The organism is Silanimonas lenta DSM 16282 (assembly GCF_000429065.1).
GTDB lineage: Bacteria > Pseudomonadota > Gammaproteobacteria > Xanthomonadales > Xanthomonadaceae > Silanimonas > Silanimonas lenta.
The window spans coordinates 53576-108486 of record NZ_AUBD01000005.1; the positions used below are offsets into that span (position 1 = coordinate 53576).

The following is a 54911-nucleotide window of genomic DNA, read 5'->3' on the forward strand; positions in this document are numbered from 1 at the left end:
CAGGCGATTGCTAAGGGGAAGAACGATGGACGGCTTCGTTGCGCTCTACATCTTCATGCTCGCGGCCTTCACCGGCCACGAGATCATCTCGCGGGTGCCGGTGATCCTGCACACGCCGCTGATGTCCGGCTCCAACTTCGTGCATGGCATCGTGGTGGTCGGCGCCATGGTGGCCCTCGCCCACGCCGGCACGCCGCTGGAGCGCGCCATCGGCTTCATCGCCGTGCTGCTGGGGGCGGGCAATGCGGTGGGCGGCTACGTGGTCACCGAGCGCATGCTCGAGATGTTCAAGTCGAGCAAGGGGAAGGCCTGATGGACGGCATGCTCGACCTGCTGGCCAAGGCCAGCTATTTCATTGCTGCGGTGCTGTTCATCTTCGGCCTCAAGCGCATGTCCTCGCCGGTGACCGCCCGGCGCGGCATCCAGTGGGCCGGCATCGGCATGGTGCTGGCCACCCTGGTGACCTTCGTCGCCCCGACCACCTGGGGGGCGCACGGCATCGACCCGATCAACCTCGGCCTCATGCTGCTCGCCATCGCCCTCAGCGGGGTGTTCTGGCTCTGGGGCAAGAAGGTGCCGCTCACCGACATGCCGCAGATGGTGGCCATCTTCAACGGCATGGGCGGCGGTTCGGCAGCGGCGATCGGCGCCGCCGCGCTGGTGACCGCCGCCGGCCATGCCGGTGCCTGCGATGCGGCCGCCATGGCCGCGCACGCCTGCCTGGATGCCACCAAGACCACGCTGGCAGTGCTTGGCGCCCTGATCGGCGCGGTCTCCTTCTCCGGCTCGGTGATCGCCTGGGCCAAGCTCGACGGCCGCATGGACAAGCGCTACGTCTTCCCGGCCCAGCAGCTGGTGAACGCCGCCCTGATGGCCGGCGCGCTCATCTGCGGTGTGTTGCTGGTGCTACAGCCCACGCCGGCCATGCCCGTCATCGCCCTGTTCTTCGCCCTGGCGCTGGTGGTGGGCATCGCCATGACCCTGCCGATCGGCGGCGCCGACATGCCGGTGGTGATCTCGCTCTACAACGCCCTCACCGGCCTCGCGGTGGCCTTCGAAGGCTATGTGCTGCAGAACGAGGCCCTGATCATCGCCGGCACCGTGGTGGGCGCGGCGGGCATGCTGCTCACCCAGCTCATGGCCAAGGCGATGAACCGCTCGCTCGGCAACGTGCTGTTCGGCAGCTTCGGCGCTGCCGGCGAGGCGCAGGCCATCAGCGGCTCGCAAAAGCCGATCGAAGCCAGCGACGTGGCGGCGATGATGGCGTTTGCCGAGCGCGTGGTGATCGTGCCGGGCTACGGCATGGCCGTGGCCCAGGCCCAGCACAAGGTCTGGGAGCTCACCCAGGCCCTGCAGAGGCGCGGGGTGCAGGTGAAGTTCGCCATCCACCCGGTGGCGGGGCGCATGCCCGGGCACATGAACGTGCTGCTGGCCGAGGCCGGCGTGCCCTACGACATCATCGCCGACATGGACGACATCAATCCCGAGTTCGCCATCACCGACGTGGCCCTGGTGATCGGCGCCAATGACGTGGTGAACCCGGTGGCCAAGACCGATCCCTCCTCGCCGATCTACGGCATGCCGATCCTCGACGTGGAGGCGGCGCGCAATGTCATCGTGGTGAAGCGCGGCAAGGGCACCGGTTTTGCCGGCATCGAGAATGCCCTGTTCTATGCCGACAACACCCGGATGCTCTACGGCGATGCCAGCGGTGCCATCGCCCAGCTCATCGCCGGCATGAAGGAACTGGACGGCGGCGGGCACTGAGGCCCGCCGCGTCCCTCGCGCCCGCCGGCAAGGAGGCCAGCAGGCGATACGGCTTCAGAAGCGGCCCGACAGGGTGAGGCCCCAGGTGCGCGGCGTGCCGACGATGAAGGTCGGCAGGCCGAAGTTGAGGCCGGTGTTGCCGGCATCGATCAGGTAGGCCTTGTCGGTGGCGTTCTTGACGAAGACGCCGAGGTCCCAGCGTCCCTCGCCCAGCAGCAGGCCGGCCTTGAGGTCGACGAGGGCATACCCGGCCTGCTCGATGCCCGGCTGGTTCTGGTCCTCGAAATACACCTGCGAGCGCCAGTTCCAGCTCGGCCGCAGGTAGAGTTCGGCGCCTTCGGCCACGGCGAAGCGGGCGTCGATGCCGGCCGAGGCCGAGTGCTTCGGTGTCAGGCGGAAACGGTTTCCGGCCAGGGTCTGGCGGCGGCCGGCGTCGTCGAACTCGTCGAAGCCAGCATCGATGTAGCCATAGGTGAAGAAGGCCTGCAGGCCCTCGCTGGCGCGGAAGATCAGCGAGAGCTCGCCGCCGTCGGCGCTGGCATTGCCGCCATTGGCGGTGAGCGTGCCGATGCCGTTCGGATTGAGCACGCTGGCCTGGAAGTTGCTGTAGTCGTAGTGGAACAGGGCGAGGTCGTAAGCGAGGCGCTCGCCGAAGGCCGCTCCTTTAAGGCCCACTTCGTAACTCAGCACGATCTCGGCCGGGACGAAGTTCGGGGTGCCATTGCCGCCGGTGGGAAACTCGATGATGTCCGGGCGCCGGCCGCGGGCCACCGAGGCATAGCCCATCGTCGTCTCGCCGAAGCGGTAGTTGGCCACCACACGGCCCACGGCCGAGCTGTAGGTGTCCTCGGCGAAGCGGCGCGAGACCGGCCGGAACAGCATGTTCGGGAAGGCCACGGCCGTGGGCGCGGCCGGCAGCACCTGGCCGAGCGCGCTGAAGCCGCCGAGGTTCAGGGCCTCGTAGCCCGAACGCACCTTCTCGCGGGTGCCGCGCAGGCCGAGGGTCAGGTCGAAGCGATCGGTGACCGACCAGGTGCCGTCGGCGAACACGTCGAGCGCCTCGACCTTGCCGAAGTTGCTGTACTCCTCGCTGTAGGACGCGCGCAACGGCAGCGGCGTGCCGAGCGGGATGCCCGGGATCCCGAGGGCCGGGAAGGTGGTGTAGCCGAGGAAGGGCGTGAGGTCGGGGTTCAGCGGGCTCACCACGGGCAGCTGGATCAGGCCACCGGTGGCGGCGCCGACGCCGGCGCGCAGGGCCGGGGAGAGCAGGGCGGCGAGCTGGCGCTCGTCGGTGCTGAAGGGCACGCGCTGGAAGCCGTCCTCCTGGAACCAGCCGAGGCCGGCGAAGCCGCGGAAACGGCCGCCGGCGTCGTAGTTGAAGCGGAACTCCTGGCTCAGCTGCTCGCCTTCCACGTCCTCGGCGAACTCGAGGGCATTGAGCTGCGAGCCATCGGCATCGAACTCTTCCACCGAGGCGAACGTGCGCCAGCCGCTGATGCTGCTCAGGGTCCAGGCATCGTTCAGGCGGAACTCGCCGAGCAGGGTCACGCCGTTCACGTGGCGGTCGAGGCCGAGCCGGGTGCCGCGGTTGAGGTCGGCGGTGTAGTCGAACACGTCGCGGCTGCCGGCGCGGGTGGGCAGCACGTTGGTGCGGAAGGCGGTGCCCGGGCCGCTGTCGACCTGGTGGTTGAGGATCAGGTCGAGGCGGTGGCCCTCGCCGAGCTCGAGCCCGAAGCTGGCGCGCAGCGCGCTGGTGTCCTTGCCGTTGAGGCGGCCCCCGGCGAGGTTCTCGACATACCCCTCGTTGCTTTCGTGGAAGACCGCGAAGCGTGCCGCCAGGGCATCGGAGAGCGGCGCGTTGGCGTAACCGCTGAAGTGCTTCATGGCGTAGTCGCCGAGGCCGACGGTGAAGCCGCTCTCGTGGCCGTTGAAGGCCTTCTTCTGGATCAGGTGCACCGCGCCCACCTGGGCGCCGCGCCCGAACAGGGTGCCCTGCGGGCCGCGCAGCACCTCGACGCGCTCGAGGTCGAAGGGCTGCACCACGGCGCCGCGGGCGCGGGAGAGCGAGACGCCGTCCTGGAACACCGAGACGCGCGGGGCGGCGAAGGCCTGGCCGCTGTCGGAGGTGATGCCGCGGATCACGAAGCCGGGGTTGTTCGGGCTCTGCTCCTGGATCTCGAGGCCGGGAACGAGGTTGCCGATGTCCTTCATCTCGGTGGCGCCGAAGCGCTCGAGGAACTCGCCGGAATAGGCGCTGATCGCGATTGGCACGTCCTGCACCTGCTGCTCGCGCTTCTGCGCGGTGACGACGATGGTGTCGATCAGCGTGGCGCGCTCGCCGCCGTCGGCGGTGGCGTCCTGCGCCTTGAGCGGGGCAGGGAGGACGGCGGCAAGCAGCGCACCGTGGATGGCAAGGGCGATCAGCGAGGGACGGGGATGCATTCGATGCTCCGGAGGGTGGGGGAAACGAAGGGCGGGAGCGTCGTGCAATGGCGTGACAAGCTCGTTAAGCCTCCCGGCGTCATGCCGCTGCAATCGCCCTCGTGTGCACTGGCCGGCTTTCCCTCTGCCCCCTGGATGCCATGCCGCCGATCAGTCGCCGCCAGTTCCTCCGTCTTGCCAGCGTCACCGCCGCCACTCTTGCCTTGCCGTGCGCCGGGGCGGCGCCGAGTCCCATTGCGGTCGATCGCCGCCTGTTCGCCCAGTCGGTGGCCTCCGGCGATCCGCGGCCGGACCGCGTGGTGCTCTGGACGCGTATCGCGCCCGGTAGCGGCATCGCCAGCCTGCGGCTGCAGCTGGCCACCGACGAGGCCTTCGAGGACCTGCGGGTCGATCGCCATTTCCCCGTGGGGGCCGCCACCGATGGCTGCCTCAAGGTGCGGGTCGAGGGTCTGGAGCCGGACCGCCGCTACCACTACCGCTTCCTCGCCACGACGCCGCAGGGCACGGTCTCCTCGCCCCTTGGCCGCACCCGCACCGCGCCGGCCCCGGGCGCCGAGCGCGACCTGCGGTTTGCCTTCCTGAGCTGCCAGGACTACACCGGGCGCTGGTACAACAGCCTGCTGCCGCTGCTCGAGGAGGAGCTGGATTTCATCCTGCACCTCGGCGACTTCATCTACGAGACGGTGGGCGATCCTGGCTTCCAGGAGGGCGAGGGGCGGCGCATCGAGTTCGACGATGCGGCCGGAGCGATCGAGCTCGGCAAGGCCGGGCGCCGCTTCCATGCCGCGGCCAGCCTCGACAACTACCGTCAGCTGCACCGCGAGTACCGAAGCGATCCCGTGCTGCAGGCCCTGCTGGAACGCACGCCGCTGGTGGCGATCTGGGACGACCACGAGTTCTCCGACGACTGCTGGCAGGACGTGGCCACCTTCCACGATGGCCGGATGGACGAGCGCGACGGCGAGCGCCGGCGCAATGCCGAGCAGGCCTGGCACGAATACCTGCCGGCCGACCTCGACCCCGCCCGCGATGGGCGCGAGGTCGATCGTGGCGCCCTGTTCCCCCACGGCCAGATCTGGCGTGAACTCGTCTTCGGCCAGCGGCTGGCGCTGATGGCCACCGATTTCCGCAGCGCCCGGCCCGACCACCTCGTGCCCGAGGATGCCTTCCCCGGTGCGTTGGTCTACGACGAGCCGGCCCTGCGCGAGGCCCTGCCGCGCATCGGCGAGGCCTTCGAGGACTGGCAAGGGCATCTGCACCCCTACATCGACCTGCGTGATCCGGCGTACCGGCGACCGCGGGCGGCGATCCGCCGGGCGCTGATCCGCGCCTACCGCGACGAGGGGCTGGCGGCGGCCGACGTGCGGCGCCGCGTGGCCCGGGCCATCGAGGCGCCGATGGCCCTGCCGGTGGCCAATGCCATCCTGCAGCGCCACGACGCGGCTGCGCCCTTCTTCCTGAAGGCCGGTCCGATCGAAGCCCGTCCCGACCTGCCGCGTGGCCTGAGCTGGGCGGCGCTCGGCAAGACCCGGCTGTTCGATGCGGTGGGCAGCCGCTATTTCGTCATCGCCCCGACCTACCGCCTGCTGGCACGGCTCAGGACCGCAGAGACGCCGAGCGCCCTCGGCGCGGCGCAGGCCGGGTGGCTGCAAGGAGCGCTGGAGCGCCATGCCGGGGCGGACTGGCGCATCGTGGCGAGCTCGGTGTCCTTCACCCCGCTACTGCTCGACCTGCGCCGGCCCGAACTCGCATCACCGCCGGCCTGGGCCCACGAAGTGCTGCTCAACGTCGATCACTGGGATGCCTTCCCGGTGGAGCGCGCGGCCTGGTTCGAGGCCTTCGACCGCCATGGCGCCCTGCTGCTCTCCGGCGACATCCACGCCGGCTTCGCCAGCCAGCACGCGGCGAAGGTGGTCGAGTTCACCACCCCGGCGGTCTCTTCCACCACGCTCGGCAGCATCCTCGGCAGGAACGTGGATGGCGATACGGCTACCCGGGCGGCGGGCCAGCGCCTGGTCGAGGCCCTCGATGCCCTGCTGCTCGCCGGCTATCCCGGCCTGCGCTACGCCCAGACCCGCCGCCACGGTGTCTCGCTGGTCCATCTCGGGCGCGAGACCATGGAGGTGCGCTTCCTCGAGTTCGACGAGCGCCTCGCCGGTGAGTGCCTGTACGAGCGCCCCGGGGCCTGGCGGGCGCAGGTGCAGGAGCGGCGCTTCCGGGTCGAGCGCGGCGAGGGGGGCTGGTCGCTGCAGGAGGCCGCGCCGCCGCGCTGAGACACCAGCCCGCGGAACGGCCGGCCCCGGCGCCGGCCTGCCGCCATGCCGCGGGCCCTTCCGGCCGGGCGACGGCGCCGTCATTCCGGCTCACCCGGCTAGCGGCTACAATTCGGGCTGATTTGGTCCTGATTCCGCCCGATGTACAGCCGCTCCAGCGAACCCGTCAGCTTCTCCCGCGACTGCGCGGCCGTGCTGGTGCCGCAGGGCGAGCGCGTGACCCTGCCGGCCGGCAGCGTCGGCTACATCACCCAGGCCCTCGGCGGCTCCTTCACCGTGTTCGTGGAAGGCAATCTCTTCCGCATCGCCGGCGAGGATGCCGATGCCCTCGGCAAGGAGCCGCCGGAAGCCATCGCGCTGGCCGAGGACGCCAGCGACGAGGAGGTGGAGAAGCTCGTCTGGTCGCAGCTGCGTACCTGCTTCGACCCCGAGATCCCGGTGAACATCGTCGAGCTTGGCCTGGTCTATTCGGTGGAACTCGGCCGCCGCGAGGACGGGGCGCGCCGCGTGGCGATCCGCATGACCCTCACCGCCCCGGCCTGCGGTATGGGCGACATCCTGGTGGACGATGTGCGCAGCAAGGTCGAGCGCATCCCCACCATCGCCGAGGCCGACGTCGAGCTGGTGTTCGATCCGCCGTGGAACCAGTCGATGATGAGCGAGGCGGCGAAGCTCGAGACCGGCATGCTCTGAAGGCGTTGGCCCGCAGGCCTCAGAGCCAGCGGGCCTTCCTGAGCTTCCAGTAGAGCAGGCCGCAGACCACCACCAGCACCCCGATGAGCACGGGGTAGCCGTAGCGCTCCTTGAACTCGGGCATGGACTCGAAGTTCATGCCATACCAGCTGGCGAACAGGGTGGGCACGGCCAGCAGCGCCGCCCAGCCGGCCAGCCGCTTCACCACCTCGCCCTGCTCGGCGGCTACCAGGGCGAGGTTCACCGACATGGCGGCGCTCAGCATTTCGCGCAGGGTGTCGGTGGCCTCGGTGACGCGCAGCACGTGGTCGTTCACGTCGCGCAGGTAGACCTTCAGTTCCGGCCGGACGAGGCTCGGGTAGAGCCTGGCCAGTTGCCCCAGCACGTCGCCGAGCGGCGAGACCGCGAGGCGCATCCGCGTCACATCGCGTTTGAGGTCGTAGAGCCGGCGTACCGTCTCGCGCTTGAAGTGGCCGTCGAACAGCTCGGCCTCGATGCGTTCGAGCTCGCGGCGGTACTGCTCGACCATCGGGAAATAATGGTCCACCACCTGGTCGAGCACGGCATACAGGCCGAAGCCGGGGCCGAGGGCGAGCAGGGCGGGCTGCTGTTCGCAGCGCTCGCGCGCGGCGGCATAGGGAAGCGAGGGTCCGTGGCGCACCGTCACCAGATAGCGCGGGCCGAAGAACACATGGGTCTCGCCAAAGCCGATCTCCAGCGTCTCGCTGGCCTGGGCGGTGTGCAGCACGATGAACAGGGCGTCGCCATAGGCCTCCACCTTGGGGCGCTGGTGCGCCTTCAGGGCGTCTTCCACCGCCAGCGGATGCAGGCCGAACTCCTCCTGCACCTTGGCGAGCAGGGCGGCATCCGGCTCGTAGAGGCCCACCCAGACGAAGCTGCCGTCGTCCACGGCCAGCGCCTCGGAGATGGCCTCCAGCGAGAGGTCGGCCACCCGCCGGCCGTCGCGGTAGTGCACGCAGGAGCGCAGCATCTCGCTGCGCGGGAAGGGGGCGTCGTCGTCGGCCGGGTGCATGCCGGCATCATCCGGTGCCGGCGCGGCGCTCCGCAAGGCGGCGGAAATGGCGGGCGAAGGCCCAGTGCAGGGGCACCAGCACCAGCAGCCACTCCAGGTTCTCCTGGCGCATGAAGGGCATGAACTTCAGCACGCAGCCCAGCACCACCGAACCCAGCAGCAGGAGCAGCACGGCGCGGAATCCCTTCCCCGGCGCGTGGCCGCGCGCCGCCCGCCAGGCCCCGGGCAGCAGCAGCAGGGCGAGCGGGCTGGCGAAGAACAGGGTTTCGTTGCGGTGGGCGAACTCGTGGCCGGTGCCGAACCAGAGGAAGAGCATCGCGAGGCCGGCAAGGCCCGAGAGCGCCCAGAAGGGCAGGGCCAGGGCCGCCACCAGGCGCGGGCGGCGGGTGCCGAGGGCGAGCAGGCCGAAGGCGGCGGCAAGCCCGCCGAGCATCGCTCCGCCGCGCCAGCGCGGCAGTTCCGCGGGGGGCACAGGCAGGCGGTGCGGCAGCAGTTCCCGCTCCTCCGCCACCAGCGGGCGGCCGTCCTCGCGGCTGAGGCCGCGCAGCGAATCGGCGAGCCGCATCGGGATGAAGGCCTCGTCCCAGCGCGAGAGCGGCCGGTCGGCACGGGCGGAGAGCCCGAGGTGGAAGCCAAGGCCCATCCAGCGGTCGGGCCAGGCAAGGCGCACCGCCTCGCCGCGGTAGGTGTTGCCGAGCGAGCTCGCGGTGAGGCGGCGCTTGAGCAGGCCGCCGGTGGCGGCATCCAGCGCATCGCGCACCCGGGTCGAGCAGTTGTCGGTGAAGTAGCGGTAGTCGTAGACCGCGTTTTCCGGTCGTGCGTTCACCGCCAGCATCGCCGCCAGGGCCGTGGCCTCGCTGGCATCGAGGTCGAGCCACTGCACCGACACGCCGCGTCCGGCGCGCTCGTAGAGCGAGAGATCGTAGGCGAGCGGCAGGGCCACCAGCCGGTAGCGCATCGTGCCGGCCACGAAGCGGGAAAGGAAATCCGGTTCCTCGGGGTCGAAGTAGCCGAAGTTGTAGCTGGTGGGCTCGCTGCCGTCGCCGGGATCGACCACCAGCGCGTTGTGGCCGAAGCGTTCGAAGAACACCTCGCCCGGCTGCATGGTGAGCACGCCCACCCGCGGCGCCGCGGCCAGCACGCCACCGAACAGGGCGAGGAAGAGGCTGAGCAGCAGCCGGGACGCCAGGCGCCGGGCGCTGGGGTCAGGCCGCGGCATCGGCATCCGCGGCCACCGGCCGCACCCCGAGGCGGATCACCCGCCGCTGGTCGGCCTCCAGCACGGTGAAGCGGAAACCGGCACCGTCGAAGGTCTCGCCGGGCTCGGGCAGGTGGCCGATGCCGGCCACCACGAAGCCACCCACGGTATCGAACTCGTCATCCGGCAGGCCGGCGGCGAAGCGTTCGTTGAACTCCTCGATCGGCGTCACCGCCTCCACCACCCAGCTGCCATCGCCGGCCACCGCGATCCCGGCGCCTTCCGGCTCGGCCTCGTCGTGTTCGTCGTCGATGTCGCCGACGATCTGCTCCAGCACGTCCTCGATGGTGACGAGACCGGTCACGCCGCCGTGCTCGTCCACCACGATGGCCATGTGGTTGCGCGAGGCGCGGAACTCGCGCAGCAGCACGTCGAGGCGCTTACCCTCCGACACCAGCAGGGCGGGGCGCAGCAGCTCGCGCACGTCCTGCACGGCGTTGTCCTCGACGATGCCGCGCAGCAGGTCCTTCGCCAGCAGGATGCCGAGGATGTCGTCGCGGTCGTTGCCATGCACCGGGAAGCGCGAGTGCCCGCTCTCCACCACCTGCCGCATCAGGTCGAGCAGGCGCAGGCCGGCGGGCAGCGAGACCATCTGCGCCCGCGGCACCATCACGTCGGCCACGGTCATGGCCGACACGGCGAGCGCGCCCTCGAGCATGCCCAGGGTGTCGCTTTCGATGATGCCGTTGCGGCGGGCGTCGCGCAGGATCTCGATGAGGTCCTCGCGGTTGCGGGGCTCACCCGAGAAGGCATGCGACAGGCGTTCGAGCCAGGAGCGCTTCTCGGGCAGGGGACTGGAATCGTCCTCGGACATTCAGGCCAGACGGATGCCCTCGACGGAGGGCGCAGGCCGCGGAGTGTAGCCCAAGCCCCGTGACACTTCCGGTGGAGGCCAGATCTGCGCCGTGGCGCGGGCCGGCTCAGCGTCCGGCGTAGGGGTCGGGGATGCCGAGCCGGGCGAGGATGCGCCGCTCGCGGGCTTCCATCGCCTCGGCCTCGGCTTCGTTCTGGTGGTCCATACCGAGCAGGTGCAGGCAGCCGTGCACCACGAGATGGGCGTGGTGATGGGCCAGCGGCTTGCCCTGGGCCAGCGCCTCCATCGCCACCACCGGCGCGCAGACAACGATGTCGCCGAGCAGGGGCGAGCGCACGCCCGGCGGCAGCTCCACCGGGAAGCTCAGCACGTTGGTGGCGTAATCCTTGCCGCGGTAGGCGCGGTTGAGCGCACGCCCCTCGGGCGAATCGACGAAGCGCACCGAGACTTCGGCCCGGGCGCGCCGCCCGGTCAGGGCCGCGGCCACCCAGCGGCGCACGCTGGCGGGCGCGGGCAGCCCCCGGCGCGGCAGGCCATAGCTCACGCTCACCGCAGGTTCCGCCATCGCGCTCAACCGGCATCGCCGCCGTCGCGGCGGTCGTAGGCGCGCACGATCTTCGCCACCAGCGGGTGGCGCACCACGTCCTTCGCCTCGAAGAAGCTGAAGCTGATGCCTTCCACCCCGCGCAGCACCTCCACGGCATCCTTGAGGCCGCTCTTCTGCTGGCGCGGCAGGTCGATCTGGGAAAGGTCGCCGGTGATCACCGCGGTGGTGCCGAAGCCGATGCGGGTCAGGAACATCTTCATCTGCTCGACCGTGGTGTTCTGCGCCTCGTCGAGGATCACGAAGGCATCGTTGAGCGTGCGACCGCGCATGTAGGCGAGCGGTGCCACCTCGATCACGTTGCGCTCCAGCAGCCGCGTCACCTTCTCCACGCCCAGCATTTCGTAGAGGGCGTCGTAGAGCGGGCGCAGATAGGGATCGACCTTCTGCGAAAGATCGCCGGGCAGGAAGCCGAGCTTTTCGCCCGCCTCCACCGCCGGACGCACCAGCAGGATGCGCTGTACCCGCGATTCGTTGAGGGCCTCCACCGCGCTGGCCACGGCAAGGTAGGTCTTGCCGGTGCCGGCCGGGCCGATGCCGAAGTTGATGTCGTGGGTGGCGATGGCATGCAGGTAGGCCGCCTGGTTGGCGCCGCGGCCGCGGATGGTGCCGCGCTTCACCTTGATCGCCACGTCCTGCGGGGCGAAGCCGAGGTCGCGTTCCTGCGCCGTCTCGTCGTCGGCGCCGAGCCGCAGGTGTACCGCCTCCGGCGTCAGCACCTCGGTCTCGGCATCCAGCCAGAGCTGGCGCAGCAGGCGTTCCGCCACGGCCGTGGCCTTCGCCGGGCCGTCGATGCGGAACACCCCGCCGCGGTTGGCGATCCTGACCCCGAGCCGCAGCTCGATCTGCCGCAGGTGCGCATCCAGCGGCCCGGCGAGGTTCGCCAGGCGCTCGCCATCGGCAGGTTCCAGGGTGAAATCACGCCGCATGCCGCTGCCCATCGCCGCGCCTTCCGCCATCGCCGGGGGCATCAGGCCGCCACCGTCTCGCGGGTGAGGATGCGGCCGCGCAGCGAGTTGGAGAGCGCCTCGGTGATCTCGACCTCCACGAACTGTCCGATCACCCGCGGCGGGGCAGGGAAGTTCACGAAGCGCATGTTCTCGGTGCGCCCGGTCACTTCCTCCGGATTTTTCTTCGAGGGGCCTTCCACCAGCACCGTCTGCACCGTGCCCACCATGGCCTCGGAGATGCGCCGCGCATTGGCGGTGATCGCGGCCTGCAGCCGCGAAAGACGGGCGCTCTTCACCTCGGCGGGCGTGTCGTCGGGCAGGCTGGCCGCCGGCGTGCCCGGACGCCGGGAGTAGATGAAGCTGAAGCTCTGGTCGAAGCCCACTTCCTCGATCAGCTTCATGGTCTGCTCGAAGTCGCGGTCGGTCTCGCCAGGAAAGCCGACGATGAAATCGGAGCTGATGCAGATGTCCGGCCTGGCCTCGCGCAGCCTGCGGATCTTGGCCTTGAACTCCAGCACCGTGTGGTTGCGCTTCATCGCCGCCAGGATGCGGTCCGAGCCCGACTGCACCGGCAGGTGCAGGAAGGAAGCGAGCTTCGGCACGTCGCGGTAGGCCTCCACCAGCGAGTCGGTGAACTCCAGCGGATGCGAGGTGGTGAAGCGGATGCGGCCGATGCCCTCGAACTCGGCGATGGCGCGGATGAGATCCGCGAGATCGGCCGTGCCGCCATCCTCGGTGGCGCCCCGGTAGGCATTCACGTTCTGCCCGAGCAGGGTGACCTCGCGCACGCCCTGCTCGGCGAGCTGGGCCACTTCCACCAGCACGTCCTCGAAGGGCCGGCTCACCTCCTCGCCGCGGGTGTAGGGCACCACGCAGAAACTGCAGTACTTGCTGCAGCCTTCCATGATCGAGACGAAGGCCGTGGGGCCTTCGGCACGCGGCTCCGGAAGCCGGTCGAACTTCTCGATCTCCGGGAAGGAGATGTCCACCTGCGGCCGCCCGCTCTCGCGCCGGGCCTCGATCAGGGCCGGCAGGCGGTGCAGGGTCTGCGGGCCGAACACGAGGTCGACGAAGGGCGCGCGCTTGATGATCGCCTCGCCCTCCTGCGAGGCCACGCAGCCGCCCACGCCGATCACGAGCTTCGGGTTGGCCTTCTTCAGCTCGCGCCAGCGGCCGAGCTGGGAGAACACCTTTTCCTGCGCCTTCTCGCGGATCGAGCAGGTATTGACGAGGATGACATCGGCCTCGGCCTCGTCGCTGGTGAGTTCCAGGCCATGTTCGGCGGCCAGCACGTCGGCCATCCTGGCCGAGTCGTACTCGTTCATCTGGCAGCCGTGGGTCTTGATGAAGAGCTTGCCGGGCATACGGCGCTTATTCCGTTCCGGTGGGTGGGGGCGCGATTGTACGCCCCGGCGGCGCCCGGGGCCCGAACATGGCCTGTCCGCGCGCCGCGGGGCTTGGCAGGCGGGCGGGGCGGGGGGACACTGCGCGCCATGCGGACCGCCCCCGCCCCCTTCCTGCGCCCGGCCCTCGCGGCCCTGGCCCTGCTCGGCCTCGGCCCGGCCCTGGCCGGCACCCTGTACCGCTGCGTCGGTGCCGACGGCATCTCGCACTACGGCAGCAAGCGCCTGCCGGGCATGCAGTGCACGGTGGCCGCGCAGTACCGGCCCGATCCGCGGCCGGCGATCCGCCCGGCCCCGCCGCCTACGCCTGCGCCTGCCTCCGCAGCGTCCGCGCCAGCGGCGGGGGGCGTGCCCGGCAGCGCCTCCATGGCCGCTCCGGGGCGGCGCGTCGAGTTCTCGAGCCTGCCGGGCGATGCCCCGCCTCTGGCCGCCCCGGCGGTGAAGGGCGCGCGGGTCACCCGCGGCGCGGTCTACACCTATGTGAAGGATGGCGTCACCCACTACACCAACGTCCGGCCGCAGAACGCCGGCGCCCCGGTGCGCACGCTCTTCACCTATGTCGAGACCTGCTATGCCTGCGCCGCGCTGCCGGGCGTGGACTTCAGCACGGTCAGGCTCAACACTACCGCCTATGCCGAGGAGATCCGCGCCGCGGCCCGGCAGCATGGGGTGGACGAGGCCCTGGTGCGGGCGGTGATGCATGCCGAGTCGGCCTTCAATCCCAACGCCCTCTCGCACAAGGGGGCGCAGGGGCTGATGCAGCTCATCCCGGCCACGGCACAGCGCTTCGGCGTGCAGGACCCCTTCGATCCGGCGCAGAACATCCGGGGTGGCGTGCAGTACCTGCGCTGGCTGCTCGACCGCTACAACAACGACACCACCCTCGCGGCCGCCGGTTACAACGCCGGCGAGGGCAATGTCGACCGCCACGGCGGCGTGCCGCCCTTCCAGGAAACCCAGCTCTACGTCTCCCGTGTGGCCACCCTTCACGCCCGCTACCGCGAGGCCCTGGCCGCAGGCGGCGGGGCCGCGGGCGCTGCCGCCGGGGCCGCGCCCTGAGGCCCTGGGCACGGGCAGGCAGCGTTGTCCGCCAAACAGGCGTTCGGCTACACTTCCGCCCTGCCGCGGCGGCCGGTTCTGGCCTTCCCGCAACCTCACGTCTAGCGAAGTTCGGAGAGCCGAATGGCCAACGAAGGGATCAATAACGGGCGTCGCCGGTTCCTCACCGCGACCACCGCCGTGGTGGGCGCCGCCGGCGCCGCCGCGGGGGGCTACGCCTTCCTCGCCTCCTGGAAGCCGAGCGCCCGCGCCCAGAGCGCCGGCGCGCCGGTCGTGGTGGACATCGGCAAGCTCGACCTCGAGCCCGGTGCCCGCATGATCGTGCAGTGGCGCGGCAAGCCGGTGTGGATCTTCAAGCGCAACGCCGAGCAGCTCGAGGCCCTGCCCACCCTTAACGCCCGCCTCGCCGACCCGGATTCGGCGAATGCCGACCAGACCCCGGCCTTCGCCAAGAACGAGACCCGCTCGCTCAAGCCCGAGATCGGCGTGCTGGTCGGTATCTGCACCCACCTCGGCTGCTCGCCGCTGTTCGTTCCCGAGCTGCAGCCGCAGGCCTTCGACAGCGAGTGGAAGGGCGGGTTCTACTGCCCCTGCCACAACTCGCGCTTCGACCTCGCCGGGCGCGTCTTCTCCGGCGTGCCCGCGCCCTCGAACCTCGAGGTCCCGCCCTACCACTTCGACCCGGCGAACCCCGACCGCATCGTGGTCGGCGTCGCCCCCGAGGGAGCCGCCTGATGAATGCCAAGCTCGAGCAGGCCGTCAACGGCGTCGTCGACTGGTTCAACCAGCGCACGCCCGGCCTGGTGCCGTTCTACAAGAAGCACATGTCGGAGTACTACGCTCCGAAGAACTTCAACTTCTGGTACTTCTTCGGTTCGCTGGCCCTGCTGGTGCTGGTGAACCAGATCGTCACCGGCATCTTCCTCACCATGCACTACAAGCCGAGCGCGGCGGAAGCCTTCGCCTCGGTCGAGTACATCATGCGTGACGTCGAGTTCGGCTGGCTGATCCGCTACATGCACAGCACCGGCGCCTCGCTGTTCTTCGTGGTGGTCTACCTGCACATGTTCCGGGCCCTGATCTACGGGTCCTACCAGAAGCCGCGCGAGCTGGTGTGGGTGCTCGGCATGTTCATCTTCCTCGTGCTGATGGCCGAGGCCTTCATGGGCTACGTGCTGCCCTGGGGCCAGATGTCGTACTGGGGCGCGCAGGTGATCATCAACCTGTTCTCCGCCATCCCGGTGGTGGGCACCGAGCTCACCGAGTGGATCCGCGGCGATTACCTGGTCTCCGACGCCACCCTCAACCGCTTCTTCGCCCTGCACGTCATCGCCCTGCCGCTCGTCATCCTGCTGCTGGTGGTACTGCACCTCGGCGCCCTGCACGAGGTGGGTTCCAACAACCCGGATGGCGTGGACATCAAGAAGGTGAAGGACAAGGCCACCGGCAAGCCGCTCGACGGCATCCCCTTCCACCCGTACTACACGGTGAAGGACATCTTCGGCGCCGGCTTCTTCCTGATCATCGCCAGCTTCATCGTGTTCTTCGCCCCGACCTTCGGCGATCTTTTCCTGGAGTTCGACAACTTCAACGAAGCCAACCCGCTGGTCACTCCGGAGCACATCAAGCCGGTGTGGTACTTCACGCCTTACTACGCCATGCTGCGCGCCGTCCCGGGCAAGCTGGCCGGCGTGATCGTGATGGGCGCGGCGGTGATGATCTTCTTCCTGCTGCCCTGGCTCGACCGCAGCAAGGTCCGCTCGCTGCGCTACCGCGGCTGGATCAGCAAGACCATGATCACGCTGTTCTGCATCAGCTTCGTGGTGCTCGGCTGGCTCGGCCTGCAGTCGGGTTCCGAGCTGCAGACCCTGGTGGCGCGCATCTGCACCGTCTTCTACTTCCTCTTCTTCATCACGATGCCGTTCTGGACGGCCATCGATCCGACCAAGCCGGTTCCGGAGCGGGTGACCTCGCATGCTTAAGTCGCGCCTTTTCGCCCTCCTGCTCGCCCTCGCCCCGGCCGCGGCCTTCGCCGCCGGCAACGTGAAGCTGCAGGACGCCCCGATCGACCTGTCCGACCGGGCCTCCCTGCAGCGGGGCGCCGGCCTGTTCATGAACTACTGCTCGGCCTGCCACTCCCTGCAGTACATGCGCTATTCGCGGCTTGCCGACGACCTCGGCCTGAGCCACGAGATGGTCGAGGAGTTCCTGGTCAAGGGCGACGCCAAGATCGGCGACCTGATGAAGACCGGCCTCGACAAGGGCGACGGCCAGGCCTGGTTCGGCAAGGCGCCGCCGGATCTCTCCACCACCGCCCGCGGCAAGATCGGCCAGGAGGACTGGATCTACACCTTCCTCAAGTCCTTCTATGTCGACGAGACCCGGCCGATGGGCTGGAACAACACCGTGCTCGCCGGCGCCAGCATGCCGAACGTACTCTGGGAACTCCAGGGCATCCAGCGCAAGACCGAGGATGGCTTCGTCATCCAGGAGCACGAGCGCGGTCGCCTGAGCCCGGCCGAGTACGAGCGCGCGATCGTCGATCTCACCGCCTTCCTCACCTATGTCGGCGAGCCGGCCCGCCTCAAGCGCGAGAGCATGGGCGCCTGGGTGGTGCTGTTCTTCGCCTTCTTCACCCTGCTGGCCTGGCTGCTGAAGAAGGAATACTGGCGCGACGTCCATTGACCGTCCGCCCGGCGGGGCGCCGGCCCCGCCGGGCCTCCGGCTCTGCCGGACCCTTGCGGCCGGCCGGGCTTTTGCGGCACGTTAGGGGATGTTGGGCCATCGACGCGGGGTCGAAGGCCACGTCGAAGGGAAGTGCCGATGGCTGCAAGCCCGCGTTTGCGCAACACCCTGACCTTGTTCTCCGCCAGGGACTGCGTTCTTTGCCACCGCGTCCGCCTGGTGCTCGCCGCGAAAGGCGTCCACTACGACCTGCTCCCGGTCGACCCGGCCAACCCGCCGGAAGACCTGATCGACCTCAACCCCTACCATTCCGTTCCCACCCTGGTGGAGCGGGACCTGGTGCTGTACTCGGCCTCGGTGGTCACCGAGTACCTCGACGAGCGCTACCCGCACCCGCCGCTGATGCCGATCGATCCGCTCTCGCGGGCGCGCCTGCGGCTCGCCATGCTGCGCCTCGAGCATGAGTGGGTGCCGCACGTGCAGGCGGCGCAGCAGGCCAGCACCAAGGCCCAGCTCGATGCGGCGAGGAAGCAGCTGCGCGATCTCGTGCTGGCCGCCCTGCCGCTGTTCAAGGCCTCGAAGTTCTTCCTCAACCCCGAGATGAGCCTGGCCGACTGCGCCATGGCCCCCATCATCTGGCGCCTGCCGGCCCTGGGCGTGGTGCTGCCGAAGGAGGCCAAGCCGATCGAGGACTACGGCATGCGGATCTTCCGCAACCCTGGCTTCCTGCGCAGCCTGACCCCGGAAGAGAAGGCGCTGCGCGAACTGCCCGCATGAGCGATGCCAAACCGCCCCTGATGACCTCGAACCGCCCGTACCTGCTGCGGGCGATGCACGAGTGGATCGTGGACAACGGCATGACCCCCTACCTGCTGGTCGATGCCCGCCACGAGGGCGTGCGGGTGCCACCCTCGGCGGTCAAGGATGGCCGGGTGGTGCTGAACATCGCCGCCCGCGCCGTGGCCCAGCTGCAGCTCGGCAACCGCGAGGTGAGCTTCATGGCGCGCTTCGGCGGCGTCAGCCATTCCGTGGTGGTGCCGGTGGCCGCCGTGCTCGCGGTCTATGCCCAGGAGACCGGCCAGGGCATGGGCCTGCCCCCGGACGAGGGCGAGGTCGCCCCGCCCGAAGACCCCAGCGGGCCTTCGACCAGCCCCGAGCCGCCGAAGCGGGGTGGCCACCTGCGCATCATCAAGTAGCCGGGAAGCCCTCAGCGGCCGACGTAGACCAGCGGTGGCGGGCGCTCCGGCCCCACCAGGGACAGCAGCCGCCTGCCGAACAGGCTGATGCGGCCCAGCTGCCGCTCCTCGCCGCTGTGGGAGAACTCGAAGTCGAAGTCGCGCCGCCAGCCGAGCCGTCCGTCCTCGCCGCGCTGCAGGCGCTTGCGCACCCGCTGCACGTTCTGGTCGAGCCAGATCACCCCGGCCTGTTCGCAGGCCTGGCGGGCGAGACGGGTGGCCTGGTCGGCGGCCTGGCGGTCGGCCCACCAGTTCCAGGCGAAGGCGGCGGCGGCACCGAGGCCGAGCAGGGTCAGGGTATCCATGCCGCCGAACATGGAGGCCGCCTGCGGCGGGTGCAAGCCCCCTGGGGAGGGTGACGACGGCCGTGGCGCCCGGCACACTGTGTGCCCAGGGCCTGCGCTGCGCGGGCAAGACATCGCGACGGGGGAAGCGGATGAAGCTGGTGTTTCCGAACGGCGAGCATGCGACCGTGCTGCTCAGCATGGGAGTCAACCGCATCGGCAGCGATCCGGAGGGGGCGGTGGTGCTGGCCCTGCCCGGCATCGAGCACAGGCATTTCGAGATCCATGTCACCAGCACCGGCGCCAACCTGCAGAAGCCCGAGGGCAGCGGGCCCGTCACGGTGAACGGCAAGCCGGTGAACGAGCTCATCGCCCTGCGCACCGGCGACCTCGTGGGCTTCGGCCCGGTCACGGTGAAGTTCGTGGCCTCGGAGCCGGCCCGGGCCAGCAGTGGTGCCGCGGGCGGCGTCTTGCCGGCCTCGGTGGTGGCGGCCGCGCAGGCCATGGCGCTGGATGGCGACACCGGCGCCACCCGGGTGCGCGCCGCGCCGCCCAAGTTCGTGCTGCGCGGGGTCTCGGGCACCACCTTCGGCAAGATGTACGGGGTGCCAGGACCGATGACCATCGGCCGCTCCGCCGAATGCGACATCAGCATCCCGGTGGACGAGATCTCGCGCCGCCATGCGCTGGTGAAGCCCAATGCCCAGGGCCTGCTGGTGGAAGACCTGGGCTCCTCGAACGGCACCTACATCAACAACAAGCGGGTGCAGACCGGCCAACTGCTGCCCGGCGACGAACTCCGCCTCGACCAGGTGCGGCTGATCCTGATCGCCCCCGGCATGGAGATCCAGCAGGTACAGCAGAAGACCGCGCCGGCGGCGCCGGCATCGGCGGCGGCTGCGGGCGTGCCGGGCTGGGTGAAGGCGGTGGCGGGCGTGGTGATCGCAGGCTCGCTCGCCCTCATCGCCTGGCTGGCGCTGGGACGCTGATCCTGAGCGAGAGGTCGATGGCGCGCACGTGCTTGGTGAGCGCCCCGACCGAGACGTAATCGACGCCGGTGGCGGCCAGCGCCGGCAGCCGCTCCAGCGAGACGCCGCCGGAGACTTCCAGCGGCACCCGGCCGGCGGCACGGCGCACCGCCTCGGCCAGCATGGGCTCGTCGAAGTCGTCCACGAGGATGCGGCTGCAGCCGGTGGCCAGCGCCTCCTCGAGCTCGTCCAGGGTCTCCACCTCGATGATCAGCGGCAGCCCCGGGTGCAGGGCCCGGGCGCGGCGCGCCGCCTCGGTGATCGAGCCGGCGGCGGCGATGTGGTTCTCCTTCAGCATCACCGCATCGTGCAGGCCCATGCGGTGGTTCACCCCGCCGCCGACCCGCACTGCGTACTTCTGGGCGAGCCGCAGCCCCGGCAGGGTCTTGCGGGTGTCGAGTACGCGGGTGCGGCTGCCGGCGAGGGCGGCCACGTAGCGCGCGGTGGTGGTGGCGGTGGCCGAGAGGGTCTGCAGGAAGTTGAGCGCGGTGCGCTCCGCGCTCACCAGTGCCCGGCTGCGGCCGCGCAGGGTGCAGAGCCGGGTGCCGGGAGCGACGTGCTCGCCCTCGGCCACGGCCCAGTCGATCACCATGGCCGGGTCGAGCGCGTGGAAGCAGGCGTCGAACCAGGGCCGGCCGGCGATCACCGCCGCCTCCCTGCACACCACGAAGGCTTCGGCGGGGCCGTCCTCGAGCAGCTGCGCGGTGGCATCGCCGGGGCCGAGGTCTTCGGCCAGCGCCGCCCGCACCTGCGCCCCGACCTCGGCCGGGTCGGGCGGCGCCACGGCGGGGCGGGACGGATCAGCGGGCGGCGAGGCCATCGATGCCGGCGGTCTGCAGCCGCTCGTCCTCGAGCAGCACCGGGATCCCGTCGTCGATGCGGTAGACGCTGCGGCCATCGCGGGTGGCCAGCGCGTCAGACAGCAGCTCGGTCTGGAAGCGCCCGTCGCCGCGCAGCACCTCATTGCGGGCGATGGCGGCATTCACCGCCTCGCGCTGGCGGGCGTCGAGCCGGTGCAGGGGCTGGTGGGTGGCCGGGCAGACCAGCAGGTCGAGCAGCGAGCGGTCCATGCGGGGATGGCTGGGGCGCGTCGGGGAGAAGGGTCTAGAATACGCTTTTGCCGGAGAGGCTCGCCATGCAGGCTGCTGGACAGGACACCGCGCACGCGACTCCGCGGGTAGGCGTGGTGATGGGGTCGCGTTCCGACTGGGAGACGATGCAGCACGCCGTCGAACGGCTGCAGCGCTTGGGCGTGCCGCACGAGGTGCGGGTGGTGAGCGCGCACCGCACCCCCGACCTGCTGTTCCAGTACGCCGAACAGGCCGCCGCACGCGGCCTGCGCGCCATCATCGCCGGGGCCGGCGGCGCCGCCCACCTGCCGGGCATGCTGGCGGCCAAGACCGCCGTGCCGGTGCTCGGCGTGCCGGTGCAGAGCAAGGCGCTGAACGGCCTCGATTCCCTGCTCTCGATCGTACAGATGCCGGCCGGCATCCCGGTGGCCACCTTCGCCATCGGCGCGGCCGGCGCGGCCAATGCCGGGCTGTTCGCCGCCGCCCTGCTGGCGCACGAGCACCCGGCCATCGCCGCGGCGCTCGAGGCTTTCCGCCGCGAGCAGACCGAGGCCGTGCTGGCCCAGCCGGACCCGCGGGCATGAGCACCGTCGGCATCCTCGGCGGCGGCCAGCTCGCGCGCATGCTGGCGCTGGCGGGCGCGCCGCTCGGCCTGCGCTTCCTGGTGATGGACACCAGCGCCGAGGCCTGCGCCGGGCAGTTCGTCCCGATGGTGGTGGGCGACTGGCGCGACGAGGCGGCGCTGGCCGAGTTCGCCCGCCGGGTCGATGTCGCCACCTTCGATTTCGAGAACGTGCCGGCCGAGAGCGCCGAGTGGCTGGCGGCGCGCATCCCGGTGTTCCCGGCCCCGCGCGCGCTGGCCGTGGCCCAGGACCGGCTGGCCGAGAAGACCCTGTTCAACGAACTCGGCATCGCCACCCCGGCCTTCGCCGCGGTGGATTCGAAGGACTCGCTGGCGGCGGCGGTGGCCCGCATCGGCACGCCCTGCATCCTCAAGACCCGCCGCCTCGGCTACGACGGCAAGGGGCAGTTCCGCCTGAAGTCGCATGAGGACCTCGAGGCCGCCTGGCAGACGCTGGGGCCGCAGGCCGCCAGCGTGGGCCTGATCCTCGAGGCCTTCGTGCCCTTCGAGCGCGAGGTCTCGGTGGTGGCGGTGCGTGGCCGCGACGGTGCGTTCCGGGCCTGGCCGCTCACCGAGAACTGGCACCGCATGGGCATCCTCTCGGCCTCGATGGCGCCGGCCGCCGGGGCCGGGGAACTGGCGCCGCGGGCCGTGGCCCATGCCCGCACCGTGGCCGAGGCGCTCGACTACGTCGGCGTGTTCGCCCTCGAGCTCTTCGTGCAGGGAGGCGAGCTTCTGGCCAACGAGATGGCGCCGCGGGTACACAACTCCGGGCACTGGACGATCGAGGGCGCCGAGACCTCGCAGTTCCAGAACCACCTGCGCGCCGTGCTCGGCCTGCCGCTCGGCGAGACCGCCGCACTCGGCCACAGCGTGATGCTGAACTGGGTGGGCGAGCTTCCGCCAGCGGCACCGCTGCTTTCCAGCCCGGCCGGGCACTGGCACGACTACGGCAAGTCGCCGCGTGCCGGGCGCAAGGTGGGGCATGCCACCCTGCGGGCCGATGACCGCGCCACACTGGCCGCGGAACTGCAGCGGGTGGCATCGGCGCTGGGCCGCGAGGCGGAGTTCGCCCCGGTACTGGCGCGGCTGCGCGGCTGAAGGGCTTTCGCCGCGCCTTCAGCGCGGGAACACCACCACATGGGCGAGGTCGGGGCGCAGGCGCACCCGCTGCCCGGGCCGGAAGCGGGCATGGCTCGGCGCCAGCGCGCTGAGTTCGGTGCCGTCGTCGAGCCGCAGGTGGTGCATCGATTCGGCGCCGTGGAACACCACCTCGCCGACCGTGGCTTCGGTCTCGCCCTCGCCCAGCACCAGGTCATCGGGACGCACCAGCAGCAGGCCCTCGTCGCCGAAGCCGGCGCCGCCGGCCGGCAGGGGCAGGGGGCCGAAGGGGGTGGCGATGCGCCCGCCCTCCAGCCGCCGCACCGGCAGCAGCCTCCCGTCGCCGACGAAGCGCGCCACGTCGGCATCGGCCGGGCGGTGGTAGAGCTCGTAGCCTTCCGTCCATTGCGCTAGTCGCCCACGCAGCATCACGCCGACGGTATCGGCGAAGGCGAAGGCCTCGTCCTGGTCGTGGGTCACCAAGAGGGCGGCGGTGCCCTCGGCCTTCAGCACCGCCCGCAGCTCGTCGCGCAGGCGCGGCCGCAGGTCGGCATCGAGGCTGGAGAAGGGTTCGTCGAGCAGCAGCAGGTCGGGCCTCGGGGCCAGCGCACGGGCCAGGGCCACGCGCTGCTGCTGGCCGCCCGAGAGCTGGTGCGGCAGGCGGCGTTCGAGGCCGGAAAGGCCGAGGCGCGCCAGCAGCCCGGCCACCCGGGCCTCGCGCTCCGCCCGCGGCTGGCGCGAGAGCCCGAAGCCGACGTTGCCGGCCACCGTGAGGTGGGGGAAGAGGGCGAGGTCCTGGAAGACGAAGCCGAGGCCGCGTTTCTCCGGCGGCAGGCGGCTGGCATCGGCGCCGCGCAGCCGTATCTGCCCGGCCGCCGGGGGGTGCAGGCCGGCGATCACCCGCAGCAGGGTGGTCTTGCCACTGCCCGAGGGGCCGAGCAGGGCGCCGAGGCCGCCGCGCGGCAGGGCGAGGCTCACATCCCCGAACACGCGCTGGCCGCCATGGGCGGCGGCCAGCGCTTCGACCTCGAGCAGGGCGTCTGCCATCAACGCATCTGGCGGGCGACGAAGTCCCAGTTCACCAGGTTCCAGAAGGCCTCGACGTACTTGGCGCGGGCATTGCGGTAGTCGACGTAGTAGGCGTGCTCCCACACGTCGCAGGTCAGCAGCGGGGTATCGGCGCCAGTGATCGGGGTGGCGGCGTTCGAGGTCGAGACCAGCGCCAGCGTGCCGTCCGGGCGCTGCACCAGCCAGGCCCAGCCCGAACCGAAGGTGGTGAGCGCGGTCTGGGTGAACTGCTCCTTGAAGGCGGCAAAGGAGCCGAAGGCGGCATTGATGGCCTCGGCCAGCCGGCCGGTGGGCTCGCCGCCGCCGCCGGGCTTCAGGCAGTTCCAGTAGAAGGTGTGGTTCCACACCTGCGCGGCGTTGTTGAACATGCCGCCCTGCGACTTCTTCACGATGCTCTCGAGGTCCATGGCCTCGAACTCGGTGCCGGCGATCTGCTTGTTGAGGTTGTCCACGTAGGCCTGGTGGTGCTTGCCGTAGTGGAAGTCGATGGTCTCGGCCGAGATGTGCGGGGCAAGGGCGTCGCGGGCGTAGGGCAGGGGGGGCAGGGTGATGGCCATGGGGCTCTCCGGTGGCGGATGGCGTGGAAGGGGGAGGCGGTAGCACCGCCTCAGGGGCTAAAATCATAGCCTGTGCGGCGCCGGCCACCGGTGCCGGTGTCGTGAACACCCGGAGGGACGCCGATGGCGGTGACGGAACGGATCAGGGCGGAACTCGAAGCGCACCCGGTGGTGCTCTACATGAAGGGCACGCCGGAGTTCCCGATGTGCGGCTATTCGCAGCGCGCCGTCGAGGCCCTGCGCGCCGCCGGCGCCACCCGGCTGCACACGGTCAACGTGATGGCCGATCCCGAGATCCGGGCCGCGCTGCCGCGCTATTCCAACTGGCCCACCTTCCCTCAGCTGTTCGTGCAGGGGGAGCTGATCGGCGGCGCCGACATCATCGTCGAGCTGGCCGAGGCCGGCGAGCTGGCGCGCATCGTCGCCGAGGCGCAGGCGGCATGAGCGAGTTCGTGCCCTTCCCCGAGGTGGTGCCGCAGCCCCTGAAGGATCGCGTGGTGCTGATCACCGGCGCCCATGGCGGTCTCGGGGCCGAGGCCGCGAAGGCCTGCGCCCGCGCCGGCGCCACCGTGGTGCTGCTGGGGCGGCGGGTGCCCAAGCTCGGCCGGGTGTACGACGCCCTCAAGGCCCTCGGCCCGGAGCCGGCGCTCTATCCCATGGACCTCGCCGGCGCCGATCCGGCCGACATGGAAACCCTGGCCGACACCATCGAACGCGAGCTGGGGCGGCTCGATGGCCTGCTGCACTGCGCCGCCGACTTCGCTGGCCTCACGCCGCTGGAGAACACCCCGCCCGAGCAGTTCGCCCGCCAGGTGCAGGTGAACCTCAACGCCCGCTGGTTCCTCACCCAGGCCTGCCTGCCCCTGCTGCACAAGGCCCCGGATGCCGCCGTGGTCTTCGTGCTCGATGGGCCGGAGCGGGTGCTGCGGCCCTACTGGGGCGCCTATGGCATCACCCAGGCCGCCGGCGAGGCCCTGGTGCGCCTGCTGCATGCCGAGACCGACCGTTCGACGGTGCGGGTGAGCGGCCTGCAGCCCGGCCCCATGCGCACCGCCCTGCGCAGCCGCGCCTTCGTCGACGAGGCCATGCTGCGCGTGCCCGGCCCCGAGGCCTATGCCGGGGCCTGCGTGCACCTGCTCTCGCCTGCGGGCGCGGAACAGCGCGGCCGCATCCACGTCCCCGCCCCGGCCTCGCCGGCTGCCACCGCGACCGCCTGAAGGAGCCCCCGTGCAGGATTCCAGCCTCTTCGCCGCGGCGGTGCTGCTGTTCCTCATCCTCGACCCGCTGGGCAACGTGCCGGTGTTCCTGAGCCTGCTCAAGCCCGTGCCCGAGCACCGGCGGCGCCGGGTGCTGGCCCGCGAGCTGGTGATCGCGCTGGCCGTGCTGTTCCTGTTCCTCTTCGCCGGCCGCTACATCCTCGACTTCATCCATCTGCGGCAGGAGTCGGTGAGCATCGCCGGCGGCATCATCCTGTTCCTGATCGGCCTGCGGATGATCTTCCCGGCCCCCGAGGGCATCTTCGGCGATACCCCGGACGGCGAGCCCTTCATCGTGCCCATGGCCGTGCCCCTGGTGGCCGGCCCCTCGGGCATGGCGGCGGTGATGCTGATGGGCTCCAAGGAGCCGGACCGCCTGCTCGACTGGAGCCTGGCCCTGCTGCTGGCCTGGGCGGCCACCGCCGCCATCCTGTTCTCGGCCACCCGGCTCTACCGCCTGCTCGGCCGCCGCGCCCTGACCGCCCTGGAGCGGCTGATGGGCATGGTGCTGGTGGCGATCTCGGTGCAGATGTTCCTCGACGGCCTCGCCGCCTACCTCGGCTGGGCCCCGCCGGGCTGAGGGCCGGGGCCGGCGGCGCAGGCGTCCATGACCGCCGTGAGACGACTGTCACCGTGCTGTCATCTGCGCCGCCTAGGCTGTTAAACTGTCGTTAGACTGCCATTGCCAAAGAAGCCCGTCCGCAGTCGACGGCGGTTAGAAGCGAGTGCCTCCGCCCGATCGCGGCCGCACTCGTCCTCCGGGGCGGCCCGCGCCGCTTCCGATTCTCTTCCGCAGGAACCCTGAGCAGGTCACAACATGAATCATCGCAGCAAGGTGCGTTACTCGAAGCTCGCGCTCGGTCTCGCCATCGCCCTCGCGACCGCCCCCGCCATGGCCCAGCAGACCTCGGCCAACATCGGCGGCCGCGTTACCACGGCCGAGCAAGCCGGCGTCGCCAACGCCCAAATCACCATCCTGCATGTGCCGTCGGGCACGGTCTCGCAGGCGGTGACGGACGCCAACGGCCGTTACGTTGCCCGCGGCCTCCGCGTCGGCGGCCCGTATACCATCACGGTGACGAAAGATGGCAAGGCTGAGGTTCGGGAGAACGTCTTCCTGCGCCTTTCTGAGACGACGCAGGTCGACCTCACCTTCGCGACCACCGATACCGTGCTTGAGGCGGTCGAAGTCACCGCCACCGACCTCGGCTACACGCCTTTCAGCGCCACCGCGATGGGCACCGGTACCACCGTGACGCGGCAGACCATCGACCAGTTGCCGTCGATCGGCCGCAACATCCAGGACTACATGCGCCTCGATCCGCGCATCGCGCAGACGGACAAGGAGCGCACGGAGATCTCGGCCGGCGGCCAGAACACGCGATTCAACAACATCCGCGTCGATGGCATCACTGTCAACGACGGCTTCGGTCTTGAGAGCAACAACCTTACTACCGCCAAGCAGCCGATCTCGCTGGATGCCATCGAGGAGCTCAACATCTCCTTGGCGAACTACGACGTGGCCCTGGCGGGCTATACTGGTGCCAACGTCGATGCCGTCACCAAGGCCGGCACGAACGAGTTCAAGGGTAGCGTCTACGGGCTCTACCGTGACGGCGACTGGGCGCGCACCGACGCCATCCCGGGCTCGTTCTTCCGCCCGCCGCAGAAGGAGCAGACTGCGGGTATGACCTTCGGCGGCCCCCTGATCAAGGACCGTCTCTTCTTCTTCCTCGCTTACGAGAACTTTGAGCGCGTGCTCGGCGCGCCGAACACCCTGCCGGCCGCGATCTCCTCCACGCAGATCGACCAGTTCCGTCAGGCGGCCCAGTCTCGCTACGGCATCGACGTCGGCGACTTCGCCCTTCCCGGCGAGCTGAAGTTTGACGTCGAGGATATCGTCGCGCGCATCGACTGGAACATCGCCGATGGCCACCGCGCGTACCTGCGCTACAACCGCTCCGAGCAGGTGGAGCCGTTCCTGCGCAACATCGGTGCCCGCAGCCTGTCGCTTTCCAGCCACTGGCAGACCAACAACAAGCTGTACGAGTCCGTCTCGGCCCAGCTGTTCAGCGACTGGACCGACGTTTTCACCACTGAGTTTAAGGTGGGCCGTTCGGAGTCCAGTTCGCTGTGGGACCTTAACGCCACGCTGCCACAGATCCGCCTCTGCTGGGGTGCTTCGGCCAATGCATCCACTTGCGCTGGCTCCGACAGTATCTATGTCGGCGCCGAGCAGTTCCGTCACGTGAACATTCTTGAGACGGAGACGACCAACGTCTTCGGCGCGGGCTTCCTGTTCCTCGGCAACCACGAGGTCAAGTTCGGCGTTGACTACCAGCGCAATAATGCCCTCAACCTCTTTGGCCGCGACGTCTTCGGCGTTTACAACTTCGGCGGCGCGACCTTCGAGCAGGCGCTCGCCCGCTTCATTGCCGGCACCCCGACGCAATACAACGTCCGCTACCCGATCAACGGCGACCTCAATTCGCTCGCCGCGCAAATCAAGCTGGACAACTACGCGTTCTTCGTCCAGGACACCTGGTCGGTGAACTACAACCTGACGCTGAACTTCGGCTTGCGCTACGACCTGCCCAAGGTGCCAAACTCGCCGCCGGCCAACCCGGTCGCGTCGCAGATCTTCGGCTACGACAACACCAACACCATCGACGGCAACGGCCTGCTGCAGCCGCGATTCGGCTTCAACTACACCTTCGACACCGAGCGCCCGACGCAGCTCCGTGGTGGCATCGGCCTGTTCTCCGGAGCGGCCGCCAACGTCTGGTTGGCGAACCCGTTCCAGAACAACGGCGGGCGCACGCTGGGCGAGGTGTTCTCGTCGAACGGCGCAGGCATCGTGTTCAATCCGAACCCGAACGCCCAGCCGGGTATCCCTGCTCCGAACCCGAACCCGGCGCCCGGTCAGGTCGGCGGTCCGTTCGATATCGTCGACGGCGACCTTGAGCAGCCCTCGGTGTGGAAGGCCAACCTCGCCATTGAGCACGAGCTGCCCTGGCACGGCATCATCGCCTCCGGCGAGCTGCTTCTGACCAGCGTCAAGACGGGCCTCGCCTACGAGGCGCTGAACAACGGTCGCCCGAGCTTCCAGTCGGCGCAGGACGGCCGTCTGTTCTATTGGGGCAACCCGTTCACCGCGACAAATGCTCGAGCCAATCGTGACACCCGCTTCACTGACGTCACGGTGATCCGCCCTACCAACAAGGGTGACGGCCAACAGCTGACCCTGTCGCTCTCCAAGCCGTTGTTGCAGAACTGGGGCTGGAGTGCGGCATATACCTTCACTAGTGCGACCGAGGTGAATCCGCTGACCAGCTCGCAGGCCATTTCGAACTGGGCTAACAGCTTCCGCGTGAACCCGAACGAGCCGATCGCTGCCCGCTCGGTTTACGAGGTTCGCGACCGCCTGATCGGTACGCTGACCTACCGGGCCAACTGGTTCGGTCAGTATCCGACGACCATTGGGGCGTTCTACGAGGGCCGTTCGGGTCGTCCGTTCAGCTACTCCTTCATCAACGACGCCAACGGCGACGGCCGTGTCAACGACTTGCTGTACGTTCCCTCGGGTCGTGGCGATGTCATCTTCACCGGCGGTGCCGCGATGGAGGCGGCGTTCTTCGACTACCTCGCCCGCAACCCGCAGATCGCTCGCTTCGCCGGTCGCGCTGTCGACCCGGGTTCCGACCGTTCGCCGTGGGTCAACAGCATCGACCTGCGCATCACGCAGGCCTTGCCGGGCTTCTTCGATGGGCATTCCGCCGAGGTGTGGTTCGACCTGCAGAACGTCGGCAACTTGATCAACAAGGATTGGGGCCGCATCGAGGAAATCGGTTTCCCGTTTGGTAAGGGCATCGTGTCCTTCGCTGGCATCGACCCGGCGACGGGCCGCTACCGCTACACCTTCAACGAGGCCAACATCCGCGACGTCACCCTGCGTGACAACCGCGGCGAGTCGCGCTGGTCCGCCCAGATCGGGTTCCGCTACCGCTTCTGACCGGAGCGTTCCAGGGCGTCACGACGGACGGCCGGGGGAAACCCCGGCCGTCTTTCTTTGCACGGCGCCGCGAGGCAGCGGGGTGCTAGAGTCTCCGGCCCGATGAAGCACGATCCTTCCCCATGAGCGACACCTACGCCCCCCTGCCCACCGTGAACGCCCGCATCAGCCCGCGCGGCGGGCTCGACATCCTCTCGCGCGCCGAGATCGCCCGGCTCACCGATGCCACCCAGGGCAGCCTGCGCGAGACCCTGCGCCGCTGCGCGCTGGCCGTGCTCACCGTGGGCTCGGATTCCGACGACCCCCGCGCCGCCTCGGCCCGCTACCCCGATTTCGAGATCGAGGTGCAGCAGATGGACCGGGGCATCCGCCTCGAGCTGAAGAACGCGCCGGCCATTGCCTTCGTCGATGGCGAGCTGATCCGCGGCGTCGGCGAGCTCCTGTTCGCGGTGGTACGCGACATCGCCTACACCGCCATCGAGGTGCAGAGCGGCCAGTTCGACCTCGAGACCTCGGAGGGGCTTACCAGCGTGGTGTTCGAGATCCTGCGCAATGCCCGCGCCATGCGCCCGCACCAGGACCCGAACCTGATCGTCTGCTGGGGCGGCCACTCGATCGGTCGCGAGGAGTACCTCTACACCAAGCGCGTGGGCTACGAGCTGGGCTTGCGCGGCCTCGACATCTGCACCGGCTGCGGCCCGGGCGCCATGAAGGGGCCGATGAAGGGGGCCACCATCGCGCATGCCAAGCAGCGCCACCGCAGCCCGCGCTACATCGGCATGACCGAGCCCGGCATCATCGCCGCCGAGTCGCCGAACCCGATCGTCAACCAGCTGGTCATCATGCCGGACATCGAGAAGCGCCTCGAGGGCTTCGTCCGTCTCGGCCACGGCATCATCGTCTTCCCGGGCGGCGTGGGCACGGCGGAGGAGATCCTCTACCTGCTCGGCATCCTGCTGCACCCGGACAATGCCGGCATCCCCTTCCCGCTGGTGTTCACCGGGCCGAAGGCCTCGGCGGCCTACTTCGAGCAGATCGACCGCTTCATCCGCCTCACCCTCGGCGACGAGGCGGCGAAGCGCTACCAGATCATCGTCGAGGACCCGGTGGCGGTGGCCAGGGCGATGAAGGAGGGCATGAAGCAGGTGCGCGAGCACCGCATCGCCCAGCGCGACGCCTTCTTCTTCAACTGGTCATTGAAGATCCCCTTCGCCTTCCAGCAGCCCTTCGAGCCCGACCATGCGGCCATGGCCGCCCTCGACCTGCACTTCGGCCGCCCAGTGCACGAGCTGGCCGCCGACCTGCGCCGCGCCTTCTCCGGCATCGTGGCCGGCAACGTGAAGGAGCCCGGCATGCGCCGCATCGAGGAGCACGGTCCCTTCGAGATCCACGGCGACAAGGCCATCATGGCCAGCCTCGACGACCTCCTGCGGGCCTTCGTCGAGCAGCGGCGGATGAAGATGTCCGGCGAGTACAAGCCCTGCTACCGGGTGGTGGCCTGAGGGGGGCATGCCGCACTGCGGCAACGCTCGTCCCCCGGGGGCTGCCGGTCGTCGGCGCGGGCGGGACATCCGGACGGCAGGCCTGCTAGCGTGCCGCCATGCAACCGTGAGGATGCCCATGTCCCCCGTCGCCTACCGCCGCTCCCGCGGCCTGACCCTGCTGGAACTGATGATCGTGGTGGCGATCGTCGCCATCCTGAGCGCGATCGCCGTCCCCAGCTTCCAGAACTCCCTGCAGTCGAACCGGGTGGCCACCACCAGCAACGAGTTCATGGCTTCGGTGGCCTTCGCCCGTTCCGAGGCCATGCGCAACAATGCCGGCGCGGTGATGTGCCCGAGCGTGGATGGCAGCACCTGCGGCGGCACCTGGGGCGATGGCTGGATCGTCTGGGCCGACCGCAATGCCGATGGCATCCGCCAGGACACCGAGGCAGAGCGGGTGCTGCGGCGCCAGGGGCGGCTCAACAAGCAGGTGGCCCCGGGCAGTACGCCGATCCGCTTCTCGCCGCGTGGCACCGTGGCTTCCGGCGCCACCACCATCCAGCTGCAGCCGGAGGGCTGCACCAGCGGCAAGCCGTTCCGCCGCACCATCGAAGTGCTTGGCGGCGGCATGGTCCGCATCACCAAGGGGAACTGCGCATGAACCGGATGCGTCCGTCCATGCCGGGTGGCCGCCGCCAGCAGGGCTTTTCGCTGCTGGAGATCATGGTGGCGGTGGTCATTCTCAGCGTGGGCCTGCTCGGCATGGCCCTGCTGCAGTCCACCTCGCTGCGGGCCGCGCAGGCCACCAACGAGCGGTCACAGGCCACCATGCTGGTCTACCAGATGATGGACATGGTGCGTGCCAACCGCCGCCAGGCCAGCCTGTACGGCCTGATCCGCGAGAACGCCTTCTTCGGCGACGGGGTAGGGGGTGCCTGTGCGCCCGGCGCGCCAGCCCCGGCCCAGCGCTGGGCGGCCGACCGCAACGAATGGGTGTGCGCGGTACGGCGTGCCATCCCGGAAGCGCGGGGGCGGGTAACGGTGACCGGTGCCGTGCTCCCCGCGGGGGGCGGTGCCGCCACTCCGGCGCAGGTGGAGGTGCGCCTGGAATGGTGCGACCCCAGGGCCACCCCCCTGAGCGGGACGCCGGAGTTCCCGCCCCTGTTCACCACGGGCTGTCCGGGCACCGTGAACGTCGTCGTTGCCCGTAGCGGCCTTTAGAGGATCCCCGAATGCATCCTGCCTTCCGACAGTCGGGCGTGTCGCTCGTCGAGCTGATGATCGCGGTCGCCCTCTCTGCCTTCCTGCTGCTCGGCCTGGTACAGGTCTTCAGCGCCTCGCGGCTCGCCTACCAGAGCACCACCGGGCTCGCCCGGGTGCAGGAAGGTAGCCGCTTCGCCGTCGATTTCCTGCAGCGTGACATCCGCATGGCCGGCTTCATGGGCTGCTCGAACGACCGCGCGCGCAATGCCCGCCATCCCAATGCCTTCCTCGACAGCTTCTTCCTCACCAACGCCAACCGCGATGCCGGCGTGTATTCGGCCGCTCCCTTCCCGCTGCGCTTCGACATCCCGATCCAGGGCTTCGAGGCGGTGAATACGGGGCGGGGCAACACCCTCAATGTCTCCGCGCCGACAGGGGGATGGGTGCCCGCCCTCGATCCCTCGCTCACTGGCGCCAACGGGCTCAATCCCGCCCCGCGTCCCGGTTCGGACATCCTGGTGCTGCGGATCTTCAGTGGCGATGGCGCGCCGGTGATCGCCGACATCCGTCCGGCCATCAGCCAGCCGGGCGCGGTCTCGGTCGCGCCGGCGGGCGTGCCCCTGATCCAGGCCGGCCAGTACTACGGCATGGCGTCCTGCGACCGCGCGGCGGTCTTCCAGGCCCGCGGGCCGGTCTCCGGCAGTGCGTTCCCGGTGACCACCGGCGGCAGCAATCTCGCCAACGGCTTCAATACCTCGCAGGGCGGCAACGGGCCGCCGATCTCGGACTTCACCGCCAACACCACCCAGGTGTTCCGTGCCGATTCCTTCGTCTACTACGTCGGCCTGCGTGGCGTGGATGGCATGCCCTCGCTGTTCCGGGCCCGCTTCAGCAATGGCGCCTGGGGGGTGAGCGAGGAACTGGTGGAGGGCGTGGACACCATGCAGGTGTTCTATGGCCTCGATGCCGATGGCAATGGCGCGGTCGAGAACTATGTCCGTGCCGACCAGGTCGCGGCAGGCCTCACGGCCTACAACGACATCGCCAACCGCTGGCGCACGGTGGCCAGTGTCGAGCTGGGCCTGGTGCTGCGCAGCCCGGAGCGGGCCGGTACGCCGGATCGCGCCGCGGTGAACGGCCCGGTGGTCGTCAATGGCATCACCATCACCACCAATCCCAACGAAGCGATCCTGCGTCGTCCCTACGAGACCACCATCGCGCTTCGCAACCGCCTGTTCGGTAACTGACATGCCCCGCCTGCAGACTCCCGCCTTCCGGTCGGTCCGCCGCCAGCGCGGCGCCGCCCTCTATGTCGCCATGATCATGCTCCTGCTGCTCACCCTCATCGGGGTCTCCTCGATGCAGGTCTCCAGCCTGCAGCAGCGCATGGCCACCAACTTCAACGATTTCGCCCTGGCCTTCCAGCGCGCCGAGGGCGAACTGCGGCGTAGCGAGTTCGAGCTGCAGCGCTCCTTCGATACCGCGGCGCTGCGCAACGAGGTGTACTGCCTCGCCGATGCCACCAACTGGGCCCAGACCATCACCCCGGGCAGCCTGCCGCCGCCCCAGGTGCGCAAGATCTATGGCGGGGCCTGCCCCGGCGCCCGTCCCATCGATCCGACCGCCGAGGGGGGCATTCCGGCCCCCGGCGAGCTCGACTACCAGCTGATTGCCGCTGCCACCGACCGCGACCCGGGCAGTGACCCCACGGCCGTGGTCGTGATCGAAACCGTCTACGTCGTACCCCCGCAAGCGAGGACGCCATGAGCACCTCCCGCCTCACCTCCGTCGCCCTTGTCGCGGCCCTGACCCTTTCGGCCGGCCTGTCCTCTCCGTTGCGGGCCCAGGCCGCCGCGCTGCCGATTTCCCAGGAACCGCTCTACGTCACCAACCGGATCAAGCCCGCCTTCATCATGGCGGTGGACGACTCCGGTTCGATGGCCTGGGAGACCCTGTTCCCGACCATCGACGGGCAGGGCACCTGGAACGGCACGGCGCGCTCTTTCTTCCATCCGACCGAACTCGGACCTGACGGTCGGCCCCGCTTCTACCGTAGCAATGAAACCGGAGGCGGCAACGGCGCTACGACGTATCTGGAACTCTTTCCCTTCAATGGGCGGAGCACCAAGCGAAATGCCATCCCGCCGATCACCTACTTCGGCTTTGCCCGCTCGCATGAGTGGAACCCGGCCTATTTCAACCCCTTCGTGACCTACGGGCCCTGGGCGCGGGCCGATCGCAGCGAGTGGCCCCAGGCCACGCCGACCGCAGTGGTGGCCAATCCGCGGGCGCTCCCCAGTGCCACCAACCCCACCTTCAACCTCACCCAGGACGTCCAGCAGGACGGGAACAACTGGCGCTTCGATGTGCGCGCGGGGATGCGGATTCCCGCCGGTACGGTGTATTCCCGCAACACCGGCGATTGCAATTTCGGTGGCACGCAAATTGGAACCACTGGATGGTGGACGGTGACGACGGAAACCACAGCAGCGGCGAACTGCACTGCCGGCTTCCGCTACTACCCGGCCACGTTCTATCTCAGTTCCCCGACCTTCCCGGGCTATACGGCCACGCCGCTGGCGGTGACCAATGCCCCCGGCGGCCCGCCGGGCGTCACGCTGTACCGCTATGAAATCCGGCCGGAGAACATGACGGCGGCGGCGTACACCGCCACGATGCAGAACTTCGCCAACTGGTTCCAGTACTACCGCGACCGCAATCTCGCCATGGTCGCGGCCATGACCCGCGCCTTCGTGGATGTCGACTTCATGCGGGTCGGCTACTTCACGATCAACAACCGCGTTGCCGTCACCATGTACGACATGGGCATCCAGGCGGAGCGCAATGCCTTCTATAACCTGATCACGGCCCTACCGGCCAGCGGTGGTACGCCCAACCGTTTCGCCATCCAGCACATGGGCGAGCAGTTCCAGCGCACCGGAGAGGGCGCGCCGGTGCAACTCGCCTGCCAGATGAATGCGGGCATGCTGTTCACCGACGGCTATTCCAACGGTGGCGGTCCTGCCGTGGGCAATCTCGATGGCGGTATGGGCCCTCCTTTTGCCGATGCTCACCCCAACAAGAAGGGCGACATCGTCGCCAACTACTATCTGAATCCCCTGCGTACCGACCTCGGGCTTGGGCAGGTGCGGGTGCCCGCAGCCTGCTCGGCTCCGAACCCGGACCCGCGGCTGGATTGCCGGACCGATCCCCACATGAATTTCTACGGGGTCACGCTGGGTGCGCTCGGCGCCATCTATGGCGTGAATGCTGCGGCGACGGCCAATCCGTATGCCAACCCGCCGGCGTGGGCGCCCCTCTGCAACAACTGTGTCGAGGCAGTGGATGAGCTCTGGCAGGCCACCCTGATCGGACGCGGCCGCTACATCAATGCCAAGAATCCGCAAGCGGTGTCCGAGGCGATGGTGGAAGTGGTGAATGCGGTGCTCGATTCCACCCAGCCCGTGGGCACGCCGCCGGTATCCGGGGCCCGGGTGGGTACGGATTCGGCCATCTACCAGCCCGGGTTCGCGGTGCGTAACAACGCCCGCGACTGGGTAGGCTCGCTGCAGGCCTTCCGGGTGAATGCCGACGGCTCGATCGGCTCGATGCTCTGGGATGCCGGCGCCACGCTGCCCCCGGCCGCTTCCCGCAACATCCTGGCCATGCGGGTTCCCGGCCCGGCGGCCACCCGCCAGGTGGTGCCCTTCCAGGCGGCGAATTTCGGTGGCACGGAGGCGGCGATCGCCTCGGCGATCGGGGTCAGCCTGCCGTCCTTCCTGTCGAACTTCACCTCCGGTTCGACCATGGCGGATGCCTTCAACTACCTGCGTGGCGACCAGTCGAAGGAGCAGTCTGCCGCCCAGCCGCTCGGGTTCCGCCAGCGCTCGGGCCGTCTTGGCGACATCATCAACTCGAACGTCGAGGTCGAGACCCGGCGTACCTTCTACCCGGCCTTCGATGCGCTGCCCGCGCCGCTCGGCGACAGCTACCGGGCCTATCTCAACACCAAGCGCAGCAGCTTCACCAATACGGTCTTCGTCGGCGCCAATGCCGGCATGCTGCACGCCTTCAATGCCGATACCGGCGCCGAGCTGTTCGCCTATGTGCCGAACGGTGCCCTGTCCAATATGGGCCTGCTGCTGGCCCGCAACTACCAGCACCGTTACTACGTCGATGGCCAGATCAACGTGACCGATGCCGTCATCGACGGCAACTGGGGCACGGTGCTGCTGGGCAGCATGGGGCGCGGCGGCCGCTCGGTGTTTGCGATCAATGTCACCAACCCGGCGGCGGTGAATGCCAGCCGGGTGATGTGGGAGCTGCCCACCGCGGACAATGACCTCGGTATCAGCCTGGGCCGCGTCGAGGTGATGTATGCCGAGGACGGCAACTGGTATGCCGTCTTCGCCAATGGCCTCAACAGCGTCAATGCCAATCCGGTGCTCTACGTCGTCAACCTCAGCACGGGCGTGGTGGTGCGGCGGATCACGGCGGAGGATGGCGGCGACTTCACCAATGGCCTCACCCGCATCGCCATCGCCGATGTCAATGGCAATGGCCGGGTGGACACGGTCTATGGCGGTGATTTCCTCGGCAACCTCTGGAAGTTCGATCTCTCCTCCACCAATCCGGCGTCCTGGGGCGTGGCCTTCGGCGGCCAGCCGCTGTTCCGGGCCCGCGACATCAATGGCGATCCGCAGCCGATCACCGGCGGCATTGCCATCGCCAGCGGTCCTTCGGGCGGCGTGATGGTGAGTTTCGGCACTGGCCGCTACCTGACCGACAGCGATGCCGTGACCGGTGCCGGCCAGCAGTTGCAGACGGTCTATGGCGTGTGGGACCGCGGCACGGTTGGCGGTCTTACCCGCGCTTCGCTGCAGCAGCAGCAGATCCTCTCCCAGTTCGGCACCGGCACCAACCTGGGCCGCGTGCTGAGCAACAACCGAGTGAACTACGCCACCCAGAACGGCTGGTTCATGGATCTGCGCGTGGGAAGCGCGGCGCCTTCGGGCGAGCGCATGATCGGTGATCCCAGGATCATCGGTGAGACTATCACCATCCCCACGTCCGAGCCCTCGGGTGACTCGCAGTGCGCGCCGGGCCTGCGGAGCTGGGGCTATCGCCTGGATCTGTTCTCGGGCGGCCCGGTGCTCAACCGCATGGAACGCCCGGGAGGCAGTCCGGTCTGCCCCACCGTGAACTGCGGTGCGCTCCTGGTACAGGCCGGCGGCGCTCCGGTGACGGGGAGCACGGTGGTGCAGCCGCAGCGTCCCTGCCGCCGTGGCATCGATCCTGAGTGCCCCGCCATCGCCGATCCGGAACTGATCGCCAGCGCCTGCGGCAGTCCGGATCCTGCCGCACCCACCTACAACCCGAACTACGACCAGTGCGTGGAGAACCAGACCACCGGCAGTACCCAGGGACTGACCTGCTCGATCAGCAATCCGATCGGTGGTCAGGACTTTGGCGGCGAGCCGCAGGTCTGCGGCCGCCAGAGCTGGCGTCAGGTCCGCTAGCTTCCATTCCCCCTCCGGGAGGAGCCGCAGGGCTCCTCCCCCGTCTTCCAGGAAACTCCGACATGCGAACCCGAAATACCCGAGGCTTTACGCTCATCGAGCTGATGATCGTCGTGGCCGTGGTCGGCGTGCTGGCTGCCATCGCTTACCCCTCGTACCAGGCGCAGGTGCGCAAAGGGCGGATGGGCCAGGCGCAGGCCGACCTGCTGGAGCTGGCCCAGTTCATGGAGCGCTGCTTCGCCGCCAACAATTCCTACCTGGGCTGCAACCTGCCTTTCACCCAGTCGCCGCGGACCGGCACCGCCTACTACGTCATCGACTTCAATCCGGCGACGACGCGTACCCGCTTCCGTCTGCGTGCCACGCCCCAGGCTGCCGGCGGGCAGAACCAGCAGCCCTGCGGCGTGCTGACGCTCAACGAAGCCGGACTCAAGACCTTCTCTGGCACGGGTGTGACGGCATCGCAGTGCTGGTGACCTGCAACCCGTCCGAGGATGCATGAGGCCCCGCTCCTGGCGGGGCCTCGCCGTTTGCGGCCGGCGAAAAAATTCAGGCCACCCGGAGGTGGCCTGAGGAAAAAACATGGCGCCCGAAGTTGGACTCGAACCAACGACCCCCTGATTAACAGTCAAGTGCTCTAACCGGCTGAGCTATTCGGGCGGGGGCGCGTATTCTCTTCCGCCGCGCCGCGGGCGTCAAGCCCGGGCTGGCGCGTGGCGTGGCCTTCTCAGCCGAGCAGGCAGTTGCGCCCGGTGGGCGGGGCGATCTCGCCGCGGACCCGGCCACCGTTGTTGATGACGAGGTATCGGCGCGGCTGGCCATCGCGCGAGCAGAACCGGAGCGTGGTGTTGCTGCCGGCGGCGCGGCCATCGGGGCGGAAGCCGAGCACGGGCCGGCCCTGGCTGCCCACCACCAGCAGGCCCTGGAAGTCGCCGGGCGGGTGCACGCGCAGCACCGGTTCGGAGGGCTCGCGGTTGCGGTTGCCGTTGTGGTCGACGAAGGTCATGAGGCCGGCCGACCAGGGCCCATCGAAGATGCAGCGTTCGAAATCGCGGGTGCGGCAGAGGATGACCGACTGCCGCTGGGTCACGGCTTCGCTGCGGGCAAGCGCCATCTCGCCCCGCAGGCGGTTTGCCACCGTTTCCGCCCGGGTCTGGTCGACCACGCCGCGGAAGGCGGGCAGGGCGAGGGCCAGCAGCAGGGCGACGAGACCGAGGCCGAGCAGCAGTTCGACGAGGCCAAGGCCCCGGAGGCGGTCGGGGATCATCTTCATTGGGCGTCTCCTTTCGCGGCGGGGGGAAGGCAAGGCTGCCTTCCCTCCGTCGCGGGCCCGTGTCGGTCTGCTTCCGAACCCGGGGTAGGAGAAGCCCGCGGCGCGGCCTTACCAGATCCGCACGCGCTCCTCGGGGGGCAGGTAGAGCTTGTCGGTGGGCTGCACGTCGAAGGCCTCGTACCACTCGTCGAGGTTGCGCAGCGGTCCGTTGATGCGGAACTGCGGCGGCGAGTGCGGTCCCACCTTCACCTGGTTGATCATCGCCTCGTCGCGGTACTTCGACTTCCAGATCTGCGCCCAGGCGAGGAAGAAGCGCTGGGCGCCGGTCAGGCCTTCGAGCACTGGGGCCTCCTTGCCATCGAGGCTGAGCTGGTAGGCGGTCCAGGCCATCGACAGGCCGCCAAGATCGCCGATGTTCTCGCCCAGTGCCAGCTGGCCGTTCACGCAGTAGCCCTCCAGTGGGCAGAACTGGTTGTACTGCGCCACCAGGGCCTTGGTGCGGGCCTCGAAGCGGGCGCGGTCCTCGTCGGTCCACCAGTTGCGCTGCACGCCGCGCCAGTCGGATTTCGAGCCCTGGTCGTCGAAGCCATGGCCCATCTCATGGCCGATCACGCCGCCGATGGCGCCGTAGTTCACCGCCGGATCGGCGTTCACGTCGAAGAACGGCGGCTGCAGGATGGCCGCCGGGAACACGATCTCGTTGAACACCGCGTTGTAGTAGGCATTCACCGTGTGCGGGGTCATGAACCACTCGTCGCGGTCCGGCCGGGTGCCGAGTCGGCGGTTCTGGTCGTTGACGTAGTACTCGCGCAGGGCCAGCACGTTCGCCATCAGGTCGCCGGGCACGATCGTGACCGCGCTGTAGTCGCGCCACTTGTCGGGGTAGCCGATCTTCGGGCGGAAGCTCTCCAGCTTCTTGAAGGCCTCGGCCTTGGTCTCCGGCCCCATCCAGTCGAGGTTCTCGATGTTCTGGCGCAGGGCCTTGCGCAGGTTCTCCACCAGCACGTCCATGGCCGCCTTGGCCTCGGGCCTGAAGTGGCGTGCCACGTAGAGCTGGCCTACGGCATCGCCCAGCCCGCCGCCGCCGCCCACCAGGGCCACGCCGCGCTTCCACAGCTCGCGCTGGGCCTGCTGGCCGGAGAGCACGGTGCCGCGGAAGGCGAAGGCGGCCTGGTCGATCTCGGTGGAGAGCAGGGGCGCGTGGTTGTCGATGGCGTGGAAGGCAAGATAGTCGCGCCAGACCTCCAGCGGCGTCTCGTTGATGATGCCGATGATCGGCGGGACGGCGCTCGGCGTGCTCACGTTCACCGTCTCCGGCGGCACGATGCCCTGGGCGCTGAAGTGGGCGCGCCAGTCGTAGCCGGGGAATTCCTTGTCGAGATCGGCGAAGGCGTAGAGGTTGTAGGTCTTGTCGCGGTCGCGCAGCTCGGCGCGGTCCCAGTGGTGCTTCGCGATCGCCGTCTCGAGCTCGAGAATGCGCTGCGCCCGGGCAGTGGCATTGGGCACGCCCGCGAAGCCGAGCATGGTGGCGATGTGCTCGAGGTACTTCTGGCGGATCAGCACGAAGCGCGGCTCGGGGTTCAGGTAGAAGTCCTTGTCCGGCAGGCCAAGCCCGCCTACGCCGATGCCGAGCTGGTAGTTGTCGGGGTCCTTGCGGTCGAGACCGACGCCGCCGCCCAGCGGCGAGCGGGTGCCGTCGCGGCCGGCGCGGCCGAAGGCCTCCACCAGCTTGGGCCTAGAGTCGATGGCGGCGATGCGATCGAGCAGGGGCATGAGCGGCTTGATGCCGGCGGCATCGCGGGCCGCGGTATCCATGTAGCTGGCGTAGAAATCGCGGATCTTCTGCTCGTTGCTGCCCGGAGCGAGGTCCTTGCGCGCCAGCAGTTCCTCGATGATCGCCTTCACCTGCAGCTCGGCCTGGTCGGAGAGCTGGTTGAAGGAGCCGAAACGGGTCTCGTAGTCCTTGAGCTGGTAGTTGTCGAACCAGGTGCCGTTGGCGTAGCGGTTGAAGTCGTCGCCGGGCCGGACGCGGGTGTCCCGGTTGCTGAGTTCGATGCCGAAGCTGCCGAGCTGGGGCTTGCCGTCGGCGGCGAGGGCGAAGGGCGAGGCGAGGGCGAGCGCGAGGCTCAGGGAGAGCAGGTGCTTCTTCATGGGGTCCCCGGGATGCGGTACGGAGGCGTTTGGGTGCCGGCCGGCGGGGCCGGCGGCATCCCCGAGCGTACCCGGGCCGGAGGCGGGGGCATGTGCCGAAGGTCCGGGGGCGATCACGCCGCCTCCACGCCGGGATCGGCGCTGGCCGCCCGGCGCCGGGACTTCAGCGCTTCTGCGTCTCCGGGCTGATCTCGGCATCGGTCACCGTGCGCGAGGCCACCTGCGCCTCGCGGTGGGCGATGTAGGCATTGGCCACGAAGATGATGCCGGCCCCGAGCGCGGTCCAGGCGGTCACCCCCTCGCCGAACAGCCACCAGGCCAGGGCGGCGGCGAAGGGCACCTGCATGAAGCTGATCGGCGTCAGCATCGAGGCATCACCGCGTTTCAGCGCCCGGGTCCAGAACATGTGGCCGGCGGTGCCGAAGAAACCGGCGGCGGCCACCCAGGCCCAGGTCCAGCCGCTGGGCCAGGCCCAGACGAATAGGGCTGGCACCAGCGACATCGGCACCCAGAGCAGGGTGGTCCAGAGCACGATGGCATCGGCCTTCTCAGTGCGCGAGAGCACCTTGATGCTGATCGCCACCACCGCGCTCAGCACCGCGGCGGCCAGGGCCACGAAGGTATTGGCATCGAAACCATCGGCACCGGGGCGCATGATCACCAGCACCCCGATGAAGCCCAGGGCCACCGCCGTCCAGCGCCGCAGCCGCACCACCTCGCCGAGGAACAGCACGGCGAGGATGGTGACGAACAGCGGCGTCGAGTAGCTGATCGTCACCGCCTTGGCGAGCGGCAGGTGGACGATGGCCCAGAAGCCGCAGAGCATCGAGAGGATGCCGATCAGGCAGCGCCCGAGGTAGAGGTGCAGCTTGTCGGTCTTGAGGATGCCGGTGCCGTGGCGCAGGAGCAGCGGCACGGCGAACACCAGGCCGAAGAAGTTGCGGAAGAAGGCGATCTCGAAGGCGTGCAGTTCGGCCGAGGCCAGCCGGATCATCACCGCCATGGCGGCGAACATCGCCGCACTGGCCACCATGAAGCCCACCGCCAGCCAGAGCTGGCGCTGCGCGGCATGGCTGGCGCTGCGGGTATTCATCCGCCCTGCGCGCGCCCGGGGTCGAAGCGCCCGCCGACGATGCGTGGCTCGGGCTCGAGCGGTACTCCGAAGCGGGCCTGCACGGAGGCAGCGATGCGCTCCGCCAGCGCCAGCAGTTCCGCGCCCGAGGCCCTGCCATGGTTCACCAGCACCAGGGCGTGCTGCGCCGCCACGCCGGCATCGCCTTCCCGGAAGCCCTTCCAGCCGGCTTGCTCGATCAGCCAGGCGGCCGAGAGCTTGCGGGTGCTGGCCGAGGGGCCGGGAAATACCGGCAGCCCGGGATGCGCCGCGGCCAGCGCGCCGGCCTGCGCGGCCTCGATGACCGGGTTCTTGAAGAAGCTGCCGGCATTGCCGAGCAGGGCCGGGTGGGGCAGCTTGCGGGTGCGCAGGCGGGCGATGGCCTCGGCCACCTGGCGGTGCTTGGGTGGGCCTTCGATGCCCATCGCGGCCAGTTCCTCGGCCACGCCGGCATAGGCGGTGTTCACTGGACGCCGTTTCGGCAGGCGCAGCCGCAGCATGGTGACGATGAGGGCATCGCCTTCGCGCTTGAACACGCTATCGCGGTAGCCGAAGCGGCAGTCTTCGCGTTCGAACTCGCGTAGGCGCAGGGTTTCGCGGTCGAAAGCCTGCACCGAATCGACGAACTCGCCCACTTCCACGCCATAAGCGCCGATGTTCTGGATCGGCGCCGCGCCCGCCGTGCCGGGGATCAGGGCGAGGTTCTCCAGGCCGCACAGGCCGCGCCCCAGCGACCAGTGCACGAGATCGTTCCAGGCCACGCCGGCATCGGCCTCCACCAGGGCCGAGTCCGGGCCGTCCTCCACGAGCGCGATGCGGGCCCGGGTGAGGCAGAGGGTGAGGCCGGGCACGTCGCTGGCCAGCAGCACATTGCTGCCCTCGCCCAGCACCAGCAGGGGGGCGAACTGCGCCCAGGGCTCGGAGAACAGGGCGGGCAGGGCCGCCGGGTTGTGCACGTCGGCCAGCCGTTCGGCCCGCGCCTCCACCCGGAAGGTATTGCGGCCGGAGAGGGAGACGCCCTCGGCGAGCCGCCAGCCCCGGTCTGCCATCAGCGCACGCCCTCGCGCCGGTGGCGCAGGGCCTGCACGCATTCCCCGACCAGGGCCGGCCCCCGGTAGACGAGGCCGGTATAGAACTGCACGAGCTGGGCCCCGGCCGTGACTTTGCCGGCGGCATCGGCGCCGGAAAGGATGCCGCCCACCCCCACCAGCGGGATCGAGGCCGGCAGCCGCGAGCGCAGCATCCGCAGCACCGTGGTGGACTTGCCGTAGAGCGGCCGCCCGGAGAGCCCGCCCTGCTCCTTCGCCAGCGGATGGCCTTCGATCGCCAGCCGGTCGACGGTGGTGTTGCCGGCGATCACACCGTCCACGCCAAGCTCGCCCAGCACCCGGGCCGAGGCATCGATGTCATCCTCGGTGAGATCGGGGGCGATCTTCACCAGGATCGGCACCCGCCGTCCGTGGCGTGGGGCGAGGCGCTCGCGGGCCTCGAACAACTCACCGAGCAGGGCGCGCAGGGCCTTTTCCTCCTGCAGCTCACGCAGCCCGGCGGTATTCGGCGAGGAGATGTTCACCGTGACGTAGTCGGCCAGCGGATACACCCGGCCGAGGCAGTGCACGTAGTCGGCTGCCGCCTGTTCGTTGGGGGTGTCCTTGTTCTTGCCGATGTTGATGCCGAGCAGGGTGTCGCCGCCTCGGCGTTTCAGGCGCGAGGCCTCGACATTCCGCACCAGCGCGTCCACGCCCTCGTTGTTGAAGCCCAGCCGGTTGATCACCGCCTCGTGCTCCGGCAGGCGGAACATTCGCGGTTTCGGGTTGCCCGGCTGCGGCCGCGGGGTGGTGGTGCCGATCTCGACGAAGCCGAAGCCGAGGGCGGCAAGCGCATCGATATGGGCGCCGTTCTTGTCGAGGCCGGCGGCCAGCCCCACCGGATTCGGGAAGCGCAGCCCGAAGCAGTCCGTGGGCAAGGCTGCCGGACGGGAGGCGAGAAGGGGATTGAGGCCGCATTTCCAGGCGGCGTCCAGAGCCTGCAGGCCGAGCTCGTGGGCGCGTTCCGCATCGAGGCGGAACAGCAGCGGGCGGGCGAGTCCGTACATCCGGCGGGCGGGTCCTTCCGGGCGAGTTCAGCCGGCCGCGCCAGCCAGGGCCACGAGGGCAGCCAGGCCACCGAAGAACAGGAGGATGGCGAGCAGGACCAGCAGGCTCACCGCGAGCATGGCCCAGCCCAGCACCAGGCCGGCCACGGCGAAGCCGTCGCCCTCCACGCCCTGGGGATCGCGGCGGATCTCGCTGCGCGCCATGTGGCCGGTGACGATGGCCACCAGCGACCCCAGCCAGGGCGCCAGGGTCCAGCCGAGGATGCCGGCCACCAGGCTGACGATGGCGAGCGTGGAGGTGCGCCGGTAGGCAGGAACATTCACGGCTGCTCACCCTGTGCCGTACGCTGCTGGCTTTCACCGCGGTGATCGGGAATGCGGTCGCCCAGGCGGGCGATGAAGGCGGCCATCTGGTAGGGCTCGGCCTGGTGCAGCACGCTGGTGCTGCCGTCCTCGAGCGTGGCGGTGGCGCGGTACAGGCGGTGCGGCTGTTCGCCGAACATCCAGGCACTGCAGGGCTCGCCGTGGGCGATGGCGCAGGGCGCGGCGCGGAACTCGAAGCGCGAGCGGCGGAAGCCGGCGCTGGGCAGCTTTTCCGGCACCGCCACGTCGGCGATCAGCACCGGAGCGCCGAGCGTCACGTCCTCGATCCGCAGGCGCCGCGGCACCGCATTGCTGCGGAACACGAACACGAAGCGGTCGATCAACTGCGGCGCGGCCTGTATGTCGGTATCGAAGCCGGCCAGTTCCCAGGTCATCACCTCGTTCTCGGCCCGGCCCGGCATGCCGTTCACCAGCGGCAGGCTGAAACGGATGCCATCGCCGGTCACGAAGCTGCTTTCCGTGTCCTGCGCGCCTGCCGGGCCGGCCATGGCCAGCCCGGCGATCATCATCCCCAAAGCCATCGCGCGATGCATCGACGTTCCCCCCGAAACGGCCAGTGGCCGTCAGTGTAGGCCGAAAAGGCTAGAGTTCGAACTTGATGCCCTGGGCCAGCGGCAGGGCGTCGGAGTAGTTGATGGTGTTGGTCTGCCGGCGCATGTAGGCGCGCCAGGCATCCGAGCCAGACTCGCGGCCGCCGCCGGTTTCCTTCTCGCCGCCGAAGGCGCCGCCGATCTCGGCCCCGGAGGTGCCGATGTTGACGTTGGCGATGCCGCAGTCCGAGCCGGCGGCCGACAGGAATTGCTCGGCCGCCTTCAGGTTCTGGGTGAAGATCGCCGAGGACAGGCCCTGCGGCACCGCGTTCTGCATCGCGATGGCCTCGTCCAGGGTCTTGAAGGGCATGGCGTAGAGGATCGGGGCAAAGGTCTCGGTCTGCACTGCCTCGGCCGAGTTGGCAATGCCGGTGATGATGGTCGGCAGCACGAAGTTGCCGGGGCGATCGAGCACCGCCCCGCCGGTGCGCACCACGCCGCCCGCGGCCTTGGCCTTCTCGATGGCGGCGAGGTAGGCCGCCACCGCGCCCTTGTCATTGAGCGGCCCCATCAGGGTGCCCTCGGCGTTCGGATCGCCGATCCGGGCCTCGACCTGCTTGTAGGCGGCGACCAGCCGGGTCACCACGTCCTCGAAGATCGACTCGTGCACGAACAGGCGGCGGGTGGTGGTGCAGCGCTGGCCGGCGGTGCCCACGGCGCCGAACACGATGGCCGGGATGGCGAGCTTCAGGTCGGCCGTCTGGTCCACGATGATGGCGTTGTTGCCGCCCAGTTCCAGCAGCGATTTGCCCATGCGCCGGGCCACGCGCTCGCCGACCAGGCGGCCGACCTTGGTGCTGCCGGTGAAACTCACCAGAGCGATGTCGTGGTCGTCGACGAAGGCCTGGGCGAGTTCGGTGCCGGCGTCGTTGAACAGGAAGAACAGGTCGGGGAAGCCGCCTTCGCGCAGGGCCTCGTTGCAGATCCGCATCGCCGCCACGGCGCAGAATGGGGTCTTGGGCGAGGGCTTCCAGATCGTGATGTTGCCGCAGACGGCGGCGATGAAGCTGTTCCAGGCCCAGACCGCGACCGGGAAGTTGAAGGCGCTGATGACGCCCACGAGGCCCAGCGGATGCCACTGCTCGTACATGCGGTGGCCTGGGCGCTCGGAGTGCATGGTAAGCCCGTAGAGCTGGCGCGACAGGCCGACGGCGAAATCGCCGATGTCGATCATCTCCTGCACTTCGCCCTCGCCCTCGGCCCGGATCTTGCCCATCTCCAGCGAGACCAGGGCACCGAGCGCCGACTTGTGCCGGCGCAGGGCCTCGGCGCAGAGGCGGATGGCCTCGCCCCGCTTCGGGGCGGGCGTCGTGCGCCAGACCGCGGCGGCGGCCTTGGCGCGTTCCTTGAGCTTCACGTAGTCGGCTTCGGAGGAGGCGTAGACCTTGCCCAGCACCTCGCCGGTGGCCGGGTTCACCGGCTCCAGCACGCCGGCATCCCGGGTGGCCGACCATTCGCCGTGGCCGAGGTAGGTGCCGGATTCGTGTTCGGAAAGGCCGAGGGCGGCGAGCACGGGATGGGTCATCGGGGGCGGCTCCGGAAAGGACGGTGGGGGTGGCGTCCCCGACACGATTCGAACGTGCGACCTTCCCCTTAGGAGGGGGACGCTCTATCCAACTGAGCTACGGGGACACCGAGACGCTGGATTGTCGCACGAAGCGGGTGGCAGGCCGAGCCGCCGGCAGGGCAGGACAGGGCGGAACCGGAGAGGCCCCGGTTCGATGCCCCGCTTGCAAACTCCAATCAACTGGTGCTAGCTGCGGGTGAACGGGGCGTTAAGCTGGCATCGCCCCGTCCTCCGGCCCCGCCGCCCAGTTCCCAAGGAGAAGCCCCATGCGCCACTCCCTGTTCGTGCTCGCCCTCGCCGCCGTGGCCGGTCCGGCCTCGGCCTCCTCGCTCACCAGCACCTTCACCCTGGCCTCGGACTACCTGTTCGATGGCGTCAGCCAGACCCAGAACGACCCGGCTTTCCAGGCCAGCCTCGACTGGTCGCATGACAGTGGTTTTTACCTCGGCACCTGGGCCTCGAACGTCGATTTCGGTAGCGGCGACCCGGCCGACGTGGAGATCGATTTCTACGGCGGTTTTGCCAAGGAGTACGAGAGCGGCTGGGGCTGGACCGCCGGCTTCGCCCACTACACCTACACCGTCGCTCCGAGCAGCTACGACTACACCGAGCTCACCGCCGGTGTGACCTTCCCCGGCGGCACCCGTCTGCAGGCCTGGGCCTCGGACGACGACGCCCTCGATGGTTCGGCCTGGCGGGTGAAGGCCAAGCACAGCATCGATCTTGGCGATGACTGGTCGCTCGATTTCGAGGCCACCCGCACGAACTACAGCAGCCCTCTCTTCACCGACTTCACCCATGGCCAGCTCGGGGTGAGCAAGACGTTCGGCAACTTCGCCGCCTACCTCGGCTATTCCGCCACCACGCTCGGTCGCGAGGATGCTGCGGCCGACGACGGCAAGGCGCTGGCCGGCGGCCGGGTGCTGTTCACCCTCTCCGCCACGGTGGACTGGCTGAACCTCTAAGACCTCAGGGCCGGGGCCGCTGCGGCGCTCCCGGTCCCTCGCCGGAGGGGTGGACCTCGGCCCCGAGGCCCTCCGGCAGGGGCGGGGGCTGGCGGGCGAGGCCGCGCTCCACGAGTTCCCAGGCGGCCTGCCCCTCCGGGTCACGGCGGAAGGCCGCATGCAGGCTGTGCACCGTGAGCAGGCGCGGGTTCATCCGCAGTTCCGGGGTGCCCTGGCGCAGCTCCGGCGTGGTGGCGAGCAGGTATTCGAAGACCCGGGCGTCGATCACCACGAGGTCCAGGCGCCTGGCCTTGAGTTTGCGCAGGTTGCCGAGGTCGTCGTTCACCGCCTCGACGCGCAGCCTCCCTTCCGCCGCCTCGCGGTCGAAGGCCTCTTCGTTGACGTAGCCGCGCACCACGCCGATCCGCTTCCCCCGCAGATCGTCGAGGCTGGCCCAGGCCACCGGGCGGTCGCTGCGTTCGGCGAAGCCCACCGGGCTGTAGCCGATCGGACGGGTGAACAGCCAGCGCTGCTCCCCGCTGCGGCTGCGGTACTCCGGGGCAAAGCCGATGATGCCGCTCTGGCGGGTGCCGGCCTGGACCAGCACCCGTGCCCAAGGCAGGAAATGCGCCCGGATCTCTGCCCCTTCCGCCCGGGCCGCCTCGCGCAGGGTCTGCAGGGCCGTGCCCTGGCCGGGCAGTCGCGGGCCGGCATAGGGCGGCCATTCCGAGGAGGCGATGTGCAACACCGGCGCGGCCGCAAAAGCGGCGGAGGCGAGCGCAAGCCACAGCAGTGCGGCGAGAGCCTTCATCGGGATTTCCCCCTGGAGCCAGAGCCTCCTCCGGTGCTGGAGAAGGCGATGTGAGGGGCAGGCTGGCACGCGGGCGAGCAAGAAAAAAGCCGGGCAGGGCCCGGCTTTCCGGTTCGGGTGGTGGAGAGGATGGGGATCGAACCCACGACCTCGTCATTGCGAACGACGCGCTCTCCCAGCTGAGCTACCCCCCCACGAGAGGCCTGCCAGTATACGGGGTCGCGGCACGGGCTGCCAAGCGCGGCCCGGCTCAGCCCAGGGCCTGGCGCAGCGGCGCTTCCAGCACCTCGCGGCGCCAGCCGTCCAGGGCGGCGGGCCACTGGCCGTCGTCCAGCAGGGTCTCGAGGTGCCGGCGGGCGCAGAGCAGGCCCTCGGGCAGGTCCAGGGTCCGGGCCTGTTCCGCCACCACGGCCTGCAGGGCCTTGAGGCGCTGGCGGTCGGTCTTCTCCTCGGCGCGGGCCAGCGGCATGTCGAGCTCTTCGCCTCCGGGGGGGGCTTCCAGCAGGGCGGCGATCTCGTCGGCCAGGCGGCGGGCGGCCCGGGCCCCTTCCAGCAGGCTGGCGAGGGTCTGACGGTCGCGGGGCGGGCGGCGGGCGAGGGTGAGGGCGAGCTCGTTGTCGAGCAGCCATTTCTTCGGCAGGTCGCGGCGGCGTGCCGTGGCCTCGCGCCAGCGCAGCAGACGGCGCAGCCGGGCCTGCCCGGCGCGGTCGAGCTGGGCGGCGGGGCGGAAGCCGAGATGCGGGTGGGGGTCGTCCGGCTCCTCGCGGGCGGCATCCAGCATGCGCGCCATGTCGGCCAGGGCCCGCTGGCGGTGGCCCCGGCGCTCGAGGCGCTCGTCCAGCGTGGCCACGGCGGCATGCAGGTGGCGCACGTCATCGGCGGCGTAGGCGAGCTGGCGTTCGCTCAAAGGGCGCTTCAGCCAGTCGGAGCGGGTTTCGGCCTTGTCCAGTTCCACCCCGAGCAGGGCCTTGACCAGGCCCTGGTAGCCAAGCCCGGGACCGAGGCCGGCGAAGGCGGCGGCGATCTGGGTGTCGTAGAGCGAGCGCGGCAGCACGCCGAGGGCATGGCGGAAGGCCACCAAATCCTCGCTGGCGCTGTGCATCAGGGCATGGCTTTCGCCGACGAGGCGGGAGAGTGCAGGCGCGAGGCCCTCGGCGAGGGGGTCGGCCAGCCAGATCCGGCCGGCGCCGTCGGCCACCTGCACCAGGGCGAGCTGCGGGTAGTAGGTGCGCTCGCGCATGAACTCGGTATCGAGGGCGAGCGGCTGGTCGAGGGCCGCGCCGGCAGGCAGCAGGGCGGCCTGTCCGGCGTGATCGACGAGGGTGAAGGGCATGCCTGTCCTTGCAGCGGAGGGGGGCTTAAGCCTACCGTCTCCGCGGCGCGCGCCGCGCCGCCCACCGCTTTCCGCATCGCGTGCCTCCGATCCTTCGCCTGCCTTCCCTGCTGCTGCTTTCCTCCGCTCTGCTGCTGGCCTGCGGGCGCGGCGAAGCGCCGCCGGTCGATGCGGCCCCGGCCGCGGAGGGTTCCGGTTCCGGGGCGGTGGAGGCCGCGGCGGTCCCGCCGCCGGAAGCGGCCCCCATCCCCCGCTCGCCCTGGCGGCCGATGGTGCTGATCGTGCCGCCCGAGGCCCGCGAGAGCCTGCTGCAGCAGGCCCGCGACGCCGAGCAGCGCGGCCAGCTCTATGGCAGCGAGCCGCCGGGGGCGCTGGATCTCTATCTCGCGCTTGCCGGGGCCGAGCCGCCGATGCCCGGGGCGGAGGAGGGGGTGCAGCGGGTGCTGTCGCGGCTCGCGGCGCAGTTCGAGGACGAGCGCCGGGCCGGCTTGCTGGAATCGGCGCGGCTGCGGGCCGATGTGCTGGATGTGCTCCGGCCCCAGGAAGCGGCTGAGCGCGAGGCCCGGCTGCAGGAGGCCCGCCGCGCCCTTGCCCTGGTGGAGGAGGGGCGCGAGCGCGAACTGGCCGGCAAGTGGCTGGCCCCGCGCGGGGGCAGTGCGGTGGCGGCCTATCGCGAGGCGCTGGCGCGGGTGCCCGGATTCGGTCCGGCCAAGGCGGCGCTGGCGGGGCTGGAGGCCAAGCTGCTGGCACGCGCCGAGGAGGCCCGGGCGAAGCAGGATTTCGCTGCCGCCGAGGAAGCCCTGCGCCGCGCCAGCCGGGTGGGTGTGGACCCCGCCGCCGTGCAGGATGCCCGTGCCGCCCTGGCCCGCGAGCGGGCGGAGCGCGCGCGCCAGGCCCTGCTGGCGGCCGGCGAGGCCATGGACCGGCTCGACCTGCCCGGTGCCGCCCAGCGCATCGCCGAGGCCCGCGAGGCCGATCCGCAGGCGCTCGGCCTCGACGAGGCGGTGAAGCGCCTGGCGATGGTGCGGCGCTACGGCCATTTCCAGCCGGGGCAGGTGTTTTCCGATGCCATGGCCGGCGGTGGCGAGGGGCCGAGGATGGTGGTCATCCCCCATGGCCGGTTCCTGATGGGCGCCGCCGAGGGTGAGCCCGGGGCCCGCGACAACGAGCGGCCGCAGCGCGAGGTGGTGTTCGAGCGCGGCTTCGCGCTCGCGGTGCACGAGGTGACGGTGGAGGAATTCGCCGCCTTCGTCGCCGCCACCGGCTACCGCACCGTGGCCGAGCGCCGGGGGCGCTCCACGGTGTACGACGAGCGCAGCGGGGCGATGGTGGAGCTACGTGGCGCCCACTGGCGGCGCGGCTACCTCGGGCGCGCGGCGGCCGGCCCGCGCGATCCGGTGCTGCACGTGGCCTTCGAGGATGCCGCGGCCTATGCCGACTGGCTGGCCGCCCGTACCGGGCAGCGCTACCGCCTGCCTTCCGAGGCCGAGTTCGAATACGCTCTGCGCGCCGGCGAGAGCGCGCCCTGGCCCTGGGGACGCAGCGTGCCGGCGCGGGCGCCGGGCAACCTCACCGGTGACGGCGATGTCTCGCCGCAGGGCCGGCGCTGGGGACGGCCGATCCGCGGCTGGTCCGACGGTCATTGGGGGCCGGCGCCGGTGGGAAGCTTCCCTGCCGAGGGCTTCGGCACCCGCGACCTCATCGGCAATGTCTCGGAGTGGGTCGAAGACTGCTGGCACGACAGCTACCGCCGAGCTCCACCCGACGGCCGCGCCTGGGTCAATCCGGGCTGCGGCGAACGGGTGGTGCGCGGTGGCTCCTGGGCCAGCACCCAGGAGCAGGCGCGCTCTGCCTTCCGCCTGCAGGTGCCGGCCACGCTCACCACCGCGCGGATCGGCTTCCGCGTGGCGCGCGACCTCTGAACGCCGGTACTGAAACGCCGGGCCTCCGGCCCCGCCGGGGCTTTCAGGCCCTGGTCTTGCGCGCCGCGCCCTTGGCAGTCTTGGTCCGTGCCTTCTTAGCCGCCGGGCCGCTGCCCAGGGTGCCGCCCTTGAGCACGCCCTGCTGGAAGCTCTTCCACAGCTCCAGGTTGCGTTCGGCGATCTGGTTCAGCAGGGCGAAGGGCGAGTTGCTGATCAGACCGCCGAGCTGCTTGCGCAGCGAATGCTGCTGCTCCAAGAAAAGCTGCAGGCTTCGCTCGATGTAGCGGCTCATGAAGCCGTGCAGGGGGTCGCCGTAGAAGCGGATCATCAGCTGCAGGGCGTTCGCCGTCAGCATCGGCTGCCCTTCCTCCTCGCGCTCGGCGATGATCTGCAGCAGCACGATGCGGGTGATGTCCTGGTCGGTGCGGGCATCGCGCACCTCGAACTCCTCGCCCTCCAGCACCAGCTGGCGCACGTCCTCCAGGGTGATGTAGCTGGAGATCCGGGTGTCGTAGAGCCGGCGGTTCGGGTACTTCTTCAGCAGTCGGGGCGAATCCATGGGCCAGCCTGGAGCAGGTGCGATGCCCTCTAGCGTCGATGTGGCGGCGCACCAGGGCAAGTGAACGTTTGTCAAGACTGGACGCGGCTGCGTGTTTTGTGCAGTGCGTCTCGGCGCCGCTCAGATCCCCGGCGGCAGGGTGCGGGGAATGCGCGCCGGATCGAAGCGTTTCGCCGCCTCGGCCGCCGCGGCCTCCGGGCTTCGCAGGTCTGGCCAGGCCGCGTCGGGCTGGCCGAGCGCACGCCAGCAGCGGCGCAGCACCGCGAGCGGCGGCTGGCCGTCCACGGCCTCGGCGCCCTCCGATTTGGAGAGCTTGCGGCCCTGCGCATCGCACCAGAGCGGCAGGTGCAGGTAGCGCGGCGTCGGGAAGCCCAGAGCCTGCTGCAGGGCGATCTGGCGTGGCGTGGAATCGAGCAGATCGGCGCCGCGCACCACGTGACTGATGCCCTGATCGGCATCGTCCACTACCACCGCGAGCTGGTAGGCCCAGTAGCCATCGGCGCGGCGCAGCACCACGTCGCCCACCTCGTGCCGCAGATCCTGTTCGATGCGGCCGTGCACCGCATCGTCGAAGCCGAGGCGGCGGTCGTCCACGCGCAGGCGGAAGCTGCGGGTGCGGCGCGCGCCTTCCGGCACCGGGACGCAGGCCCGGTGGATGCCGCCGCTCGCGGCAAGGTCGCTGCGGCTGCACAGGCAGGGGAAGGCAAGTCCGCGGGCGAGCAGGGTGTCGAGCGCTTCGCGGTAGCGTGCATGGCGCCGGCTCTGGAACAGCACCTCGCCATCGGGATGCAGGCCGAGTCGCGCCAGCGTGGCGAGCTGCGCCTGCGCCGCGCCCGGGCGTTCGCGCGGCGGGTCGAGATCTTCGATGCGCACCAGCCAGCGGCCGCCGTGGTGGCGCGCATGCAGCCAGCTGCCGAAGGCCGCCAGCACCGAGCCCCAGTGCAGCGGGCCGGTGGGCGAGGGCGCGAAGCGGCCGACGTAGGACGGAGCGGGCGAAGGTGTCACGATGGGGTGAAGTTCGCGTCGTGTTCAGTGGCGGACGCTTGAACTTTATCGATCTCTGCCACACTAAGGGCCTGTCCCGAAGGTCCCGGATGGAGTCCGCCCCATGAAGCGTGTCCTGCTGTTCATCGCCACCAACCTCGCCGTGCTGCTGGTCTTCTCGGTGGCGTGGATGGTGCTGAGCCACTTCTTCGGCCTGCGTGCCTTCACCACGGCCTACGGCATCGATTACACCGGCATGCTGGTGTTCTGCGCCCTGTTCGGCTTCGGTGGCGCCTTCGTCTCGCTGCTGATGTCGAAGTGGGTGGCCAAGCGCTCCACCGGCATGCACGTGATCGAGCAGCCGCGCAACGAGCTCGAGCAGTGGCTGGTCTCCACGGTGCGCCGCCAGGCCGAGAAGGCCGGCATCGGCATGCCCGAGGTGGGCATCTACGATGCGCCGGAGATCAATGCCTTCGCCACCGGCGCCAGCCGTAACAATGGCCTCGTGGCCGTCTCCACCGGTCTGCTGCGGGCCATGAACCGCGACGAGGCCGAGGCCGTGCTGGCCCATGAGGTGGCCCACATCGCCAATGGCGACATGGTGACCCTCACCCTGATCCAGGGCGTGGTGAACACCTTCGTGATGTTCCTCGCCCGCGTGGTCGGCAACATCATCGACCGCGTGGTGTTCAAGAACGAGGAGGGCCCGGGCATCGGCTACTTCCTCACGGTGATCGTGCTCGAGATCGTGTTCGGCCTGCTGGCCTCGATCATCGTCATGGGCTTCTCGCGCTGGCGCGAGTTCCGCGCCGATGCCGGCGGCGCCGATCTTGCCGGCCGCGAGAAGATGATCCGCGCCCTCGAGCGGCTGGCGCAGAGCTATGGCCAGAGCACCCTGCCTTCGGAAGTGCGGGCCTTCGGCATCTCCGGTGGCGTGGCGGGCGGCTTCAAGCGCCTGTTCATGAGCCACCCGCCGCTCGCGGAGCGCATCCAGGCCCTGCGCGACTACACCCCGGCCCGCCGTTCGCCGACCATCGCCTGAACGGCCCGTTCATTCGACGGCAGCGTATCGGGAGCCACGGCCCCTAGAATTTCCGTGACCCCTCTCACGGAACCCCGGCCGTGGCTTCCCACCACCCCGCCCCCCTGATCCTCGAACGCGTCGCCGGCATCACCTCGATCCGCGATGCGGACCTGCTCGACATCAGCATGGTCCGCACCCTGTTCGAACTGCTGGCGCCGCAGCGCATCGGGCTTTTCCGTCTCGAGGCCGGCCAATGCCGCGAGGCCGCGCTCTGGGCGGTGGCGCCGAACTGCGAGGTGCTGTTCGGCGAAGTGCCGGAAGCCCTGCTGCTGCGGGCCCGCATGGCCAATGGTGGGCGCCTGCGCTGGCAGGAGCAGGCCGGCGGCAGGACCGTCCATGCCGCCCTGTTCCCGGTGGCCGAACTGCGTGCCGCCAGCGCCTATCTGTATGTCGAGCACGAGGAGGGCCGGGTGCTCGACGATACCCGGCTGATCGACGCCTTCCTGCGCTTCCACACCAACTACTGCAGCCTGCTCGACTATTCGCAGCGCGACCAGCTCACCGGCCTGCTCAACCGCCGCACCTTCAATGACTGCGTGCTGCGTCTGCTGGCGCCCCGGCCGGCGGCGACAGGCGGTGAAGGGGCGGCAGAGCGGATGCCGGAGCCCGGCACCCGGCGCCCCCCGCCGGCGGGGAACTGGCTTGCCCTGCTGGACCTCGACCATTTCAAGCGGGTCAACGAC

The 54911-nt window shown here is 69.9% G+C and carries 52 protein-coding genes and 3 tRNA genes (1 of these 55 cut by a window edge); 28 read left to right on the forward strand and 27 right to left on the reverse strand.

All coding sequences use genetic code 11. The features are described 5' to 3' along the window. The first annotated feature begins 25 nt into the window (after window positions 1–25). Together G408_RS0102870 and G408_RS0102875 are read left to right on the forward strand one after the other, a co-directional pair. Complete coding sequence (locus tag G408_RS0102870; protein ID WP_037412046.1) at window positions 26–313, forward strand: NAD(P) transhydrogenase subunit alpha part 2; 288 nt, start codon at window positions 26–28, stop codon at window positions 311–313. Beyond that, a complete protein-coding gene (locus tag G408_RS0102875; protein WP_028769861.1) occupies window positions 313–1767 on the forward strand; it encodes an NAD(P)(+) transhydrogenase (Re/Si-specific) subunit beta in 1455 nt (484 codons plus the stop codon). The genes G408_RS0102870 and G408_RS0102875 overlap by 1 nt, the downstream gene beginning before the upstream one ends. Before the next feature lie 54 nt (window positions 1768–1821). Here G408_RS0102875 and G408_RS12875 read toward each other — a convergent pair whose 3' ends face one another. Further along, the gene (locus G408_RS12875) at window positions 1822–4209 is read right to left on the reverse strand and encodes a TonB-dependent receptor (protein ID WP_037412048.1); all 2388 of its coding nucleotides are present in this window, start codon (window positions 4207–4209) and stop codon (window positions 1822–1824) included. Window positions 4210–4349: 140 nt separating this feature from the next. Between G408_RS12875 and G408_RS12880 the strand changes: the two genes are divergently transcribed. After that, window positions 4350–6482: an alkaline phosphatase D family protein gene (locus G408_RS12880; RefSeq protein ID WP_051282551.1), complete on the forward strand. Its 2133-nt coding sequence runs from the start codon at window positions 4350–4352 to the stop codon at window positions 6480–6482. 141 nt (window positions 6483–6623) lie between these two features. Continuing rightward, on the forward strand, window positions 6624–7175 hold the full coding sequence (gene sufT / locus G408_RS0102890) for a putative Fe-S cluster assembly protein SufT (protein WP_028769862.1): 552 nt from the start codon (window positions 6624–6626) through the stop codon (window positions 7173–7175). Between the two features lie 19 nt (window positions 7176–7194). On the opposite strand, the gene G408_RS0102895 is transcribed toward sufT, so the two are convergent. The 6 genes from G408_RS0102895 to miaB all read right to left on the reverse strand — a co-directional run bounded on the left by G408_RS0102895 (window position 7195) and on the right by miaB (window position 13198). After that, on the reverse strand, window positions 7195–8208 hold the full coding sequence (locus G408_RS0102895; RefSeq protein WP_028769863.1) for a magnesium and cobalt transport protein CorA: 1014 nt from the start codon (window positions 8206–8208) through the stop codon (window positions 7195–7197). A 7-nt stretch (window positions 8209–8215) separates the two neighbouring features. Continuing rightward, window positions 8216–9427, reverse strand: coding sequence for a lipoprotein N-acyltransferase Lnb domain-containing protein (locus G408_RS12885; protein WP_051282597.1), 1212 nt, complete (start codon window positions 9425–9427; stop codon window positions 8216–8218). After that, window positions 9414–10280 (reverse strand): transporter associated domain-containing protein, encoded by an 867-nt coding sequence (locus G408_RS12890; RefSeq protein WP_037412049.1) that lies wholly within the window; start codon window positions 10278–10280, stop codon window positions 9414–9416. Before G408_RS12890 ends, G408_RS12885 begins: the two co-directional genes overlap by 14 nt. A gap of 106 nt (window positions 10281–10386) precedes the next feature. Beyond that, a complete protein-coding gene (gene ybeY / locus G408_RS0102910) occupies window positions 10387–10845 on the reverse strand; it encodes an rRNA maturation RNase YbeY (protein ID WP_028769864.1) in 459 nt (152 codons plus the stop codon). Window positions 10846–10850: 5 nt separating this feature from the next. Further along, complete coding sequence (locus G408_RS0102915) at window positions 10851–11855, reverse strand: PhoH family protein (protein ID WP_425423334.1); 1005 nt, start codon at window positions 11853–11855, stop codon at window positions 10851–10853. Continuing rightward, complete coding sequence (gene miaB, locus G408_RS12895; RefSeq protein WP_037412051.1) at window positions 11855–13198, reverse strand: tRNA (N6-isopentenyl adenosine(37)-C2)-methylthiotransferase MiaB; 1344 nt, start codon at window positions 13196–13198, stop codon at window positions 11855–11857. The genes G408_RS0102915 and miaB overlap by 1 nt, the downstream gene beginning before the upstream one ends. A gap of 129 nt (window positions 13199–13327) precedes the next feature. Between miaB and G408_RS12900 the strand changes: the two genes are divergently transcribed. From G408_RS12900 to G408_RS0102950, 6 genes are all read left to right on the forward strand, one after another. Then, window positions 13328–14296, forward strand: coding sequence for a lytic transglycosylase domain-containing protein (locus tag G408_RS12900; RefSeq protein WP_084628036.1), 969 nt, complete (start codon window positions 13328–13330; stop codon window positions 14294–14296). A 123-nt stretch (window positions 14297–14419) separates the two neighbouring features. Continuing rightward, a complete protein-coding gene (petA, locus tag G408_RS0102930) occupies window positions 14420–15031 on the forward strand; it encodes a ubiquinol-cytochrome c reductase iron-sulfur subunit (protein ID WP_028769866.1) in 612 nt (203 codons plus the stop codon). Continuing rightward, window positions 15031–16278 (forward strand): cytochrome b, encoded by a 1248-nt coding sequence (locus G408_RS0102935; protein WP_028769867.1) that lies wholly within the window; start codon window positions 15031–15033, stop codon window positions 16276–16278. The genes petA and G408_RS0102935 overlap by 1 nt, the downstream gene beginning before the upstream one ends. Further along, on the forward strand, window positions 16271–16981 hold the full coding sequence (locus tag G408_RS0102940) for a cytochrome c1 (RefSeq protein ID WP_028769868.1): 711 nt from the start codon (window positions 16271–16273) through the stop codon (window positions 16979–16981). Before G408_RS0102935 ends, G408_RS0102940 begins: the two co-directional genes overlap by 8 nt. Window positions 16982–17119: 138 nt before the next feature. After that, window positions 17120–17758: a glutathione S-transferase N-terminal domain-containing protein gene (locus tag G408_RS0102945; protein ID WP_028769869.1), complete on the forward strand. Its 639-nt coding sequence runs from the start codon at window positions 17120–17122 to the stop codon at window positions 17756–17758. After that, on the forward strand, window positions 17755–18177 hold the full coding sequence (locus G408_RS0102950) for a ClpXP protease specificity-enhancing factor (RefSeq protein ID WP_028769870.1): 423 nt from the start codon (window positions 17755–17757) through the stop codon (window positions 18175–18177). The genes G408_RS0102945 and G408_RS0102950 overlap by 4 nt, the downstream gene beginning before the upstream one ends. Window positions 18178–18188: 11 nt before the next feature. On the opposite strand, the gene G408_RS0102955 is transcribed toward G408_RS0102950, so the two are convergent. Continuing rightward, entirely contained in the window at window positions 18189–18521 is a 333-nt protein-coding gene (locus G408_RS0102955; protein WP_028769871.1) for a DUF3301 domain-containing protein, read from the reverse strand. Between the two features lie 131 nt (window positions 18522–18652). Here G408_RS0102955 and G408_RS0102960 point away from each other — a divergent pair, with 131 nt between their 5' ends. Next, entirely contained in the window at window positions 18653–19489 is an 837-nt protein-coding gene (locus G408_RS0102960; protein WP_028769872.1) for an FHA domain-containing protein, read from the forward strand. Here the strand turns inward: G408_RS0102960 and nadC are convergent. Together nadC and G408_RS0102970 are read right to left on the reverse strand one after the other, a co-directional pair. Continuing rightward, entirely contained in the window at window positions 19461–20348 is an 888-nt protein-coding gene (gene nadC, locus G408_RS0102965) for a carboxylating nicotinate-nucleotide diphosphorylase (protein WP_051282552.1), read from the reverse strand. The two genes, G408_RS0102960 and nadC, sit on opposite strands and share 29 nt — an antisense overlap. Next, complete coding sequence (locus G408_RS0102970) at window positions 20329–20598, reverse strand: Trm112 family protein (RefSeq protein WP_028769874.1); 270 nt, start codon at window positions 20596–20598, stop codon at window positions 20329–20331. Before G408_RS0102970 ends, nadC begins: the two co-directional genes overlap by 20 nt. Window positions 20599–20663: 65 nt before the next feature. Here G408_RS0102970 and purE point away from each other — a divergent pair, with 65 nt between their 5' ends. Both purE and G408_RS0102980 read left to right on the forward strand, forming a co-directional pair. After that, the gene (gene purE, locus G408_RS0102975) at window positions 20664–21182 is read left to right on the forward strand and encodes a 5-(carboxyamino)imidazole ribonucleotide mutase (protein ID WP_037412053.1); all 519 of its coding nucleotides are present in this window, start codon (window positions 20664–20666) and stop codon (window positions 21180–21182) included. Further along, entirely contained in the window at window positions 21179–22321 is a 1143-nt protein-coding gene (locus tag G408_RS0102980) for a 5-(carboxyamino)imidazole ribonucleotide synthase (RefSeq protein WP_028769876.1), read from the forward strand. The genes purE and G408_RS0102980 overlap by 4 nt, the downstream gene beginning before the upstream one ends. A gap of 18 nt (window positions 22322–22339) precedes the next feature. On the opposite strand, the gene G408_RS0102985 is transcribed toward G408_RS0102980, so the two are convergent. Continuing rightward, window positions 22340–23368: an ABC transporter ATP-binding protein gene (locus G408_RS0102985; protein WP_051282553.1), complete on the reverse strand. Its 1029-nt coding sequence runs from the start codon at window positions 23366–23368 to the stop codon at window positions 22340–22342. After that, complete coding sequence (locus G408_RS0102990; protein ID WP_028769878.1) at window positions 23368–23946, reverse strand: superoxide dismutase; 579 nt, start codon at window positions 23944–23946, stop codon at window positions 23368–23370. The genes G408_RS0102985 and G408_RS0102990 overlap by 1 nt, the downstream gene beginning before the upstream one ends. Before the next feature lie 123 nt (window positions 23947–24069). Here G408_RS0102990 and grxD point away from each other — a divergent pair, with 123 nt between their 5' ends. The 11 genes from grxD to G408_RS0103045 all read left to right on the forward strand — a co-directional run bounded on the left by grxD (window position 24070) and on the right by G408_RS0103045 (window position 37896). Then, window positions 24070–24390: a Grx4 family monothiol glutaredoxin gene (gene grxD / locus G408_RS0102995; protein WP_028769879.1), complete on the forward strand. Its 321-nt coding sequence runs from the start codon at window positions 24070–24072 to the stop codon at window positions 24388–24390. Beyond that, window positions 24387–25163 carry an SDR family NAD(P)-dependent oxidoreductase gene (locus G408_RS0103000; RefSeq protein WP_051282554.1) on the forward strand — a complete coding sequence of 259 codons (777 nt, stop codon included), beginning with the start codon at window positions 24387–24389 and terminating at the stop codon, window positions 25161–25163. Before grxD ends, G408_RS0103000 begins: the two co-directional genes overlap by 4 nt. 10 nt (window positions 25164–25173) lie before the next feature. Further along, complete coding sequence (locus G408_RS0103005) at window positions 25174–25782, forward strand: YhgN family NAAT transporter (protein ID WP_028769881.1); 609 nt, start codon at window positions 25174–25176, stop codon at window positions 25780–25782. A 237-nt stretch (window positions 25783–26019) separates the two neighbouring features. Further along, window positions 26020–29214, forward strand: coding sequence for a TonB-dependent receptor (locus tag G408_RS0103010; RefSeq protein WP_028769882.1), 3195 nt, complete (start codon window positions 26020–26022; stop codon window positions 29212–29214). A gap of 122 nt (window positions 29215–29336) precedes the next feature. Then, on the forward strand, window positions 29337–30716 hold the full coding sequence (gene ppnN / locus G408_RS0103015; protein ID WP_028769883.1) for a nucleotide 5'-monophosphate nucleosidase PpnN: 1380 nt from the start codon (window positions 29337–29339) through the stop codon (window positions 30714–30716). Window positions 30717–30834: 118 nt separating this feature from the next. Then, entirely contained in the window at window positions 30835–31359 is a 525-nt protein-coding gene (locus G408_RS15660; RefSeq protein ID WP_037412054.1) for a GspH/FimT family pseudopilin, read from the forward strand. Next, on the forward strand, window positions 31356–31919 hold the full coding sequence (gene pilV, locus G408_RS14690; RefSeq protein WP_084628039.1) for a type IV pilus modification protein PilV: 564 nt from the start codon (window positions 31356–31358) through the stop codon (window positions 31917–31919). The genes G408_RS15660 and pilV overlap by 4 nt, the downstream gene beginning before the upstream one ends. An 11-nt stretch (window positions 31920–31930) precedes the next feature. Continuing rightward, the gene (locus tag G408_RS0103030; protein ID WP_028769885.1) at window positions 31931–33148 is read left to right on the forward strand and encodes a PilW family protein; all 1218 of its coding nucleotides are present in this window, start codon (window positions 31931–31933) and stop codon (window positions 33146–33148) included. Window position 33149: 1 nt separating this feature from the next. Then, entirely contained in the window at window positions 33150–33668 is a 519-nt protein-coding gene (locus tag G408_RS14695; RefSeq protein ID WP_028769886.1) for a pilus assembly PilX family protein, read from the forward strand. After that, entirely contained in the window at window positions 33665–37420 is a 3756-nt protein-coding gene (locus G408_RS0103040; protein WP_028769887.1) for a pilus assembly protein, read from the forward strand. The genes G408_RS14695 and G408_RS0103040 overlap by 4 nt, the downstream gene beginning before the upstream one ends. Window positions 37421–37482: 62 nt before the next feature. After that, window positions 37483–37896 carry a type IV pilin protein gene (locus tag G408_RS0103045; protein ID WP_028769888.1) on the forward strand — a complete coding sequence of 138 codons (414 nt, stop codon included), beginning with the start codon at window positions 37483–37485 and terminating at the stop codon, window positions 37894–37896. A 107-nt stretch (window positions 37897–38003) separates the two neighbouring features. Here the strand turns inward: G408_RS0103045 and G408_RS0103050 are convergent. The 10 genes from G408_RS0103050 to G408_RS0103095 form a co-directional block, all read right to left on the reverse strand. Beyond that, a tRNA-Asn gene (locus G408_RS0103050) sits at window positions 38004–38080 on the reverse strand. Window positions 38081–38147: 67 nt separating this feature from the next. After that, window positions 38148–38693: a GspH/FimT family protein gene (locus G408_RS0103055; protein WP_028769889.1), complete on the reverse strand. Its 546-nt coding sequence runs from the start codon at window positions 38691–38693 to the stop codon at window positions 38148–38150. Between the two features lie 108 nt (window positions 38694–38801). Further along, window positions 38802–40844 (reverse strand): M13 family metallopeptidase, encoded by a 2043-nt coding sequence (locus G408_RS0103060; protein ID WP_028769890.1) that lies wholly within the window; start codon window positions 40842–40844, stop codon window positions 38802–38804. A 163-nt stretch (window positions 40845–41007) separates the two neighbouring features. Beyond that, complete coding sequence (locus G408_RS0103065; protein ID WP_028769891.1) at window positions 41008–41937, reverse strand: DMT family transporter; 930 nt, start codon at window positions 41935–41937, stop codon at window positions 41008–41010. Further along, window positions 41934–43004, reverse strand: a complete 1071-nt coding sequence (murB, locus tag G408_RS0103070) for a UDP-N-acetylmuramate dehydrogenase (RefSeq protein WP_028769892.1) — start codon at window positions 43002–43004, stop codon at window positions 41934–41936. Before murB ends, G408_RS0103065 begins: the two co-directional genes overlap by 4 nt. Continuing rightward, a complete protein-coding gene (locus G408_RS0103075; RefSeq protein ID WP_028769893.1) occupies window positions 43004–44050 on the reverse strand; it encodes a quinone-dependent dihydroorotate dehydrogenase in 1047 nt (348 codons plus the stop codon). Before G408_RS0103075 ends, murB begins: the two co-directional genes overlap by 1 nt. Before the next feature lie 27 nt (window positions 44051–44077). Continuing rightward, window positions 44078–44374: a DUF4190 domain-containing protein gene (locus G408_RS0103080; protein WP_028769894.1), complete on the reverse strand. Its 297-nt coding sequence runs from the start codon at window positions 44372–44374 to the stop codon at window positions 44078–44080. Next, window positions 44371–44955, reverse strand: a complete 585-nt coding sequence (locus G408_RS0103085) for a hypothetical protein (protein WP_156890036.1) — start codon at window positions 44953–44955, stop codon at window positions 44371–44373. The genes G408_RS0103080 and G408_RS0103085 overlap by 4 nt, the downstream gene beginning before the upstream one ends. Window positions 44956–45016: 61 nt before the next feature. Next, complete coding sequence (gene amaB / locus G408_RS0103090) at window positions 45017–46549, reverse strand: L-piperidine-6-carboxylate dehydrogenase (RefSeq protein WP_028769896.1); 1533 nt, start codon at window positions 46547–46549, stop codon at window positions 45017–45019. Between the two features lie 30 nt (window positions 46550–46579). Continuing rightward, window positions 46580–46656, reverse strand: a tRNA-Arg gene (locus G408_RS0103095). A 201-nt stretch (window positions 46657–46857) separates the two neighbouring features. Between G408_RS0103095 and G408_RS14700 the strand changes: the two genes are divergently transcribed. Next, a complete protein-coding gene (locus tag G408_RS14700) occupies window positions 46858–47556 on the forward strand; it encodes a TorF family putative porin (RefSeq protein WP_051282556.1) in 699 nt (232 codons plus the stop codon). 4 nt (window positions 47557–47560) lie between these two features. Here G408_RS14700 and G408_RS12920 read toward each other — a convergent pair whose 3' ends face one another. From G408_RS12920 to rnd, 3 genes are all read right to left on the reverse strand, one after another. Next, window positions 47561–48346: a substrate-binding periplasmic protein gene (locus G408_RS12920; protein ID WP_051282557.1), complete on the reverse strand. Its 786-nt coding sequence runs from the start codon at window positions 48344–48346 to the stop codon at window positions 47561–47563. Window positions 48347–48464: 118 nt separating this feature from the next. Further along, window positions 48465–48540, reverse strand: a tRNA-Ala gene (locus tag G408_RS0103110). Window positions 48541–48596: 56 nt separating this feature from the next. Next, complete coding sequence (gene rnd, locus G408_RS0103115; RefSeq protein ID WP_037412055.1) at window positions 48597–49679, reverse strand: ribonuclease D; 1083 nt, start codon at window positions 49677–49679, stop codon at window positions 48597–48599. Window positions 49680–49759: 80 nt separating this feature from the next. Here rnd and G408_RS0103120 point away from each other — a divergent pair, with 80 nt between their 5' ends. Continuing rightward, entirely contained in the window at window positions 49760–51601 is a 1842-nt protein-coding gene (locus tag G408_RS0103120; protein WP_028769898.1) for a formylglycine-generating enzyme family protein, read from the forward strand. Between the two features lie 43 nt (window positions 51602–51644). On the opposite strand, the gene phaR is transcribed toward G408_RS0103120, so the two are convergent. Together phaR and gluQRS are read right to left on the reverse strand one after the other, a co-directional pair. Beyond that, window positions 51645–52160: a polyhydroxyalkanoate synthesis repressor PhaR gene (gene phaR, locus G408_RS0103125; protein WP_028769899.1), complete on the reverse strand. Its 516-nt coding sequence runs from the start codon at window positions 52158–52160 to the stop codon at window positions 51645–51647. A gap of 120 nt (window positions 52161–52280) precedes the next feature. Beyond that, on the reverse strand, window positions 52281–53165 hold the full coding sequence (gene gluQRS, locus G408_RS0103130; protein ID WP_037412056.1) for a tRNA glutamyl-Q(34) synthetase GluQRS: 885 nt from the start codon (window positions 53163–53165) through the stop codon (window positions 52281–52283). A 103-nt stretch (window positions 53166–53268) separates the two neighbouring features. Here gluQRS and htpX point away from each other — a divergent pair, with 103 nt between their 5' ends. Both htpX and G408_RS0103140 read left to right on the forward strand, forming a co-directional pair. Next, window positions 53269–54186 (forward strand): protease HtpX, encoded by a 918-nt coding sequence (gene htpX, locus G408_RS12925; RefSeq protein ID WP_037412057.1) that lies wholly within the window; start codon window positions 53269–53271, stop codon window positions 54184–54186. Window positions 54187–54266: 80 nt separating this feature from the next. Beyond that, on the forward strand, window positions 54267–54911 hold the 5' portion of the coding sequence (locus G408_RS0103140; RefSeq protein ID WP_037412059.1) for a GGDEF domain-containing protein. 399 nt of this gene lie beyond the right edge of the window; the window shows 645 of its 1044 coding nt (coding positions 1–645); it begins with the start codon at window positions 54267–54269; the stop codon falls past the right edge of the window.

What these genes read in the sequence shown, in the direction of transcription:
- G408_RS0102870 (WP_037412046.1), top strand. Translation starts at nt 26, where the DNA reads ATGGACGGCTTCGTTGCGCTCTACATCTTCATGCTCGCGGCCTTCACC.
- G408_RS0102875 (WP_028769861.1), top strand. Translation starts at nt 313, where the DNA reads ATGGACGGCATGCTCGACCTGCTGGCCAAGGCCAGCTATTTCATTGCT.
- G408_RS12875 (WP_037412048.1), bottom strand. Translation starts at nt 4,209, where the DNA reads ATGCATCCCCGTCCCTCGCTGATCGCCCTTGCCATCCACGGTGCGCTG.
- G408_RS12880 (WP_051282551.1), top strand. Translation starts at nt 4,350, where the DNA reads ATGCCGCCGATCAGTCGCCGCCAGTTCCTCCGTCTTGCCAGCGTCACC.
- sufT (WP_028769862.1), top strand. Translation starts at nt 6,624, where the DNA reads ATGTACAGCCGCTCCAGCGAACCCGTCAGCTTCTCCCGCGACTGCGCG.
- G408_RS0102895 (WP_028769863.1), bottom strand. Translation starts at nt 8,208, where the DNA reads ATGCACCCGGCCGACGACGACGCCCCCTTCCCGCGCAGCGAGATGCTG.
- G408_RS12885 (WP_051282597.1), bottom strand. Translation starts at nt 9,427, where the DNA reads ATGCCGCGGCCTGACCCCAGCGCCCGGCGCCTGGCGTCCCGGCTGCTG.
- G408_RS12890 (WP_037412049.1), bottom strand. Translation starts at nt 10,280, where the DNA reads ATGTCCGAGGACGATTCCAGTCCCCTGCCCGAGAAGCGCTCCTGGCTC.
- ybeY (WP_028769864.1), bottom strand. Translation starts at nt 10,845, where the DNA reads ATGGCGGAACCTGCGGTGAGCGTGAGCTATGGCCTGCCGCGCCGGGGG.
- G408_RS0102915 (WP_425423334.1), bottom strand. Translation starts at nt 11,855, where the DNA reads ATGCCCCCGGCGATGGCGGAAGGCGCGGCGATGGGCAGCGGCATGCGG.
- miaB (WP_037412051.1), bottom strand. Translation starts at nt 13,198, where the DNA reads ATGCCCGGCAAGCTCTTCATCAAGACCCACGGCTGCCAGATGAACGAG.
- G408_RS12900 (WP_084628036.1), top strand. Translation starts at nt 13,328, where the DNA reads ATGCGGACCGCCCCCGCCCCCTTCCTGCGCCCGGCCCTCGCGGCCCTG.
- petA (WP_028769866.1), top strand. Translation starts at nt 14,420, where the DNA reads ATGGCCAACGAAGGGATCAATAACGGGCGTCGCCGGTTCCTCACCGCG.
- G408_RS0102935 (WP_028769867.1), top strand. Translation starts at nt 15,031, where the DNA reads ATGAATGCCAAGCTCGAGCAGGCCGTCAACGGCGTCGTCGACTGGTTC.
- G408_RS0102940 (WP_028769868.1), top strand. Translation starts at nt 16,271, where the DNA reads ATGCTTAAGTCGCGCCTTTTCGCCCTCCTGCTCGCCCTCGCCCCGGCC.
- G408_RS0102945 (WP_028769869.1), top strand. Translation starts at nt 17,120, where the DNA reads ATGGCTGCAAGCCCGCGTTTGCGCAACACCCTGACCTTGTTCTCCGCC.
- G408_RS0102950 (WP_028769870.1), top strand. Translation starts at nt 17,755, where the DNA reads ATGAGCGATGCCAAACCGCCCCTGATGACCTCGAACCGCCCGTACCTG.
- G408_RS0102955 (WP_028769871.1), bottom strand. Translation starts at nt 18,521, where the DNA reads ATGGATACCCTGACCCTGCTCGGCCTCGGTGCCGCCGCCGCCTTCGCC.
- G408_RS0102960 (WP_028769872.1), top strand. Translation starts at nt 18,653, where the DNA reads ATGAAGCTGGTGTTTCCGAACGGCGAGCATGCGACCGTGCTGCTCAGC.
- nadC (WP_051282552.1), bottom strand. Translation starts at nt 20,348, where the DNA reads ATGGCCTCGCCGCCCGCTGATCCGTCCCGCCCCGCCGTGGCGCCGCCC.
- G408_RS0102970 (WP_028769874.1), bottom strand. Translation starts at nt 20,598, where the DNA reads ATGGACCGCTCGCTGCTCGACCTGCTGGTCTGCCCGGCCACCCACCAG.
- purE (WP_037412053.1), top strand. Translation starts at nt 20,664, where the DNA reads ATGCAGGCTGCTGGACAGGACACCGCGCACGCGACTCCGCGGGTAGGC.
- G408_RS0102980 (WP_028769876.1), top strand. Translation starts at nt 21,179, where the DNA reads ATGAGCACCGTCGGCATCCTCGGCGGCGGCCAGCTCGCGCGCATGCTG.
- G408_RS0102985 (WP_051282553.1), bottom strand. Translation starts at nt 23,368, where the DNA reads ATGGCAGACGCCCTGCTCGAGGTCGAAGCGCTGGCCGCCGCCCATGGC.
- G408_RS0102990 (WP_028769878.1), bottom strand. Translation starts at nt 23,946, where the DNA reads ATGGCCATCACCCTGCCCCCCCTGCCCTACGCCCGCGACGCCCTTGCC.
- grxD (WP_028769879.1), top strand. Translation starts at nt 24,070, where the DNA reads ATGGCGGTGACGGAACGGATCAGGGCGGAACTCGAAGCGCACCCGGTG.
- G408_RS0103000 (WP_051282554.1), top strand. Translation starts at nt 24,387, where the DNA reads ATGAGCGAGTTCGTGCCCTTCCCCGAGGTGGTGCCGCAGCCCCTGAAG.
- G408_RS0103010 (WP_028769882.1), top strand. Translation starts at nt 26,020, where the DNA reads ATGAATCATCGCAGCAAGGTGCGTTACTCGAAGCTCGCGCTCGGTCTC.
- ppnN (WP_028769883.1), top strand. Translation starts at nt 29,337, where the DNA reads ATGAGCGACACCTACGCCCCCCTGCCCACCGTGAACGCCCGCATCAGC.
- G408_RS15660 (WP_037412054.1), top strand. Translation starts at nt 30,835, where the DNA reads ATGTCCCCCGTCGCCTACCGCCGCTCCCGCGGCCTGACCCTGCTGGAA.
- pilV (WP_084628039.1), top strand. Translation starts at nt 31,356, where the DNA reads ATGAACCGGATGCGTCCGTCCATGCCGGGTGGCCGCCGCCAGCAGGGC.
- G408_RS0103030 (WP_028769885.1), top strand. Translation starts at nt 31,931, where the DNA reads ATGCATCCTGCCTTCCGACAGTCGGGCGTGTCGCTCGTCGAGCTGATG.
- G408_RS14695 (WP_028769886.1), top strand. Translation starts at nt 33,150, where the DNA reads ATGCCCCGCCTGCAGACTCCCGCCTTCCGGTCGGTCCGCCGCCAGCGC.
- G408_RS0103040 (WP_028769887.1), top strand. Translation starts at nt 33,665, where the DNA reads ATGAGCACCTCCCGCCTCACCTCCGTCGCCCTTGTCGCGGCCCTGACC.
- G408_RS0103045 (WP_028769888.1), top strand. Translation starts at nt 37,483, where the DNA reads ATGCGAACCCGAAATACCCGAGGCTTTACGCTCATCGAGCTGATGATC.
- G408_RS0103055 (WP_028769889.1), bottom strand. Translation starts at nt 38,693, where the DNA reads ATGAAGATGATCCCCGACCGCCTCCGGGGCCTTGGCCTCGTCGAACTG.
- G408_RS0103060 (WP_028769890.1), bottom strand. Translation starts at nt 40,844, where the DNA reads ATGAAGAAGCACCTGCTCTCCCTGAGCCTCGCGCTCGCCCTCGCCTCG.
- G408_RS0103065 (WP_028769891.1), bottom strand. Translation starts at nt 41,937, where the DNA reads ATGAATACCCGCAGCGCCAGCCATGCCGCGCAGCGCCAGCTCTGGCTG.
- murB (WP_028769892.1), bottom strand. Translation starts at nt 43,004, where the DNA reads ATGGCAGACCGGGGCTGGCGGCTCGCCGAGGGCGTCTCCCTCTCCGGC.
- G408_RS0103075 (WP_028769893.1), bottom strand. Translation starts at nt 44,050, where the DNA reads ATGTACGGACTCGCCCGCCCGCTGCTGTTCCGCCTCGATGCGGAACGC.
- G408_RS0103085 (WP_156890036.1), bottom strand. Translation starts at nt 44,955, where the DNA reads ATGGCTTTGGGGATGATGATCGCCGGGCTGGCCATGGCCGGCCCGGCA.
- amaB (WP_028769896.1), bottom strand. Translation starts at nt 46,549, where the DNA reads ATGACCCATCCCGTGCTCGCCGCCCTCGGCCTTTCCGAACACGAATCC.
- G408_RS14700 (WP_051282556.1), top strand. Translation starts at nt 46,858, where the DNA reads ATGCGCCACTCCCTGTTCGTGCTCGCCCTCGCCGCCGTGGCCGGTCCG.
- G408_RS12920 (WP_051282557.1), bottom strand. Translation starts at nt 48,346, where the DNA reads ATGAAGGCTCTCGCCGCACTGCTGTGGCTTGCGCTCGCCTCCGCCGCT.
- rnd (WP_037412055.1), bottom strand. Translation starts at nt 49,679, where the DNA reads ATGCCCTTCACCCTCGTCGATCACGCCGGACAGGCCGCCCTGCTGCCT.
- phaR (WP_028769899.1), bottom strand. Translation starts at nt 52,160, where the DNA reads ATGGATTCGCCCCGACTGCTGAAGAAGTACCCGAACCGCCGGCTCTAC.
- htpX (WP_037412057.1), top strand. Translation starts at nt 53,269, where the DNA reads ATGAAGCGTGTCCTGCTGTTCATCGCCACCAACCTCGCCGTGCTGCTG.